Source organism: Methanolobus bombayensis, from assembly GCF_017873415.1.
Taxonomy (GTDB): Archaea; Halobacteriota; Methanosarcinia; order Methanosarcinales; family Methanosarcinaceae; genus Methanolobus; species Methanolobus bombayensis.
Map to the genome: position 1 here is coordinate 1 of NZ_JAGGKD010000016.1, position 49,223 is coordinate 49,223.

Annotated in this window: 26 protein-coding genes; 16 read left to right on the forward strand and 10 right to left on the reverse strand. The window is 40.5% G+C overall.

Annotated elements, in window-relative coordinates:
- Positions 1-27: 27 nt before the first annotated feature.
- The 9 genes from J2746_RS12680 (at position 28) to J2746_RS12720 (ending at position 28,423) form a co-directional block, all read left to right on the forward strand.
- Complete coding sequence (locus tag J2746_RS12680; RefSeq protein WP_245250159.1) at positions 28-4,839, forward strand: cobaltochelatase subunit CobN; 4,812 nt, start codon at positions 28-30, stop codon at positions 4,837-4,839.
- A gap of 634 nt (positions 4,840-5,473) precedes the next feature.
- Positions 5,474-9,688 carry a cobaltochelatase subunit CobN gene (locus J2746_RS12685; protein WP_245250160.1) on the forward strand — a complete coding sequence of 1,405 codons (4,215 nt, stop codon included), beginning with the start codon at positions 5,474-5,476 and terminating at the stop codon, positions 9,686-9,688.
- Positions 9,689-10,023: 335 nt separating this feature from the next.
- Positions 10,024-14,859 (forward strand): cobaltochelatase subunit CobN, encoded by a 4,836-nt coding sequence (locus J2746_RS12690; protein ID WP_209621666.1) that lies wholly within the window; start codon positions 10,024-10,026, stop codon positions 14,857-14,859.
- A gap of 218 nt (positions 14,860-15,077) precedes the next feature.
- Positions 15,078-21,140 carry a putative Ig domain-containing protein gene (locus J2746_RS12695; protein ID WP_209621669.1) on the forward strand — a complete coding sequence of 2,021 codons (6,063 nt, stop codon included), beginning with the start codon at positions 15,078-15,080 and terminating at the stop codon, positions 21,138-21,140.
- Between the two features lie 151 nt (positions 21,141-21,291).
- Positions 21,292-25,602 (forward strand): PGF-pre-PGF domain-containing protein, encoded by a 4,311-nt coding sequence (locus tag J2746_RS12700; RefSeq protein WP_209621672.1) that lies wholly within the window; start codon positions 21,292-21,294, stop codon positions 25,600-25,602.
- Positions 25,603-25,640: 38 nt separating this feature from the next.
- Positions 25,641-26,660 carry a bifunctional N(6)-L-threonylcarbamoyladenine synthase/serine/threonine protein kinase gene (locus tag J2746_RS12705; RefSeq protein ID WP_209621675.1) on the forward strand — a complete coding sequence of 340 codons (1,020 nt, stop codon included), beginning with the start codon at positions 25,641-25,643 and terminating at the stop codon, positions 26,658-26,660.
- A complete protein-coding gene (locus J2746_RS12710; protein ID WP_209621677.1) occupies positions 26,657-27,229 on the forward strand; it encodes a Kae1-associated kinase Bud32 in 573 nt (190 codons plus the stop codon). Before J2746_RS12705 ends, J2746_RS12710 begins: the two co-directional genes overlap by 4 nt.
- Positions 27,222-27,776, forward strand: a complete 555-nt coding sequence (locus J2746_RS12715) for an XTP/dITP diphosphatase (RefSeq protein WP_209621680.1) — start codon at positions 27,222-27,224, stop codon at positions 27,774-27,776. Before J2746_RS12710 ends, J2746_RS12715 begins: the two co-directional genes overlap by 8 nt.
- Positions 27,777-27,841: 65 nt before the next feature.
- Positions 27,842-28,423 carry a hypothetical protein gene (locus J2746_RS12720; protein WP_209621683.1) on the forward strand — a complete coding sequence of 194 codons (582 nt, stop codon included), beginning with the start codon at positions 27,842-27,844 and terminating at the stop codon, positions 28,421-28,423.
- 120 nt (positions 28,424-28,543) lie between these two features.
- Here the strand turns inward: J2746_RS12720 and aroA are convergent, their stop codons facing one another.
- The gene (aroA, locus tag J2746_RS12725) at positions 28,544-29,821 is read right to left on the reverse strand and encodes a 3-phosphoshikimate 1-carboxyvinyltransferase (protein ID WP_209621687.1); all 1,278 of its coding nucleotides are present in this window, start codon (positions 29,819-29,821) and stop codon (positions 28,544-28,546) included.
- Between the two features lie 330 nt (positions 29,822-30,151).
- Between aroA and J2746_RS12730 the strand changes: the two genes are divergently transcribed.
- On the forward strand, positions 30,152-30,586 hold the full coding sequence (locus J2746_RS12730) for a DUF488 domain-containing protein (protein WP_245250161.1): 435 nt from the start codon (positions 30,152-30,154) through the stop codon (positions 30,584-30,586).
- Positions 30,587-30,611: 25 nt separating this feature from the next.
- Here J2746_RS12730 and htpX read toward each other — a convergent pair whose 3' ends face one another.
- The 5 genes from htpX to J2746_RS12755 form a co-directional block, all read right to left on the reverse strand.
- Positions 30,612-31,469, reverse strand: a complete 858-nt coding sequence (htpX, locus tag J2746_RS12735; RefSeq protein ID WP_209621690.1) for a zinc metalloprotease HtpX — start codon at positions 31,467-31,469, stop codon at positions 30,612-30,614.
- A 236-nt stretch (positions 31,470-31,705) separates the two neighbouring features.
- On the reverse strand, positions 31,706-34,546 hold the full coding sequence (locus tag J2746_RS12740; RefSeq protein ID WP_209621693.1) for a methyl-accepting chemotaxis protein: 2,841 nt from the start codon (positions 34,544-34,546) through the stop codon (positions 31,706-31,708).
- Positions 34,547-34,933: 387 nt separating this feature from the next.
- Complete coding sequence (locus J2746_RS12745; RefSeq protein ID WP_209621697.1) at positions 34,934-35,203, reverse strand: hypothetical protein; 270 nt, start codon at positions 35,201-35,203, stop codon at positions 34,934-34,936.
- 32 nt (positions 35,204-35,235) lie between these two features.
- The gene (locus J2746_RS12750) at positions 35,236-36,711 is read right to left on the reverse strand and encodes a hypothetical protein (RefSeq protein ID WP_209621700.1); all 1,476 of its coding nucleotides are present in this window, start codon (positions 36,709-36,711) and stop codon (positions 35,236-35,238) included.
- Positions 36,712-36,918: 207 nt separating this feature from the next.
- Complete coding sequence (locus J2746_RS12755; RefSeq protein ID WP_209621703.1) at positions 36,919-37,251, reverse strand: hypothetical protein; 333 nt, start codon at positions 37,249-37,251, stop codon at positions 36,919-36,921.
- Between the two features lie 336 nt (positions 37,252-37,587).
- Here J2746_RS12755 and J2746_RS14760 point away from each other — a divergent pair, with 336 nt between their 5' ends.
- The 6 genes from J2746_RS14760 to J2746_RS12785 all read left to right on the forward strand — a co-directional run bounded on the left by J2746_RS14760 (position 37,588) and on the right by J2746_RS12785 (position 43,263).
- On the forward strand, positions 37,588-38,415 hold the full coding sequence (locus J2746_RS14760) for a helix-turn-helix transcriptional regulator (protein ID WP_245250162.1): 828 nt from the start codon (positions 37,588-37,590) through the stop codon (positions 38,413-38,415).
- A 122-nt stretch (positions 38,416-38,537) separates the two neighbouring features.
- Complete coding sequence (locus tag J2746_RS12765; protein ID WP_209621706.1) at positions 38,538-39,050, forward strand: amino acid-binding protein; 513 nt, start codon at positions 38,538-38,540, stop codon at positions 39,048-39,050.
- The gene (locus J2746_RS12770) at positions 39,050-40,045 is read left to right on the forward strand and encodes a homoserine dehydrogenase (protein ID WP_209621709.1); all 996 of its coding nucleotides are present in this window, start codon (positions 39,050-39,052) and stop codon (positions 40,043-40,045) included. Before J2746_RS12765 ends, J2746_RS12770 begins: the two co-directional genes overlap by 1 nt.
- 29 nt (positions 40,046-40,074) lie before the next feature.
- Positions 40,075-41,766 (forward strand): ATP-dependent DNA ligase, encoded by a 1,692-nt coding sequence (locus tag J2746_RS12775; protein ID WP_209621712.1) that lies wholly within the window; start codon positions 40,075-40,077, stop codon positions 41,764-41,766.
- Positions 41,767-41,833: 67 nt separating this feature from the next.
- Positions 41,834-42,211, forward strand: coding sequence for a cupredoxin domain-containing protein (locus J2746_RS12780; protein ID WP_209621715.1), 378 nt, complete (start codon positions 41,834-41,836; stop codon positions 42,209-42,211).
- Between the two features lie 218 nt (positions 42,212-42,429).
- Positions 42,430-43,263, forward strand: a complete 834-nt coding sequence (locus J2746_RS12785) for a phosphatase PAP2 family protein (RefSeq protein WP_209621718.1) — start codon at positions 42,430-42,432, stop codon at positions 43,261-43,263.
- A gap of 61 nt (positions 43,264-43,324) precedes the next feature.
- Here J2746_RS12785 and J2746_RS12790 read toward each other — a convergent pair whose 3' ends face one another.
- The 4 genes from J2746_RS12790 to J2746_RS12805 form a co-directional block, all read right to left on the reverse strand.
- The gene (locus J2746_RS12790; protein WP_209621721.1) at positions 43,325-44,131 is read right to left on the reverse strand and encodes an ATP-binding response regulator; all 807 of its coding nucleotides are present in this window, start codon (positions 44,129-44,131) and stop codon (positions 43,325-43,327) included.
- Complete coding sequence (locus J2746_RS12795) at positions 44,131-46,155, reverse strand: CHASE4 domain-containing protein (RefSeq protein ID WP_209621724.1); 2,025 nt, start codon at positions 46,153-46,155, stop codon at positions 44,131-44,133. The genes J2746_RS12790 and J2746_RS12795 overlap by 1 nt, the downstream gene beginning before the upstream one ends.
- Positions 46,156-46,440: 285 nt before the next feature.
- Entirely contained in the window at positions 46,441-47,751 is a 1,311-nt protein-coding gene (locus J2746_RS12800; protein WP_209621727.1) for a TldD/PmbA family protein, read from the reverse strand.
- Position 47,752: 1 nt separating this feature from the next.
- Complete coding sequence (locus tag J2746_RS12805; protein WP_209621730.1) at positions 47,753-49,084, reverse strand: TldD/PmbA family protein; 1,332 nt, start codon at positions 49,082-49,084, stop codon at positions 47,753-47,755.
- Between the last annotated feature and the right edge of the window lie 139 nt (positions 49,085-49,223).

Here is a 49,223-nt window from a genome sequence, read left to right on the forward strand (position 1 = left end):
ACACAGGATGTCATCTTCTGTGATATGATGGGCAGCAAGACATTCAACGCCTATAACGGTACCATAAATGATAGTTTCAAGTCTGCACAGGATAACGGAGCAGAACTTTACAGTATCCGTACCAGCAGCACTCCATCCTACTTTGACTATGTCATCTCAGGCGCTGCCTATCCTGATCCAATCTGTACATACTACCAGGCAATCGACACTTCTGAAGAAGGAATCGAGAATGCTGAGAATCTTCTCATGTATCTGGCAACACATGATGACACTTTTGTAGAAACAATTCTTAACGCAGATGAGAGTACCAGTCTTATTGGCAGTGGTGATGTATTATTCATTCTGGGCACGGATTATAATGAAGCAGACCTGATCAATGCTGCAAACGATACCGAAATTTCATCCATTATGAACATTACTATCCTGACAAATGACAATATTCCAACTGCGGACTATAATTTCTCGGCATATTCATTGATCTTCATGGAATCACTGGATGAAAATGCAGTAGAAGGATGGAATTACAGTATAAATTCTTCAGCCAATGTCATTGGTTATAATCTGTCAGCCAATATTACTTTGCCAAACGTTGACCTGTATTCAGATGAGTACACAGATATTGAAAGATATTGGATACAGGGCGGAGAGGCCAACATGAAGAATATGCTTCAGTTCATGGCAGGAAGTCCAGCCATAGATGAACCTGAAATTCTTCTTTCAAAGGAAAACCTGACATTCATCCTCAGTTCTGACAGCGCTGTTTCCTATATGAAAAATGTCATTGATGAAAGGGATGTTATCACAGACCGTTTCAACGTCAACGTAATGGGCACCCTTGAAGCTGTCAACGATTCTGTGGACCTCAGCAATGAAAATGTTATAATAATACATATGATGGGATCAGATGGAACTGCTGCAATAAAGGACAGGTTGCTTGAAGCAAAAGCCAATGGTGCAGAGATAGGTCATTTCGATAGTGTAGCTGATATCTATGGATTTACTACCTTTGATCTGGAAGCCGATTATTCCATATTGCAAGACTATCTGTACAACAATGGATTTACCAATATGGAGTACTGGATACGCTGCACAGGAGCTACTTTTACAGATGCATACATCGAATATGCAGATCCAGTAGAACCTGTTGTTCCTGAAGATGGAATTTACCATCCGGATGCATTCCCAAGGATATTCGAGGATAGTGCAGAATACCTCCAATGGTATGAAGGCCACGGCTATGATCCTTCAGCACTTACTATAGGTGTAATTGGAAATAAATTCGGTCAAAGTTCCATTGAGTTTACAACAGAGGATGCAATAATCCAGTACCTGGAATCCCAGGGATGCAATGTTATTCATGCCAGTTACATTGTCACTAGCGAAGATGTGGATATTTTCACTAAAGATGGAGAGGTACTGGTTGATGCAATCATTTCCATTAAAGGATTCTACCTGAACTATGGCAACCCGGAGGCAGGTGTGGACTACCTCCAGAATAAATACAATGTTCCTGTGTTGAAAGGTGCTACTGACTACTACCAATCACCTGAAGAATACCTTGCGAATGTACAGGGACTTAGTTCCGCATCAATTCCATCTCAGGTCACACAGCCGGAAATTGATGGTCTTACCGACTACATATGGGTCGCAGGAAGGACACAGGATCCTGATACAGAACAGTATTACTATGAACCACTTGACTATCAGCTGGAATGGATATGTGACAGGGCAATAGCCTGGTCAGAGCTCAGAGAAATGCAGAATGCTGACAAGAAGGTTACCATCATCTACTACAACCACGAAGGTGGTAAGAACAATATCGGAGCCAGTTATCTTGATATCGGTTCAAGTTTCACACTGCTCCTTGAAGCAATGCAGGAAGAAGGATATGACCTTGGAAACAACACCATTCCAAATGGAAGTGAGTTCATTGATCTGTTCATAACCAGCAGGAATGTTGGAACATGGGCTCCCGGAGAGCTTGAAAAGGTTGTCGAAAGTGGATATGTTACAATGGTTCCTGTAGATGACTATCTACAATATTTCAACGAACTTCCGGAAAGCGTACGTGAAGAGGTCAAGGGTACATGGGGAGAAGCACCTGGAGATATCATGACCTATGAGAATGAAAGCGGTGAATACTTTGTCATACCAACAATACAGCTTGGTAACATCAATTTCGTTCCACAGCCAACAAGGGCAGGACTTTCTGATGAGTCACTGATTTACCACAATGAATCCATACCACCAACACACCAGTATCTTGCAACATACTTCTGGATCAACAATGATTATGATGCAGATGCGATGATCCACTTTGGTACTCACGGTACTCAGGAATGGTTACCTGGCAATGAAGTAGGACTCTGGAGGTATGATTATCCATCCATAATGGTTGCTGAAACACCTGTTGTTTACCCATACATCATGGATAATGTGGGAGAAGGTACACAGGCAAAGCGCCGTGGTAATGCAGTCATTATTGATCACCTGACACCTCCGATTGTTGAAGCCGGACTCTATGGTGAACTTCTTATAATGCATGAAAAGATCCATGAGTACCTTGAAGCAAAAGACGATGATACGGAAATGGCAGCACTCTATCGTAACACTACCATACAGTTATACGATAATCTCACAATGGGAGAGGATATTGGTGTATCCACCGAGAACCTGACCGCAATGTCGGAGGACGAGTTTGCAAGCTTTGTCGATACCACTTTGCATAATTACCTGCATGAGCTTCAGGATGAACTCATACCTTACGGAATGCATGTCTTTGGTGTGGCACCGGAAGGCGAACAATTTGTCACCATGGTCAAATCCATGCTTCGTGATGACTTTGTAGAACACATCTATGATGTGCTGCCAAAGACCAATGGAACAGAGGAAGACTGGAATGATGAAGCGGATGCTGATGCCTTCTTGCTTTTGAATGTTACATTGCTGAATGGTACCAACGTCTCTGATGCACAGCTCATGGTCCTTGGTCAGGTCAATGAGACCATCACAGCTGATCTTGAATTAGCTATTGAATATGGCAACAACCTCAACCTTACAACACAGGAGATAGATAATACTCTTAAGGCACTGAGTTCAGAATATATCGAGCCTGAGACCGGTAACGACCCAATACGTAACCCTGGTGCACTTCCAACAGGTAAGAACTTCTACAGCTTCGATCAAAGGACCATCCCGGACGAAGAGACAGAAGTAATGGGACGTGAAGTAATCAATGCATGGCTTGATTCATATTACGCAGAGAACGGAGAATATCCGACCAAGGTTTCCTTTGTACTGTGGTCTGTTGAAACAATGCGCCACGAAGGTCTGATGGAAGCCCAGATATACGAACTCTTGGGTGTGGAGCCAAAGAGAAGTTCAGGCAGGCTCAATGGAGAGTTTGACGTGATACCTCTGGATGAACTTGGACATCCAAGGATTGATGTGGTGCTTGTACCTTCCGGACTCTATCGTGATACTTTCCCGTTCCAGCTTCAACTATTAGACTCGGCGGTCCGCACAGTTGCTGATCTTGATGAGACTAATGAGACAAACTATGTGAGAATGAATTCACTTGTAATTGAGGATGCTATGCTTGAAATGGGATACAATGAAAGTATTGCACACTACATTTCAAGGTCAAGGATCTTCAGTGAAGCACCTGGAACATATGGTACCGGTGTTACCGAAGCAGTAGAAGCAAGTGACACATGGGAAAATTCAACCGAGATTGCTGATCTTTTCCTCTCCAGAATGGCAAATGTCTATGGAGCAGAGGTATGGGGTGAAAACTATGAGGAAGTCCTCAAGCTCAACCTTGCCGGTGTAGATGCAGCAATACACAGTGACTCATCAAACCTTTACGGTATTATGGACAATGACGATTTCTACCAATACCTTGGTGGACTCGGACTGGCTATAAGATCACTTGGTGGTGATGCTTCATTGTTCATTGCAGACTTTACCAGTGTAGACAATCCTGAGGTCATTACTCTTGACGAAGCTTTCAGTCAGGAATTGGCAGCCAGATATCTTAATCCTAACTGGGTAAACGGAATGATGGAGTATGATTACGCTGGTGCCAGGGAGCTGATGAAAACAGTTGAATATATGTGGGGTTGGGAAGCAACTACCCCTGGTCTTGTAACTGATTCGGATTGGGACAAGATCTATAAAACATATATCGAAGACTCACAGAATATAGGTGTGGATGACTTCCTGAAAGAAAATGCATACCAGTATCAGTCTATTACTTCCAGAATGATCGAAACTATCAGGAAGGAAGGCTGGACCACTTCAGATGATACCTTGAACAATCTTGTCAAAGAGTATGTTGAATCAGTTGTAAATGACGGTGTTACCTGCTGTCACCACACCTGTGGTAATATGCAACTTGCTGAATTCGTACAGGGTCAGATGCAGGCAGCAGGACTTACTCCGGAAATGCAAAGACAATATAATGAGTTGATGTATGAAGCAACTCTCCAGGATAACTTTGTTCAACAGCAACAAACCGAAGATGATTTTGTCCAGGCAAGGGATGATTCGCTCAACTCTGTCCAAAGAGCAATGGCTGCAGGCTCCGGTTCTTCCAACCAGTCTATGATGACAGAGTCAGGTGGAGCTGGAACAGATTATGACACACCAGTGCAGGATTCCGGAAAATCAACTCCTGACAACTACGTTCAAGGTTATGAGATGACACAGGAAACTGTCGATAATACCGATAGTACGAATAGTCCTATTATCTCAAGTTCGGATGTTCTTGCATCAGTATTTGTGGTGGGAACTCTCGGAGCCATATATATAGGATTCTGGAGAAGAAGGAAGTTCTAAAATCAATTTTGGCACTTTTCCTGTAAAAGTGCCTTTTATTTTTTTAATTCTTATATGTTAATTAACATATCATTATATGCTAATTAGTATAATCAAATAAGCTTATATCTGTTGCATATATACACATATAGATATCCTTAATGCAAATCAAATGGTTTAATAATAAGATGCTTATTGACAAATTATTGCTCTTTTATAGTTCTAACTAAAGGAAATCATTGGAAAAAGAAATGTTCTGAAGGAAAGTGGTTATTGAAATAAGTATCTGATAATAGTTATGAACACTCCTGTGTAGCCGCCAAGCAAGTTCAGGAGTGTTCTCACACATCACCGGGTGGTAATATGCAACATACAAAAGTAATTTCATTGATTTTAAGCTTATTGTTTGTTTCAGTACTAACAATTAGTAATACTTTGTGTGCTGCAGGTGCAAATTCAATATCTTACGCCAATGTTTCATTGAATACCACTACTACCTAAGGTTGATGGATCTTTCAAAGATACCTAAATTGAAAATTAACACAAATAAAGTGAACTTAAATCAAACCAGTTGGTTCAAAAAGTGGTGAAGTACGATATGATAAAAAATAGCATCAGGAAATGCAAGATTTTAAGTGCATTTTTTTTGATTTTAATGTTGCTGACAACTACGGTTTTAGCAGATTCGATTGATGACGAACAAAAAATAGCCATAGAGAATAGCATGGTGGAGGAATCTGTTCAGAGTGCATCTGTAAATAGTAATCCTATCATTATTGATGATCCTATTGCTGAAGACAGCAGACCAAAGATATGTTATGTCCTTTCTAGGCCATATGCGGTCACTCTAATGCAGAATGTGGCAGAAGATCCCGAAATAAGTTCCCAGATGAACATTAGCATCTATCTGGGAACATCTTATGCAGATCTTAGTTTTGATCTAAGTGATCAGGACCTTGTTGTCCTGAGAAACCTGGATGCCTATGTAGTAGATTCAATTACACCTACGGTAAATGAAGCAAAAGCAAATGGTGCAGAGATCGTATCCATAGGTGAAACTCTGCAGGCTTATGATTTCCATACAATTAATACATCCGAATCCGAATATTCTGATATTGGATTATATCAGGAATATGCATCAGAGGATAATTTTAAAGGACTAACTACTTTCCTTGGAGTAAAACTTTTCAACCTGAACTATACGATCACAGAACCGATGGAAAGACCTGTTTATGGCATTTATCATCCTCTTGGACCTCATATATATGATAACCTAAGTGATTATCTTGACTGGTATAGTTCAGAAGGAACCTATGATCCGGAAGAACCTACAATTGCAATCATAACTACCAGCTACAAAAGAGTGGAAAGGGATATGCCTTTGCTTGATCCTCTTGTTGAGGAAATAGAAGGTAAAGGATACAATGCCATTGTCACAACCTATGCATACAAGGATGACAGGTCACTTAGCTATCTGATGCTTGATACTAAATCAATTGCTGATGCTGCAATTGTAATATCCCGTGGTTCACGTCTACATTACAAAGATAATGCACAGGGAATTGCCGATCTGGAAACACTGAATATAACCATGCTCGATGGTGCACGTCTGTTCTCCGGAGTAAGTGTTGAAGAATGGGAGGACAGCATCAAAGGCGTACCACCTGCCCAACAATATCAGGTTGCATATGCAGAGCTTGATGGTATAATAGAACCAATTGTCATTAGTGGAAAAGCAATAGATGAAGCAACAGGCATTGAATACAACCAGCCAATTGATTATCAGGTAGAATGGCTCGTTGACAGGACAATATCCTGGGCAGAGCTGCATGAGAAAGATAATTCCGAGAAGAAAGTTGTAATCCCATATTACAATCCGGAAGGTGGTAAAGCAGATGTTGGTGCTGATATAGATTATTACCTTGATGCACAGGCAAGTCTTGCAAACCTGCTTGAAGCCATGAAAGAGCGTGGTTATAACGTTGGAAATGATCCGCTGCCAAATTCCAGCGAACTCGCTGACATGATGGTCGAAAGAGGACACAATGTAGGTAACTGGGCTCCCGGTGAACTGAACAGCATGGTAGAGAACGGAACTGTGATACTCATTCCTGAATCTCAATATATGGGATGGTTCGATGAGCTTCCACAGGAAAAGCAGCATGAAATGACCGATATGTGGGGCGAAGCGCCTGGAAACATCATGGTGTACGAGAATGAGACCGGCAAATATCTTGTCATTCCTGTTCTGGAATTTGGAAACATCCTTCTTTCACCGGACCCACAGCACGGCTGGTCTTCCAGTGAGCAGGCAATGTATAACAACGGATCATATCCACCAACACACCAGTGTTTTGCATTCTACAAATACATGTCAAGAGAATATGATGCTGATGCATTGTTCACCATATTCTCAAGTGTGGAACTGATGCCCGGAAAGGAGTGCGGTCTCTCAGCAAAGGACTGGGGAGCATTGTTGCTTGAGGATATGCCTCATATTCATGTTCTTCCAATGGACGCAGAAGGTGTCTTTGACAGAAGAAGGGCAAACATGCTCATTATTGATTTCATGACACCAACTATAGTTCCTTCAGGTCTTTATGGTGACCTTGCAAATCTCCAGGACGAAATAACACTTTTCAAGCAGGCAACAGATTCTGCAGTTCTGGAAAGTTACAGGGAGAGCATCCTTAACCAGACAAGGACCCTTTATCTGGATAATGATCTTGGAGCAGACCTTTATTCCATAGAGGGCAATGCTACGATGACAGACGAATTCATTGATGAATTATCTGATTATCTGTATGAGATCAAGACAGCTTACATGCCATACGGTTCACATATTCTTGGAGAAGTTCCTGACGGAGAAAGTCTTGTAATGCTCATAAAAAGCATGCTTGGAGATGATTATGTAGAGCATGTGGAAGCACTTGGAGGAAACGAGGATCTTTCTTTTTTGTTATTGAATGAAACAATACTCAATGGAAGTTCTCCGTATGATGCACAGATACTAGTACTGGGTCAGAACTCCACAGAGCTTGATGCTGACCTGGAACTTGCACAGGATTATCTTGACAGGATACAGGACTCAGAATGTGAGATTACAAAGATACTGGATGCTCTTGATGGAACTTACATTACTCCTGGACCATCAGGCGATCCGATAAGGAATCCGGATGCGTTGCCAACAGGTAGGAATCTCTACACATTCGATGATCGTCTGATTCCGACAAAGGCAGCCTGGGATGTAGGTTCAGAACTTGCAGAAGAAATGCTTGACCTTAAACTTGAGGAAGATGGCAAATATCCTGAAAAGATAGCATTCCTGCTGTGGTCTGTGGAAACAACAAGAAATCAGGGAGTGATGGAATCTGAGATTTTCAAACTACTTGGAGTTGAACCACAATATGATAGCAAGAACAGGGTGTCGGACCTAAGACTTATGAATTCTTCAGAACTTGGAAGATCAAGGATAGATGTTATGGTGGTTACTTCAGGTCTTTACCGTGATGTGTATCCAAGCAAGATCGAACTCATTGATGAAGCTATAAAACTAGCAGCTTCAGCAGACGATGACACATATCCAAACTATGTGAGAATTCATTCCAATGAAACATATCAGTCTCTCATTGAAGAAGGATACAATGAATCACTTGCATACAATCTCTCAGTAGCCAAGATATTCTGTCCGCCTCTTGGTGGATATACACCAGGAATCCAGGAAGCGATAACAAGTGATACCTGGGAAGACCCCGATGAGATAGCTTCTCTCTACATTGACAGGATGGGATATGTTTATGGTGAAGGAATCTGGGGTGAGCATTATTCTGACGTTCTGGAAATGAATCTTGCAGATGTGGATACGGCAGTATTCAGTAGGACATCAAATCTATATGGTGTACTTGATCACAATATGGTTGCAGCCTATTTCGGTGGGCTCAGCATGGCAGTGAAATCTGCAAGTGGCTCAGCGCCTGCTATGTATATCAATGATCTTAGCAGCACTGCAGAGATTGAAACTCTCAGTGAGTTCCTGAATAAGGACCTGCGTTCTAGATATTTAAATCCAAACTGGATAGAGGGGATGATGGGTAATGGATTTGATGGTACTCGTTACATGGACTCGGTTTATGAGGTAATGAGAGTATGGGATGTAACTGCTCCTTCCCTTGTTACCGATGAAATGATGGACGACTTGTATAAAACATACTTTGAAGACCAGTATGATATCGGGGTGGATGAGTATCTGGAGTCCACAAACCCTTATGCCTATCAGTCAATGGCTGCAACGGCATTGGATTCAATAAGGACTGATTATTGGGATGCTTCAGATGATGTGCGTAATAACCTCGTCAAAGAGTATGTAGAATCCACTGTAGAGAATGGTGTAACATGTTGTCACCATACTTGTGGAAATCCGCTTTTGAATAAATTCATCCAGAGTGTGATGGAATCTGAAGATCTTGTTGATGATGCAACAGCAGCAGAATACAAGAGAATAATGCAGGCAGCTATTCTGACAGAGATAAGTTCTTCTGAAGAGACGGATGTATCCACCAGCAGTAGTAGTGGAAGTCACAGCAGTAGCTCAAAGAATACTGAATTGACTATACGAGAAGCCGTATCCGGCTCAACTAACCAGACAACAGTGTCCGATTCTGGAGCGGGTATGGATATGGCATCTTCTGCTCAGGACACTGTGAAATCAACACCTGATAACTATGTTGAAGGCTATGAGATGACACCGGAAACTGTTCCTGAGGTTGAAAGTGGAAGCGGATTTTCAATGACCGGTTCAGAGCTCATGGCTTCCTTGCTGGTTCTTGCTGGTGTTGGGGCTATATATCTGGGATTCTGGAGAAGAAAATAACTTAAATATTTTTCTGAGAATTTTTGGTACTTTTCTTGTAAAAGTACCATTATTTTTTACTATTTCAAAACGAAACTTTTATATGATTATCATGTGTTAGTTTTAATACTCACAAGTCTAAAGTTCAATATTTTGTTCAACGCTTCTGAGTTAATATCTAAAATTAATATGCATACGGTGGTTCGAAAAAAGAATACATTACTTTACATGTTGGTACAGGATTTTATTTATGAATAGATGAAATCCTGTTTCAACAGATTTTAGATTCAAGTTAATATGCGAACATTGCGACATTGTGGAGGCTTTGTTTGTTCGGGTATATTTCGGGGGATAATATGAAAACAAAAACAAGATCTATATTATTGACAAGTATATTGTTGTTATTATCATTAACAACAATTGTATCGGCGGATGAACAACAAATAGATATCATGTATGTAGGATGGGTGCCAAATCCTGCCCTGGAAATGGCAAGTCAGAACGCTACGTTTGCTGAAGATATAAACTACATTTATATTCCTTCCTATAACACTACAACCTGGGCCGGACCAAGTGACGAACTTATTGAAGCTGCAAATTCCGGACTTCTAGAGGAACAGGATGTCATCTTCTGTGACATGCTTTCTGCAAGTATTTACGACCCTCTAAATGCTTCATTCTTTGATGCAAAGTATAATGGAGTATCATTGGTTGATATAAGATCCATAAACACTCCTGCTTACTTTGACTATGTTTCCAATGGCTCGATAGATGATTCTATATGCAACTACTACAACAGCATGGGTATTGAAAGCGAGGTAGAAAAACAGAATGCTGAGAATCTGCTCAACTACCTCGCAACAGAATACGGTAATCATCCGGAGATCACAGATAACTGGGTAACTCTCAAGGTAATGTACATTGCCTGGGCACCAAGTGATGCACTTGCAACTGCAAGTCAGACAAATCCATACAGTCAGAATATAGAGTACACTTATATTCCATCATACAACACAACAACCTGGGCCGGACCCAGTGATGAACTGATAGCCGCTGGCGAAGGAGGTCTTCTGTCTGAACAGGATGTTATATTCTGTGATATGCTCGCAGATAATATATTCAATCCAATGAACATCTCCTTAAGTGCTTCACATGATAACGGTACTGTGCTGGTGGATATACGTTCCATTAACACTCCTGAATACTTCGATTATGTTTACGAAGGTTCAGAGAATATCACTTTCTGTAACTACTACAATAATATGGGAACTGCAACCACTTCCCAGTTAATTAATGCAGAGAATCTTCTTATCTATCTTACAAAGGAACTTACAAATAATCCTGAGCTCACAGATGAATGGGAATACGTAACACCTGGTCAGATATCGTTGCCTGACATAGGTCTTTATCATCCTGATTATGAAGGCAAGTACTTCGAGACAACAGAAGAATATCTTGCATGGTATTCAGATTACGCTGGTTCACACAGAGTATATGATCCAAGCAAGCCCACCATAGGAATGTGGATGCACAGGTCCGATATCAAAGATGGAAATATAGAAGTTGTTGATGCACTTGTGGAAGATATCGAATCAAAGGACTGTAACGTAATACTAGGATTCGATACCTTTGATGATATTATCAAATACTATTGTGATGAGGAAGGTAATCCTCTCGTACAAAGTGTGATCTCACTGAAAAGTTTCAGGCTTAATTATTTCAATAACACAAAAGGTCTGGAAGAACTTGAGGCTCTGGACGTTCCTGTTCTCAGGGGTATTGTTGTTGAAAGTACAAATACTTACGACCCTGCAGATGAGAATCGTGGAATACCTAATGGCCAGGTGGTACGCAAGACCATAGGCCCTAACGTTGATGGTATTTTTGAATACATAGTTGTGGGTGACAGCATATATAATCCTGATACACAGACCAGTGTTTTTGAAGCAAGGGATGCACAGGTTGATTGGATTGTTAATAGATCCATAAACTGGGCAGAACTGAAACTTAATGAGAATAAAGACAAGAAAGTTGCAATCATCTACTACAACTATCCATCAGGAAAAGATAACATCGGTGCAAGTTATATGGACACCATCTCAAGCATGAGACTGTTGCTCAATAAAATGGATGGAGCCAACTTCACTGTGGAAAGTGTTCCTGATAATAACAGCCAGTTTCTTGAAATGATATGGGCACAGGGTATCAATGCCGGTTCATGGGCTCCGGGTGTCATGAATGAAATGATTGAGAATAGGACCGAATGGGGACTTCAGCTCATACCAATGGAAATATATCATCAGTGGTTTGAAGAGGAGATACCTGATGATCTTAAGGATCAGGTCATTCAGGAATGGGGAGAACCATGGAATGAAGACCTTCCACAGAATAAGAGTCTTATGATCTGGGAAGATGATCTTGGTGAGAAATTCATTGTCATTCCAACCGTCCAGTTTGGTAATGTATGGATTATGCCGCAGCCAGCAAGGGGTTTCATTCAGAATGACGATGCACTTTATCACAGCAGCATTGTTCCACCACCACACCAATACATTGCTTTCTATTTATGGCTTAATGATGACTGGGATGCTGATGCGATTATTCATCTGGGCACCCATGGAACACACGAATGGTTGCCGGGACAGGCATATGGTATGAACCGCTCAGCAGAGTGGGCACCACTTTTGCTGCAGGATCTGCCTAACATCTATCCTTACATCGTGGCAAATGTCGGTGAAGGACTTACAGCTGAATATCGTGGTAATGCACTGATCATCGATCATCTGACACCTACACTTGAAAGATCAGGAACTTATGGTCAACTGGAAAACATGTCACGCTTCATCCAGGAGTACTATGGACCTGAGATGTCATTGCAGACAAAACAGGCATATCAGATGGCTATAATCGATGAAATGGTGGAATCCGGAGTTGATGTGGACCTTGAGGTCAATGCAACGGAACTTTACCTTTATGATGAATCACAATTTGATGGCTTTGTTAAAGATATACTCCATGAATATCTTGAAGATATCGAAGGAGAGAACATACCATACGGAATGCACATACTTGGAGAGGTTCCTTCAACCAATTCCACAGGTCCTTACAGGGATGAGCTTTCAGGAATGGTAAGGTCAATGATGGGAAGTTATTTTGAGGACAATATCACGGCAGCTTTCTATCCTTTAAATGAATATCCACTTGGAATTCCATTTAATGACACAGATATCGATCTTCTGGTATGGGAGGTTATGACCAATGGAACAAGTCCAGATGATGCTCAGTTGATGGTCTATGGAGAGATCAACAAGTCAGTGAATCTGGATCTGGAATTTGGTCTTGATTGCAGGCAGAACCTCCTGGACAGTGCCATTGAGATTGATCGTGTGATATCTGCATTGAGTGCAGGTTTCGTTCCGGCAGGTCCGGGAACAGATCCTGTGATGAATCCTAATGCGGTTCCAACTGGAAGGAACTTCTATGGTGTCAATCCAGAACTCTATCCATCAGAAGCAACCTGGAAGCTTGGAAAGGTGCTTGCACAACAGTTGCTTATAGACTACTATGAGAACCACGGTGAATACCCACGTAAAGTATCCTTCTCCAGGTTTGGAGTAGAGTTCATCAGAGACCATGGTACCCTTGAAGCAGAGGCACTGTATCTGATGGGTGTAAAGCCGATATGGGACAGGAATGGTAAAGTTACAGGAATAGAGCTTTTATCTGAAGAAGAACTTCTGCCGGACTATGATACCTCTGCACCAGGAAGACCTCGTATTGATATAGTATATACTACTGCTGGTATGCGTGATGCATTCCCGGATAAGTTGAAGATGCTCGATGACGCTGCAAAACTTGCGAACCTTGCAGAGCCGGGGAACTATCCGAACTATATTAATATCAGCACACAGGCAATCTACACAGATCTGTATGCTTCATTCCTGAACAGCACAGGAAATGAGACATATTCAGCTGAGATGGCAGGTAAATTGTCAACAATGAGGTGCTTCGCAGTTCGTGACGGTACTTACGAGATAGCTGTTGGAAATGCAATTGAAGCTAGTGGTACATGGGAAAATGAATCTGAGATCGCCGAGCTGTATCTTGATAAGATGGGGTATGCTTATGGAAGTGAACTCTGGGGTTTTGACTGTTCCGAACTTCTCAGAGGTAACCTGATGAATGTGGATGCTTCAGTACACTCCGATTCTTCCAACCTGTATGATACGCTTGATAACGATGATTTCTTCCAGTATTTCGGTGGTCTGAATCTTGCTACAAGGTATGTAAGCGGCAAGACACCTGACATGTATGTGTCTGATACAAGGAATCCTGACCAGGCAGAGATGGTGGAGCTTGGCCGGTATATCAACGTCAACATCCGTTCCAGATATCTTAATGATAAGTGGATCGAAGGTATGATGAATTCCGGGTATTCCGGTGGCAGAATGATGGCTGAGTTCTTTGACAATCTCTGGGGCTGGGAAGTCTCTAATCCTGAACTCGTCGATGACAGTATGTGGGAAAATGCGCTTGAAACATACGTCAATGATGATATGAAGGAGTTCTTCAATGCGAACAATCCAGGTGCATACCAGTCCATTACAGCAAGGATGCTGGAAGGTGTACGTAAAGGCTACATAAAAATGTCGGAGGATTCAGTTAACAAACTTGTAAATGAGTACGTGGAATCAGTTGCAGAATACGGGGCAACATGTTGTCACCACACATGTGGTAATATGGCTTTGGATGATTTTACAAAGGGTCTTATGTCGGGAGCCGGAGTTCCTCCGGAAATACAGCAAAAATACAATGAAAGAATGTATGAAGCTACCCTGCAAGATCAGTTTGTGGCACAACAAGCAACTGATACAAGTTCATTGAAAACAACAAAAGATGATTCGTTCAACTCTGTCCAAAGAGCAATGGCAGATGGTTCTGGTTCATCCAACCAGACGATGATGGCTGATTCAGGTGGAGCAGGAACAGATTATGACGCACCATTAAAGGATTCTGGAAAATCAACTCCTGACAATTACATTGAAGGATATGAGATGACACAGGAAGCTGTCGAGAATACCGAGAGTTCAAATACTCCGACATTCACGAGTTCAGATATCTTTGCATCAGTATTTGTGGTGGGAACTCTTGGAGCCATATATATAGGATTCTGGAGAAGAAGAAAATTCTAAAGACTTTCGGCACTTTTCAATAAGTGTCTCTTATTTTATTTTTATGTTTGCTCATCTCGCTTGATATTTATATTCATACATTATATATAATATTTTTTTAATAGTCGTTATGTTTTATATACAAGTTTACTTGAATATATTTACTAATTACATAATATCATGAATATTTCTTTGATTGTTCTATTTCTATACTCAGCACAAAAACAGGAAATGAATACATGACGGATAGGAAAAAAATTGCATTCATCTTCATACTTTTATTGTTTTTTACATCTCTTGCTTCGGCAAACAATGACGACAACATTATCTTTCTGAAAGCAGGTCATATTGATACTGATCTGAAAAAGGATGCAAACACTACAGAGCCGCATATAATGAGTTCTAGTGTGAATAGTGAATTGCCTGATAGTTCAGAAACATATTATCTGGTTCAATTCAATGGCATTGTAAAGCCTGAATGGAAAGAAGCGTTGATAACAACAGATGCTGAGATTTTAGATTACGTTCCTGATAATACATTTGTGCTGAAAATGAATGAAACCGTCAGGGTTCAGGTTGAGTCTTTTGATTTTGTACGCTGGGTTGGGGGATATTTACCTGATTATAAGTATGTGGAAGAAACAGATTTCTCTATAAATTCATTAGATTCTGAAAACACAGGGACTATTGATTTAGTTGTGTATCTTTTCGAACCTGATATCAACGGATATGTTAAGTCTGAAATCGAGGTTTTAGACGGCATTATAGTAGACGAATCCGATGAAATGTTGTGGATACGACTTGGTGAAGACCGGATAGAAGAACTTACACAAATCAACAGTGTAAGCTGGATCGAAGAAGTTCAGGAATTAACAGTATCTAATAATGTTGCATCAGAGATTCTCAAGGTTAACACTGTTCATAATACACTTAGCCTGAAAGGAAATGAGCAAATAGTTGCTGTTTGTGACATCGGACTTGACAAGGGAGTTAATGACAACTCAATGCACGCAGATCTCAGGGGAAGGATACTTGAGATTATGGATTATTCAGATGATGGTGCTGAAGATACAACGGGACATGGTACTCATGTAACTGGTTCAGTCCTTGGTAATGGTAATCTGTCAGATGGAGAATATGCAGGAACGGCACCTGGAGCCGAGCTTGTATTTCAGGCAATAGGTGACGATAATGGAGATATAGTTCCTCTTTACAGTTCGATATCTAATGTTTTCCAGGATGCATATAATGCCGGGGCGAGAATACATACCAATAGCTGGGGATCTGATACAGATGGAGTATATGATGGTTATTCTTTTTATTTAGATAAATTTGCATGGGAGCATCCTGATATGTTGATATTGTTCTCTGTTGGAAATGAAGGAGAGGACATGGATGATAATGGTGTTGTTGATCAGGGTTCCATTAACTCACCTGCAACTGCCAAAAACTGTCTGGCAGTAGGTGCTTCTGAAACTGACAGGGGAGAGACTTTTTCTATTAATTCTTATTCTACATGGGGTACACGCTGGTCCGATAAATATGATACTGAACCTATTAAAAACGATTATTTGGGAGATGATAGTGAAGGTATTGCAGCATTCAGTAGCAGAGGTCCAACAAATGACAGCAGGATAAAACCGGATATCGTTGCACCTGGTACTTTCATAATCTCGACCCAGGCAAGTACAAGTACTGCATGGTATGACTGGGACACTTCTTCAACCGGACAGTATTATGCATACATGGGTGGAACAAGTATGGCCACACCATTGGTTGCAGGTTCCGCTGCCCTTGTTAGAGAGTATTATAATGACTACGAAAATGTAGCAAATCCAAGTGCAGCTCTTCTTAAAGCAACTCTTTTGAATGGTGCATACGACCTGACACCCGGACAATACGGAACCGGAGATGATCAGGAAGTAACCGGGAGACCTGATTACTCTCAGGGTTGGGGAAGACTTGATGTTGAAAATTCCATTATGGCTGAGTACCCGAAAGTTATAGCATATTATGATGGTGAATCTCTGAGCACCGGTGAATCATGGATTCATACCTATGATTATATTGAAAGCGGCAATTCTTTAAGGGCCACTCTTGTATGGACCGACTATCCGGGCCAGGTTTACTCTAGCAAAAATCTCATGAACGATCTTGACTTTATTATCACAGGTCCTTCTGAATCATATTATGGAAATGGTGGTTCTACCCCGGATCATATCAACAATGTTGAAGGAATTGAATTAAATAGTGTATCAGGAGGAGATTATACATTTATTGTTGATGGTTACAGTGTGAGTATTGGTGGAGAACAACCTTTCTCACTAGTAGCTTCCTTCATCTGCGATAATAATGAGTTCCCTGCACCCGGCACACTGGCTGACAGTAAGAACACTGCGGTGTCCACTGATGTTGTGCATCCACAGGGAGTTGATCTTAGTTCTATTGTCATGAGCATAAATAATGTTCCAGTATCATTTGATTCGGTTCAGATTACTGATGGTTATAGTATTGAATACAACAATCCTTCATCTTACCAGACCGGTAAATACAACGTCTCTGTAACAGCTACTACCGAAAATGGTCTGGATTTCTCATACTCATGGAATTTCACAGTTGATGCTGAAAGCTCAAACACTGCTCCTGTTCTTTCGGCTATCGGAAACAGGGAGGTCAGTGAAACCTATCCTCTGACAATCGAACTTTCAGCAGAAGATGATGATGGTGACACACTTACTTTTGGCACAAACGCAAGCTTTGGTGTCCTTGTTGATGACACTTTTACATGGAATACGGGTTACAGTGATGCCGGAGCATATGATTTTGAATTTAATGTTACCGATGGAATCGATGTCGATTCGGAAATTATTACAATAAATGTAATTAATGTGGATAGGGCACCTGTCCTGTCATATATAGGCAACAAAACTGTAAGTGAGAATAATACACTTGTTTTCAGTATCAATGCAACCGATGATGACAATGATACTGTAACGTATTCAGCAAATGGGTTGCCAGAGGGCACTACTTTTGATACAAATAATGGAGATTTCACCTGGACTCCACAATATGATGAATCAGGAATTTACAACGTAGAATTCATCGCATGGGCAAATGGAATCAATGATTCGGAAACAATTAAAATAACTGTTGTTAACGTGGACCAGAAGCCTATTCTTGCAGAAATTACTAACAAGGAAATTGATGAAAATAAGTCACTGGCCTTTACAATTTCTGCCACGGATCCTGATGGGCCAGCTACAATAATATATTCTGCAAATGATATGCCAGCAGGAGCCACACTTGATTCCGATTCCGGTGAATTTGCATGGACTCCCCTGTATAATCAGTCAGGTATCTATGATGTGGAATTTATTGCCACTTCAAATGGTCTTACAGATACTCAGATTATAGCCATCACAGTAAATAATATTGATAGGCCGCCGGTATTTGAGACTATTATCAATAAAACAGTTAGTGAGAACAATACTCTTACTTTCGCGATATCAGCAATAGATCCAGATGGCGATGACGTAACTTATTCGTCAGGTAATAACCCTCCAAATTCAATTATTGATTCAGAATCCGGTGAGTTTACCTGGACTCCTGATTTTGATGATGCCGGTTCCTATAATGTGGAGTTCATTGCCAGCTCAAACACGCTCAATGATTCTGAAATAATCGCTATTACAGTTCTCAATGTTGACAGGCCTGTGGAGCTGGATCCAGTTGATGATATAACGGTAAATGAAAATGAACTTATTAATTTCCAGATTGCAGGAAATGATCCTGATGGAGATCAGATAAGTTATTCAGCATCTGTTCTTCCGGGAAATTCTTCACTTGATACTGAATCAGGTGAGTTCTTATGGATGACAGGTTACACTGATTCCGGTATATATGAGATTGAGTTCAATGCTACCGCAAACGGAACAACAGATTTGGAATCAATGATAATTACAGTAAACAATGTTGACAGGAAACCGGTATTTGATATAATCGAGGACCAACCAGTTGATGAGAACAGCACTCTGGTTTTCACTGTTTCAGCAACGGATCCTGATGGAGATGATGTAACTTATTCATCTGACAATATACCATCAGGTTCTGTTCTGGATTCTAGTTCTGGTGAATTTACTTGGACTCCTGATTTCGATTCTGAAGGAACTTATAATGTTCAATTCAAAGCAGCTTCTAATTCTTTGAATACTACTACAGATGTCACAATCATTGTAACAAATACTGACAGGGAACCTGTTCTTGATCCCATAAATAGCAGGTCGGTTAATGAGAATGAAACCCTTGAGTTCAGTATTTCTGCAATCGATATAGACGGTGATGATGTAACTTATTCTGTAAATGACCTGCCACATGGAGCTACTTTCAGCTCATCAGGTGACTTTAGCTGGACTCCTTCTTATGGCGAATCGGGCGAGTACATTGTTGAGTTCATGGCATCAGCCAATGGACTAAACGATTCTGAAACTATCACAATTTATGTTGGTGATGTTGACAGGCCACCTATACTGGATTCGATAGGTGATAAATCAGTCAGTGAGAATTCAAATCTTGGATTTGCAATTTCTGCTACTGATCAGGATGTCGATGATGTGATTTCATATTCTATTGAAGGAATACCGGATGATGCTGATTTCAATCCTGAAACCAGACAATTTACCTGGACCCCGGACTATGACGATTCAGGTTCTTATGATGTGAAGTTCATTGCCAGTTCAAATGATCTTAATGATTCTGAAACTATCACAATTACAGTTCTTAATGTTGACAGGCCAGTGGAACTTGATCCTGTTGATGATGTAACTGTAAACGAAAGTGAAGTTATCAATTTTGAGTTAATTGGAAATGACCCTGATGAGGATGATATTACATACTCCGCATTAGATTTACCTGGAAATTCCACTCTTGATAATGAGTCCGGTGAGTTCTACTGGGTGACAGGTTACAACGATTCAGGAATATATGAAATAGAGTTCAATGCAACTGCTAATGGTAAAACAGACTTTGAATCAATGTTAATTACTGTCAATGATGTTGACAGAAAACCTGAACTTGCAACTATTGGTAGCAAGAATATAAATGAAAATGCAACCCTCACTTTCACGGTTTCTGCAACAGATCTTGATGGCGATGATATTACATATGCTACAAGCGAGTTGCCGGAAGGTTCCGTATTTGATTCTAGTACAAGAGTATTTGAATGGACAACAAATTACACAGATGCAGGTACTTACAGCATTAATTTCACTGTAAGCTCAAACGGTCTTATTGATTACGAAAATGTCAGTATAACTGTGTTTAATGTAAATGCTCCTCCTATGTTCCATCCAGTATCACCTAGAACAATTCAGGTATCCAATAACCTTCAGTTCAACCTTAATGCAACTGACATAGATAACAATCCGCTGACATATTCAGCTGATACTCTGCCTTATGGGGCATATTTCAATGTTACAAGTCTTTTGTTCAACTGGACTCCATTGATGAACCAGACAGGAATCCATTATGTCAATTTCACAGTAAATGACAGTCAGTATTCTGATATTCTCAACGTTTCAATCACAGTAACCAATACCTCTTCAAGTGTGGTTACCACAAGCTCCGCTACCGGTGGCGGTGGTGGTGGAGGAGGCGGTGGTGGAACCTCAGGTGAAGAGTATGAGAATATCGCAGTAAAGGATGTCAGCTCCGTCTTTGTAGGAACAGGTGATGTGAAGTTCGATTTCTACAGAGGTGGTAACGATATCCAGTATGTCAGTTATGAATCACTGAAGAATTCAGGAACCATCTCAGTAACCATTGAGGTACTGGTAGACAAATCGGCGTTTGTTAGTTCAATGCCTGCAGGAGAGGTTTACAGGAACATAAACATCTGGGTTGGAAAGGTAGGATATGCAACTGAGGATAATATCGCAGATCCTGTGATAGGCTTCAAGGTGCCCAGAGACTGGATCGAGAACAACAATATTGATCCTGATTCCATAGCTCTTAACAGGTATGACGGAGGATGGAGTAAACTTTCAACCCGACAGATAGATTCGGATGATAATTACCTGTACTTTGAGGCCAGAACTCCGGGATTCTCACCTTTTGCAATCACTGGTGAAGTCCGAACTGAAAGCAGTCTAAATTCCGTAGATACCCAATTCTCATCAGAAGATGAAGAGCTTGAATCAAATGTTACAGCAGAAGAAGTTGAACCTGAAAGGTCTTTGAACGCACTTTCAGGACTAATTTCATGTCTGATTCTTAGCTTTGTCTGCTTCCTACATAGGAAGCAGTAATTTTCTTTTTTTCTATATCCTTATCTTTTTACTCTATATGTCTATGTATTTTATAGTGCAATACATATATATGTATTTATTATAATATTTGCTTATTCTGAATATTATTTGAGGATGGTTTATGTGCACTAAAAACACGTTTTTGATCAGTATGATCATTATTTTTCTGTTAATTCCTTTTTCCACATCATCAGCAGCTAATAATAATGATATGGAAAACAATGATATGTTACTTCTAAAAGCAGGGCATTTGAACACAGCCGATTCCATTGAGAGCCAAAATAAGGTATTATCCATGTCCTCTGTTCTTTCAGAAGAAAAACCAGATTATTATATCGTACAATTTTCAGGTCTGGTAAAGGAAGAATGGAAAAAGAATGTTACCTCCACGGGTGCAGAACTCTATAATTATGTGCCAAATAATGCTTTCATAGTGAAAATGAACACAAGTGTCAAAATACAGGTTCAAGAGCTGGAAGTTGTTAAATGGATCGGCGAATACAAGTCATCTTACAAATACGATCCTGAAACAATAGTTAATAGTGGTACAGAGACAGGATTTAAGTCTCTGGGATCTGAAGAAATACAGGAATATTATGTTTCTCTTTTCTCGGAAGATGAATACGTAGAAGTTGTAAAATCACTTGAAGATCTGGGAATTAAGGTTATTAGCGGATCAGGAAAAATAATTCGGATTCAGGCTTCAGCTGATCAGATTGGATATATCTCTAAAATTACCGGAATTAGCTGGATAGAAGAATACGTCCAGCCAACCATTAATAATGATATTGCTTCTGGAATAATTACCACTGATATTGTTCATGACACATATGATCTCAATGGTAGCGGCCAGGTCGTAGCTGTTGCAGACACAGGACTTGATACCGGACTTAACGATAATTCCATGCACGCAGATCTGCGGGGAAGGGTACTGAACATTACCGATACGCATGATGGTGATCCTGCCGATTATGCAGGACATGGAACACATGTAGCAGGTTCAGTACTTGGAAACGGTTCGCTTTCTGACGGACAATACAGTGGAATGGCACCTGAAGCAGAACTTGTATTTCAGTCGCTTGGTGATAGTAGTGATTATTTGTACCCTCCGGATAACCTCAATGATCTGTTTCAGGCAGCATATGACAAGGGTGCAAGAATACATACCAATAGCTGGGGCTCTTCCCAAAATGGAGTTTATACAGAATACTCACAGCAGATAGATCAATTCATGTGGGAACATCAGGATATGCTGATACTTTTCTCTGCAGGGAATTCAGGAGTTGATTCTAATAGGGATGGAGTGATAGACGAAGATTCTCTCGGCTCACCGGGAACTGCAAAGAATTGTCTGACTGTGGGTGCATCAGAAAATGAAAGAGGAAATACATTCTCAATACCTCCTTATACAACCTGGGGAGGTGCATGGTCTGATAATTATCCTTTACTTCCAATATTTGGCGATTATATGGCAAATAATAGTAATGGAATTGCTGCATTCAGCAGCCGGGGACCAACAAACGATGGAAGGATCAAACCGGATGTTGTTGCTCCGGGTACGTTTATAGCTTCTACAAGATCAAGTGTTTCAAGTGGAACCGGTTGGGGTACTGTGAGTGGTAATAGCAACTACCTGTACATGGGTGGAACCAGTATGTCCACACCAATCACAGCCGGAGCTGCTGCTCTTGTCAGAGAATATTATACTGATGTTGAAAACCTTAGCAGTCCAAGTGCAGCACTACTTAAAGCTACTATAATAAACGGTGCATGTAACATTACACCGGGACAATACGGAACTGGAGATTTTCAGGAGATTGATAGGAGACCTGATTATTCACAGGGATGGGGACGTATTGATATTGAGAACTCCATATATCCTCAATCTCCTGTTGTTATGGAGTATTATGACTATGTATTTCTTAATTCCAGTGAATCATGGAATGTCAGTTATGACATACTCTATACCTCGGAACCTGTAAGATTAACACTTGTATGGACAGATCATCCACCTGCTGATATTTCCGGTCCTGCACTTGTGAATAATCTTGATCTGATCCTGGAAGCTCCTGATGATACTTATTATGGAAACGGCGCACCAGATGCTGTGAACAATGTTGAGGGTATTGAGCTGCTTGAACCGGTTGCAGGTACTTACACCATAACCGTTAACGGAACAAATATTCCTCAGGGTCCGCAGAATTTCTCACTTGTACTTTCTTATGGTGAACTCAGTAACATCTACATGTATCCTGAACATAATTCCTATAAAACCAATGCAAGCACTGAAGTTTACATGAATCTGACACATGTGGATGGAATCAACGCAAGTTCCATAGATATGAAGATCGACGGTTCATCGGTTGTACCTTCATTGGAAGCGATCTCAGGTGGCTATAAGATTGAAAACCTGACATCTCAGCCATATTCCGAAGGATTCCACAATGTTTCTGTAAGTGCACTTACAGATCTGGGTGAAGAACTGAATTATGGCTGGAGATTCTATGTAAGTGTCGCGGACAATATAATAGCTGTCCAGAATCCTCTGGATAACTCAGTAATACAGGATAATAATGTATTCATCAATGCCAGCAGTACCAAATGGTGTGATTTCTGGTATAATATTGACAATGGAGTAAATTCTACAACACAGTCCGGTTATACTTTGAATACAAGCACAGAGATTAGTGAAGGAAGTTACAATATCACGGTTTTTGCCGAGGATATATCAGGAATAATAAATTCAACAACTGTGAACTTCACTGTATTTAAAGAATCAGCAGAAATAGATTCACCTGATTCAGGTTCTATATACTATCTGCCTGACAGCAGTTTCACCCTGAACGGAACCGTGGGAACTGCAACCAATGTTTCTATTTACGTGAATGGTGCTTTGACCAATTATTCAGAATCGGTTTCAAATGGAATTTTCAATGTAAGCAATATTCCTATTTCAAACGGGACGAATACAATAAATGTAAGTGCTATGTACAATAACTCCCTGAGGGATTATTTTGCAGAAAATACTACGATATACCTAAGTCTTGGACAGACAGTGGATACAGCTTCAAGAGACCAAATAACCGTAAACGTTCCGGGAATCGATGCAAATGTGAGCAACCCGGTTTTTAATTTCAATGTCAGTGGAACATCCTCTAATCCAGGGAATATTTCTGCAGCTGAAGTGAGAGGCACAGAACCAGGAAACGGTTCATCGCTTTCAGGAACTGTGCTTGATATACGGGTCTACAATGAATCAGATCCTGATTATTCTTACCAGTTTGGCAGGAATGTGTCGCTTACACTTGGTTATGATCCATATCTTGTCAACAGTACAACTAAACTTACAGTTGCATGGTATGACCCTGATGAAGGAGTGTGGGTTCCTTACAGAAGTACAGTCAACAGTACATCGAATACCGTTACTACAAATATTACTCATCTGAGCATTTATGCTCCTATGGAGGACAATACGGAACCTGTTATCAACAATGTGACAAACTCCAGTACTTCTTCTACTGTGACACTTGAATGGAACTCTTCAAATGATACTGATCATGTGGAAGTGTGGAAGAGTGGTTTGCTTCTTGGAAACTATTCAGGTTATGAAATGACAGATATCGGACTTAGTGCAAGCACTATTTATAATTACAGTCTCCGTGCAGTTGATTACGTGGGAAATGTTGGTGGATGGTATAACACATCAGTAAAAACAAGCGCAGCAATAAGCACAACATCCATAAGCAGCTCTTCCGGCGGCGGAGGAGGAGGCGGTGGAGGTGGTTCTACAGGTGAGGATTTTGATAACATTGCATTTAAGGATGTGCTTTCTGTTTATGCAGGAAAGGATGACCTTGTAGACTTCGACTTCACCAAAGAACATAATGATATTGATTATGTACGTTATACTTCACTTAAGAATGCAGGTAAGATCACTGTAACAATAGAGATGCTGAAAAATACTTCTGCATTGGTAAATGAACCTGTCTCCGGATCTGTATATAAGAATATGAACATATGGGTTGGAAAGACAGGTTATGCTACGGAGAGCAATATACAGAATCCTGTTATTGGTTTCATTGTCAGCAAGGAATGGGTGGATGATACTGATGTCAACATCAGCACTATAGTCTTGAATCGCTATAGTGAAAATGTATGGACCACGCTGGAGACCGAACTGACAGGTGAAGATGCAGATTACTATTACTTTGAAGCAAGTACTCCCGGCTTCTCACCATTTGCTGTCAGTGCTGATATTCCAACAACATCAACTATAGAAAAAGGGACAATAAATGATCAGGTAGAAGCAGGTTCATCCAATGATAGCGGCGATGAAGAGCCCGTTGTTTATGAGAATAACGAGGACATTGAAACTGATAAAAGTACTCCTGCAATATCAGGTCTTATAACTTTGTTGATACTTGCAGTTGCATCAGTGCTTATCAGGAAACAGCAAAATTAATATTCAAATCCATCCCATTTAGCGCCGGAGATATCAAGTTGAAAGGAACAGTGCTAGGCATTGAGGGTACAGCGTGGAACCTCAGTGCTGCCATCGTTAATGAGAAATATGTTATTGCGGAGGTTTCCGATATGTACAAGCCTCCAACCGGTGGAATACACCCTAGAGAAGCTGCCCAGCACCATGCAAAGTATGCTTCCTATGTGGTAAAAGGAGTACTTGAGGAAGCAAAAAAGAAAGGAGTCGATGCATCTGATATCGATGCCATATCATTTTCGCAGGGTCCGGGACTTGGAGCATGTTTGCGTACAGTGGCAACTGCTGCCAGAATGCTCGCAATTAGTCTTGATGTTCCGCTTGTTGGTGTTAATCACTGTCTTGCCCATGTTGAGGTTGGCCGCTGGAAAACTCCTGCAAGTGATCCTGTTACACTGTATGTTAGTGGGGCCAATTCACAGGTTCTGGCTTACAGGATGGGAAGATACAGGGTGTTTGGCGAGACACTTGATATAGGACTTGGAAATGCTTTTGATAAGTTTGCCCGCAGTGCAGGTCTTGGACATCCCGGTGGACCGCAGATAGAGCAATTTTCTAAAGATGCTTCAAATTATATTCCGCTTCCTTATGTTGTAAAAGGAATGGATCTCTCATTCTCAGGGCTTTCCACCGCAGCAACAGCAGCACTGAAAGATAATTCAATGGAAGATGTGTGTTATTCATTCCAGGAAACTGCTTTTGCAATGGTGGTCGAGGTTACCGAGCGTGCACTTGCTCATACAGGAAAGAATGAAGTGCTTCTGGCAGGTGGTGTCGGTGCCAACATGAGGCTCAGGGAAATGCTTGATATCATGTGTACTGAACGAGGTGCTAATTTCTATGTTCCTGAAAAGAGGTTCATGGGGGATAATGGTGCCATGATAGCTTATCTCGGACTCCTTATGTATAATTCAGGAAATGTCATTGACGTTGAGAACTCACATGTGAATCCGAACTTCAGACCGGATGATGTTGATGTAACATGGCTTCCCAGGGACTTTGAGGAAGGGAGGCTGTCATGAATCTGACAAATGGTGCAGAAGCTGTCGTCAGGGTTGAAGACGGTGTGCTCATCAAGGAAAGAGTTCCGAAGAACTATCGTCTGAAAGAACTCGATGAACGTATAAGGAAGGAAAGAACAAAAGCTGAAGCACGGCTTATATCTGAGGCAAGAAGAGCCGGTGTTCCAACTCCCATCATCTACGACATTGAGAACTCCACAATAAAGATGCAGTACATAGATGGAATTGCGCTGAAACATGTGATAGATGAGAAACTCAGCGAGCAAGTCGGTATTCTTGTTGCGGAATTACATGCAGCCGGAATCATCCATGGTGACCTTACAACATCCAATCTCATATTGTTCAACGATAAGATTTACGTGATTGATTTCGGTCTGTCCTTTTTTGAAAGCAGTATTGAAGCACGCGGTGTGGATGTACATGTCCTTTTCAGGACATTTGAAAGTACACACAGAAACCATGAGAAACTCATTGAGGCTTTTTGTCGTGGATACAGGAAAGAATTCGAGCAGGCTGATGAAGTGCTCGAAAGAGTGAAAGAGATAGAGAAGAGGGGAAGATATGCGTAAGATAGTTTTTGTCACAGGTAACAAGGGAAAGTTCAGGGAAGTTAAGGATATACTTGCTGCTAAAGGATTTGAGGTTATACAGAACACAGATGGTTACCCGGAACTTCAGGAAGATGACCTTGAACCAATTGCAGCCTATGGTGCAAAATGGGCATCTGACAAACTTGGATTACCTGTAATGGTAGATGACTCAGGACTTTTTATCAATGTTCTAAATGGTTTTCCGGGACCATATTCCGCTTTTGTGGAAAAGAATCTTGGAAATCCACGGGTTCTTAAGATAATGGAAGATGAGACCGACAGATCTGCAGTTTTCAAGTCGGTCATAGGATATTGTGAACCAGGAGCTAAACCTCTGACCTTCACAGGAACCGTTGAAGGAAAGATATCTTTTGAGGAACTTGGAACAGGCGGCTTCGGATACGATCCGATATTCGATTATAACGGAAAGACATTCGGAGAGCTTGGTGATGAATTCAAGAATACGGTTTCACACCGCAGGCGCGCTCTGGATAAATTTATTGAGTGGCTGGATTCACAAAGCTAACTGCTAATTATAGTGTATTTATTGTATTTTGTATTTCTTTGATCAGGTACAGGGATGTGAAAAACTTGGGGGTTGAAAACAGTTCTTTTTTCAGGGATACCAGAGGTATTGATACTGTTCCTTTAAAATTGATATTTTATCTTGCCGTTACAGGAGCTATTATTTTCCTGATGGCTTTTTCATGGAACAATATGGCGCCGGCCTATTCAGGAGCCAAAGACAGAAAACAGATAAATTCTGCAGCAATTGAAATAATGTCCATACAGGATGGATATGCCAGAAATATTCAGGAAGTGAATTCACCGGAAGGTTCTATCTGCAGTATCGAGCTCTCATTATCTGATGTTCGATTTCTGGCATTTGGTGTGGATCCCGATATTGATATGAATGGTAATCTCAGTGATAGCCTGTGGCAGGTTGAAAATAACACAATTATATGTCAATATGAGAACGGTGTAAGAAACCTGTATCACATTGACGGTGAAACCATTGTTTTCAAAAAAGGTAAACTGGACAATTCCACAGATCTATGGGAACCGGATGAAAATGTAGCATCAAAGGGAATTGTGATAGAAGGTCCGATATCAGGTACTTTTAATTTCGAGTTGATACTTGATAACGGAAAACATACCTTATCGCATTTTTAGACACAGATGGTAGTTTCTTTTATCTGACAACATTGTAGAAAGTAATAATCAAAAAATGTGTTCAGGTCAACATGACACATAGATCATGCCGACCCTGTTAAGTAAATCTAACCTGAAATATCAGATAAGCTCTACTGCAGCTCCAAGTTTTTTCATTTCATCAAAGAAAGTCGGGAATGAAATATCCACAGCTTCAGCTGTATCTATTACCGTATCTCCGGCAACCATTCCTGCAATGGTAAGTGCCATTATTATCCTGTGGTCGTGCCAGCCGTGAAGTTCAGCTCCTCTTAATTTGCCGCCTGTTATGATAAGCTGGTCAGGTTCTTCACGGACAGAAATCCCCATCTTGGTAAGCTCAAGTGCCATTGCATGCAGTCTGTCGGTTTCCTTGTAGCGTACATGTTCTGCGTTCTCTATCACAGTTGTTCCCTCGGCACATGCAGCCAGAACTGCAATAGTTGGTACTAGGTCAGGTGTTGCGCCGGCATCGAATGTTGTTCCCTTCAGTCCGTTACCTGTGATCTGTGCCACACCATTTTCTTTGTCCCATGATATCTTTGCACCCATACGTTCAAGAACGTCGATGATCTCCACATCTCCCTGTCGTGATGGGAAAAGATTCTTTACAATAATCGTTGAACCTGTCATTGCGGCGGCTGAAAGCAGGTAAGATGCTGAAGAAAAGTCACCGGGAACAGTATAGTCCTTAAGATTGTACTTCTGGTTTGCAGGAATTATGAATTTGATAGTGGTTCCCTCTTCCACAAGTATCTCTCCACCGGCCTTTTCTATAAGCTCCATTGTAACGTCCACGTATGGTCTTGACTTCATTTCACCTTTGATTGAAAGTGTTGTGCTCTTTGTGGTCAGCGGACAGGCAATAAGAAGTGCGGATATGAACTGTGAACTGATGGAACCATCAATTGTTGTAATGGCACCTTTAAGGCCACCTCTGACAACAAGAGGTGCGCAACCGTTCCCTCTGGTGGAAAACGCCTCTACACCGAGTTTTTTGAGTACATCAAGAAGAGGCTGATTTGGCCGGTTTCTTATGGAACTGTCACCTGTAAGTACGGTAACTCCGTTTGTAAGTGAAGAAACTGCTGTCATGAAACGCAGTGTAGTTCCGGAATTAGCTACGTCGATAACATTGTTTGGAACATGTGGCTTTCCGTTAACTCCCTTTACGTGAATTTTATCCTCAAAAGTTTCAATGTTTGCTCCCAGTGCCTCTGCTGCTCGAATACTTGCAAGTGTGTCGGCTGACATAAGAGGGCGATGAATCACACAGTCATCCGACAGTGCGGCAATAGTGATTGCACGATGAGTATAACTTTTAGACGGAGGTGCGAAGACCTCGCCGCTTATCTTTGAAGTGCTGACAGATACTTTCATTTTATCCTCTTTGATTCTCGGATTACTATAAAATGTAATTAGGTAATATTCTAAAATCTCATTCCCTGTATTCAGATATGGCTAATTTCTATTTGCTTAATACAAATACTATTCAACCCTTATTACTTTTGACAAAATGCACTTCTCAATGATATTCTTATCGATGTATAGTATTGATGAAACCTTTTATCCGGGTGTATTATGTTAGCCTTATCCGTGTCTGCATTGCTATTCATTCCGATTTCTTTTTATCATATGCCGGGAAAAGCCAAAAGAATCAATTAAGCAAACAATATAATAAGTTGTCTATTAAACGCGATGGTGCAAAGGATGAAATGTTATACTATAGGATATGGGAACCGCCAGCCTGATGAGTTTATTTCGATATTGATAAAGAACGGAATCACACATCTGGTTGATATCAGAAGATATCCTCAGTCAACTTTTAAGGAATATGACAGAGAATCACTTGAGAGTGTACTCCCAAAGAATGGAATTCTTTACTATCATTGTGAAGGTGTCGGAGGAATGCGTGAATCCACATACGTAGAGTATATGGATACGGCTTCTTTCGGGAATAGTCTGAACAAGCTCATCTCTCTCATTGAAAAAGTGAGCTCTGAGAAGGGAAGTATTGTTCTTATGTGTGCTGAAAAAAGTCCGAAAGGTTGTCACAGACACTATCTTTCAAACAAACTTGAAGAAAAAGGTATAGAGGTTATCCACCTGGTAGAACAGGGGCAGACAAGCCTCTTTAATTTCTAATCCTTGATATTTATCAAATTTAGCTTTACATTGCTCGAAGACGTCTGATACGTTCTTCTGTTTCAGGATGTGTCCTGAACAGGCTCATCAGTGATTTACCCTTAAGTGGATTTACTATGAACATGTGTGCAGTGCTTTCTGATGGCTGTACATCGCCTCTTCTTTGCTGATAACTGCTGCTTCCATATTCAAGTTTTTCAAGTGCACTGGCAAGAGCCCATGGCTTCTGTGAGATCTGTGCTCCTTCTTCATCAGCCGCGAATTCTCTTGATCTTGAGATTGCAAGCTGGATGATAGTTGCTGCGATCGGTGCTACAATTGCAAGGGCAAGAAAACCAATTATATTTCCTCCACCGTTATCATCTCTTCCGCCAATGCCGCCGAATATTGCGGCCCATTGTACCCATGTTGCAATCATAGTAATGACGCCTGCAATTGTTGCTGCGACAGCACTTATAAGTGTATCACGGTGCTTTACGTGTGCAAGTTCGTGTGCAATGACACCTTCAAGTTCTTCGGCTGTCAGAAGGTTGAGTATTCCTGTGGTTGCTGCAACTGCTGCATGTTGAGGATCTCTTCCCGTTGCGAATGCGTTTGGCATTGAAGTGTTCACAATGTAGACCTTCGGCATTGGCAGACCTGCACGCATGGCAAGTTTCTGCACAATTCCATATAATTGCGGAGCTTCGGCTGCAGTGACCTCCTGAGCACGATACATTTTCAGTACGATCTTATCACTATACCAGTAGCTTCCAAAGTTCATAATGATCGCAAATATGAATGCGATCACCATTCCTGACGTTCCGCCGATCAAACGGCCGACAATGACCAGTAAACCGGTAAGAGATGCCAGTAATAAAGTGGTTTTTAGCATATTTCCCATGATTTTCCCCTTAGATATGGTATCATTTCTAAGCACAATTTTGTTGTTTGTTCTTCTATAAATAAGTTTCTTAACATATGTATTCTTTTTCCTATGAAATAATTGTTCAAAAAAGAATAAAACAGATACAAATGACTTGATGCGTGGTCGAAGAATGAATGTGAGATTAAGAAAATAAAAGTAAAATTTGCCGTTTCCGGCAAATTCCTGACTATTTATTGCTAAATCTCTTTATTTCATATAAGTGCATGCTTTTCTTCCTCATCTGAGAAAGCTTCTTCTTTTTCACTTCCGTCTGCGCATACGATATTAGAGACGCTTACGCTGCTGATACCCTTTCCTTCATCCAAGGTGAACTTATCAACAACGGATTTCATGTCATTGGACAGGCATGAAAGCTCATCTGCAGACTTTGAAAGTTCCTGCATAGTAGCATTCTGTTCCTGTACAGAGGCTGAGGCTTCCTGGGTACTGGCAGCAGATTCCTCTGAAATTGCACTGACCTCTTCAACAGATGATGTGATCTCTTCAATGGAAGCTGACTGTTCCTGAGCAGCAGCAGCAATATCCTGTACCATGTTGGCAATAAGTCCGCCGGAATCTACTACCTGTTCAATGTCAATAGCAACATTATTCAGAGCCTCTGCTCCGTTTGAAACCTCTTCTGAGCCCTGCTGTATTGAAACCACTGCATTGTCGGTTCCCTCCTGTATTTCAGCGATAAGTGTGGCAATTTGCTTGGCTGCGTTTCCTGAGTCTTCCGCAAGCTTTCGGACTTCATCAGCTACCACGGCAAATCCTCTTCCATGTTCTCCTGCACGTGCTGCTTCAATTGCAGCATTCAAGGCAAGCAGGTTTGTCTGGTCAGCAATATTGGTGATGAGATTTACAATCTCTCCTATCTGCTTTGATTTACCTGCCAGTTCCATGATAACATCAGATGACTCCCCAGATGTGTGTTTGATGTTCTCCATCTTCTGAAGCAGGTCGTTTGTCGTAGTTCTGAGATTCTCCATCAGTTCGTTAGAACTCTTTGCATTTTCTGCAGCTTTACTTGAATTTGAAGCAACTTCCTGAACCGTCATTGTCATATCGATCATTGCCCTTGAGACTTCTTCTGTCTTTGAGGCCTGATTCTGTGCACCTTTAGCAATCTCTGACACAGTATCTTCTATCTGGTATGATGAAGATGTGATCTCTTCAACAGAGGCTGACATTTCCTCGGCGGTGGAAGCTACATTCATGGAACTATTGTGTACAAGTGATACAACTTCATTCAGTGATCTTCTGGCGTTTTCGATGCCGTCTGTAAGCTTCCTGACATCACCTTCAGCAACAAGGGTCAGCGGTTTTGAGAGATCATTATTTGAAATTGCCGCAAGAACTTCACTTGACTCTTCGATCAGGCCCTGCAGCTTATCACCAAAGATATTAAGGGCATCGGCAAAGTCCTTGAAATCACCATTTGCCTCTAATTCAAATCTCGCACTAAGAAGACCTTTACTATATTCGTTGACAATATTTATGGCTTCGTTCATGGGAGTGACAAGAGCATCGATTGCTTCATTCACAGCATCAATTGCATCTTTATATGCACCGCTGTATTCTGAGGAATCAGATCTGTATTCTAGATTACCATTCTTTGCTGCATTTCCAAGTTTAACAAATTCAAGGCCCAGATTCTCAATGTTACTCATCATGGCAATGTAACATGGAATTAGTTCATCATTTTCCGAACGTTTGCCAATTTCTTTGAGTCCTTCAAGATCGCTCAGGTCACCATTTGCTATCTTCTTGTTCACACCCATAACAGTCAATATTCTTTCCCTAATGCCATTAGTAGCATCCGCGACCTCTGCATAGATTCCCTGATAATCACCTTCTACTTTTCGTGTGTGGTCATTATCAACCATTAACTGCAGAATCTCATTGCTTTCTACAAGTCCACCAAGACCGTCAATACATTCGTTGATGTTGTCTTTAATGTGATTGAAGTCACCCATATATTCTTCAGTTATCTTTTCAGGTATTTCTCCTTTTGAAATCTGTTCAACATAATCGGCAGTCATGTTCAGTGGGTCAATTACAGCATCAAAAGCATTGTTTACAGTTGTAATAGCTTCATTGAACAGTCCCTTGAACTCACCTGCATTTGCTCTGTAGCTCAGGTTTCCATTTTCTGCTGCATGCCCCAGGTCAATGAACTCATCTGTCATTCCCTTTACATTTTCCATCATTGCAATGGTGTAAGGGAGAAGTTTGTCATTTTCCGAGCGTTTTCCAACAGCTTTGTATTTCTCAAGGTCACTGAAGTCGCCTGCAACCATGTATTCAAAGGTACGCTGTATGTTTAGGAGCCTGTTGCGCACTTCATTCACAGCGTATATGTTGTCTTTGAATACTCCGTTGTACTCTCCTGTTGCTTCGCTTTCAAAATCGTTTACTGCAAGTTTCAGGAGTACTTCAGTACCTTCATTTAGTGGTTCAGCAATTGAATCCAGAAGTGTGTTCTGCGATTCTATTATCCTTTTGAAGTCTCCTTCATGTCTGGAAGCATCCGCACGCTTGTTCATATTGCCCTCGATGCCCGCCTGAGCAAGCATTTCCGTATCCTCGATCAGGGCATTGATAGAATCCACACAGAGGTTGAGGTTGTTTTTGAATTCATTAAATGTACCTTTGTATTCTTTCTCGATTCTTGGAGGAATATCGCCCATTGATATTCTCTTAACATATTTGGATGCAGCAAGCAGAGGTTCTACAATAGCATCAAGCAAACTGTTCAGACATCCAGTGATGTCGTTTGCATCACTGCAGGATCTTTCAGTTCCCATACGTGATTCCAGCTCCCCTTCAAGTGCCTGGCTTAAGAGGTGCTGCATTTCTATTTTTATATTCTCTTGCTCTTTTGCGGCAATTTGCCATTGTACAGCTTCATCAAGAAATGAGTTCAATGCTTCAACTGCAGCGTTATCGGCTTCACTGCCTGTGGCAGATATCCTGATTTCATTGTTTCCGTTCTTTATAGAAGCCAGTACATCAGGGATCTCCCTTATAACTTTATTTGTACCAAACATAATTTCACCTTACTATTAAAAAACATATTGAGTCGAGACAATTACTGTTTATTTCTGTATATGTTGAACAGATTGAATCGCAATTTCTTTTCCTAAATTTATGATATTATCAGTATATTAGTAATATTATATATAGATTTCATGGGATTTTTAATAGTATTGTTCATCTTAAAAAAAGAGCTGTAAGTCGGTTAAATTTAGAACGTGTGTTAATCTAATCCTTTTTTGTTCAATTAGATTAAATTAAATAATGCTTCTTATGTAAATAGCTAAAGTGTATTATGCTTGAAAAAACATGTATGAATAGTATCAAAAAATAAAAATATGTATCTCTGCAATATTATCCGTAAATAAAAATAAAAAGAATGAGGCCACAGGCCCCTAGCTTTATATTTCTTCAATAACTAAATCTTCTTCAAGATCCATTTCATTGATCATTGATTCCAGTTCAGCAAGTTCAGCTTCAAGATCCTGCATTTCTGTGTCAGTTATACCTACCATTTCTTCATTGAGTAACTCATCGGCAACACTGATATTTTGTTCAGTATCGTTACTTAATGTAACTTTCTCCTGAGTATTTTCTTTTTCAGCACAGCCTGAAATTATAAGACCAAAGATTACCACAGCAATGATAATAACGTTTACAGCTTTTGTCATAAACAACCACCTATCTTTCGACTCCGATTAACTCAGTTTTCTGTTTCGTTTTGATCGGCGTTGTCTTCTTCATTGTTCTGTTCATCTTCTTCAGACTCAGTTTCATCTGAATTATCGGACTCCTCCTCAACTGAATCGTCATCTGCATCTTCCTGCTCGTCCTCTGTTTCCGCCTCAAGTTCATCTTCAGGATACTCAGAGTCTTCATCTTCATCATCTGATACTCTGTTTGCCCATTCTCCGGTTGTTCCTTCGGCACCGTAGGTTCCCTGACCTGCAAGCACTACTGATCCTGTTCCCTCAGCTACAAGGTTAATTCCGGTTCCTTTGATCATGACAGTAAGGCGGCTTCCTTCAAGGTGGACATCACCTGAAAGTCCGATGAAGACAAATGCGCGGTTGTTGTCGGTGCTGTTACCTGAATCTATATTAGATTCATTAAACTCTGCTGCTTCTGTGTCTATTGTGGCATCATCTGCAAGATCTTTGACAATGATATTGACATCTTCTGCAGTAACATTTATTGTAACATTTCCTGAAATTACAACAGTCCCGGTTCCATTTGCTTCAAGTGTTCCTTCCCCGCTCAGTGTTATCAGGCCTTCCCTCTGCTGCTTGATCATACCAAACATATTGCGCAGGAGTGCATTTGCTTCCCTGATCTCCTCACCTGCTTCGGTGAAGTACTGGTTTGCTTCCCTGATATTCTCAGCATCGGTACCTTCGCCATTCATATAGGCATTTCTTGCCTGTTCCTGCTTTTTTTCTGCTGATGCTATAAGTTCATTGTAACTGGTAAGCATCTCTTCAAGATCAGTTACATCCTGTCCATTCGCTTCCATTCTGGAAATCTCATTTTCAAGACGTAGTGACAATGCTTTAGATGTTTTTATTACTGAATTGATCTTATTATCGATGACCTTTCCTTTAGATACTACACGATCTTTGCGTATATCATTCCAGATGCTTCTGATATTCTTCGCAGACTCTGCAAGTTCCTTCCTGGTGCTTGCTTCTTCTAGATTATCTCTTTCTTCTTCAAGCTGATCTATGTAGTCTTCATCTTCTTCTTCATCAAGGAAAGTAAGCATGTAATCAATAGAACTGTTCAGATATTCTTTTGTGGCATTGATTGCCTCTTCTGTATCCAGTTTTGGATTCTGGGACTTGACGTTAGCAAAGTTGCTTTTTGCTACCTGATACTTACCTGCAGCATTAGCAGAGTTCATATTTGCATTTTCAGCTCTTGTAGCATCAACAGTTGCATTTACTCTGTCTCTATCTTTTACCTTGTCTTTTCCATTGTTTTTTGAGTCAACACTGTCGTCGTCATCAGTAGTATCATCATCAGTAGCTTTTACATTGGCATTATTTGTTTTCAACGTTTTATCTGCGTGTTCATTTGCATTTTCAGATGCTGCCATTGCACCCATTGGAATGATACTAAATAGCATCATCATTACTGCAAAAATAGTAATTATTCGCATTCCCTTTTTTGTAATATTCATAAGAGATCCCTCCAGTTCTCTTGTATTTCATTCTGTTATTACTGTCATTTTATGAGTGTAAGTTTGAGTTTAAAATATATAAATAGTTATCAATGTTATGAATATAATGTTTAAATGGGATATATCCAGTGAAGGATTATCCCATTCAATTCTCCCTTTTTCTGCTTTCGTTTTATTTTCGTTTTTATGTTTTTTTTATATCATGTTTTATTCTTCAATGCATGATCCATCTCTAAGACCATTGCCAGCTCCCTGTCCATTCCCTGCCCCATGAGGCCCTGTTCCATCACAAACTCCATCGTTTTGACAGTTGTCACAGACTCCGTCTCCGTCTTCATCTACAAAGTTGTCGCAGATACCATCACCATTGACTGTTACTCCATCTGTAGTTTGACCATGTTTCCACATCGGAGCAAGCTCAGGAGCATTGGTGCAGTCCTGATCTCTGTCTCTCTGTTGATCTGCTGCCATAGCAGATACTGCAAACAAGCTGAACAGCACAAGTGCTGCAGCAATAAGTGAAAGTTTTCTTGTGTTCATTTACTCTTCCTCTATTTGACCTATTTTGTTGACCATAATGCAAATGCAGGTTTGACATTGTCATGGTGGTATAAATTTACAGCTTGACATTGTCCTTAATCTTGGTAGTCGGTTTCAACCTGCACTTGCAAATTCTCTATTGGCAGAGTGGGATATAAGCATACTTTACTTCAAGAAAACTTTATGCATGCTTCAATGGTGAAAAAAGGCTTAAAACAGTTTATTTTACTTGATAAAACTTTATCATGCTTTAGATTGTCCTTCAAAGTAACTATTATATGGGTGTACTATGTAAATATACATCCTGTGTTGAACAAAAAAAGAATTCTGCTCTTAATGAGTCTCACTGTATTTGTAATTTTAAGCTTTTCAGCTTCTGCCCAGGAGGCAACAATACATGGTGCTGTATATGAGTGGGATTCATTTGCTCCTCTTGAAAATGTCATTGTGGAGGTTAACTCAACACCTTCTCAGTCAATGCTTGCAACTTACGGACTCTATTCTTTCAATCTTGATCCGGGGAACTATATGATATCTGCAAGCTATTATAGTAACAATGAACTTGTAGCTTACACTGAAGAGCAAATCACAATAAGCGATGACGGTGATTACGTACTTGACCTCATACTGTTTCCGGTCTATTCCGATCCTTTGCTGAACGAAAGTGACTTTTCAGAGCTGGAGGACATAGCGGATTTAGCCGAATCTGGCGACCAGGGATCCTCATCTTTCCTTTCAGAAAGTACCTCTGTAATCCTTATTATACTTTTGATTCTGCTTCTTTTCGGAGTTGCTGTTTTTGTAAATCAAAAGAAAGATTCTCACATGCCTGGTGGTACTTTATCTGAAGGCCTGTCAGATGATTTTGTATCTGATGATTCATTGGGTGGCCTGCCTGACGATCTTCGTGAAGTAGTTTCTATCATCGCAGAGAATGACGGCAGAATTACTCAGAAAGATCTTCGTACAAAAGTTAAGCATTCAGAAGCAAAAGTAAGTCTAATGATCTCTGATCTTGAAAGCAGGGGAATTGTAAGAAAGTTCAAGAAGGGAAGAGGCAACGTTATCATTCTAGAGGACAAGAATGAAGAAGATAATTTCATTTGTGAGTCTGCACTGGATAACTCATCACCCGATGACCCGGAAAGTCATGATAATAAATGATCCTGTGCCCGACCTGATTTAAAAACTGAATACTAAACCAAAATATATAACTGCCTTTACGAGTATGATATGCATTCAGAAGTAGTTCTATTTACATATTTATCAGATTTATGAGGGTATACATGCGAGTTTCCATGGACATTGAGTTAAAAGATATCCCCGGCCAATTGCTTCTTGCTTTAAGGCCCGTATCCGAGCTTAAAGGTAATTTGATTTCGGTAGTTCACCATCATGAAAAGAGAACCCCCCGTGGCACAATTCCTGTTCAGCTGGTTTTTGAGATAAAACCGGATAAGCTTAATGACATTGTTTCAAGGCTTGAAGAGAATGGTATCGGCATTGCACGAATTGATGAAAAGAGATTTTTCGAACATGGTGCAGTAATTCTTATAGGTCATATAGTCCACACGGATATTCAGGACACTATAGATACAATTGATAAGACCGGTTATGCAGAAGTTGTGGACCTGAACCTGTCAATGCCAAAAATAAACATGGCTTCTTCAGCTTCATTGAAAATAGATGCTGTCAGCAAGGAACATCTAGATTCTGCTATTACTTTGTTAAAAGAGATAGCCAGGGAAAAAGACCTTCTGGTTATTGAACCCATTAAAATTGAACTAGGGGTGAACTGATGAAGACCATAAGTGTATCTATTATTGGTTTCGGTGCAGTAGGTCAGGGTGTTGCTAAGGTTCTTGTTGATAAAAAAGAGTATCTTGAAAATCTGGGTCTTGATTTCAAGGTAGTCGCAGTTGCAGATTCTAGAACTGCAGCAATCGATGAGAACGGTGTAGATCTTAATGCAGTCCTTTCCAGAAAACAGGACGAAGGTGTTGTAGGTTCTGAAAAGCTTACAGGACTTGAGATTATAGAAACCATAGATCATGATGTTGTGGTTGAGACCACTCCTACTAATATAGTAACAGGCGGCGTAGGTCTTCAGAATATGCTCGCCGCTTTTAAGCATGGAAGGGATGTTGTTACATCAAACAAAGGTCCTCTTGCAATGAAATATGGTGAGCTGATGGAAGCTGCTAGTGAGGGAGGCTCCAACTTTAAATACGAAGCAACGGTCGGCGGTGCAATGCCGGTTCTCAATCTTGCAAAGGATGTCCTTGCAGGTAATTCAATAACCAATGTGGAAGGAATTTTCAACGGAACCTGCAATTATATCCTTACCCGCATGATGGAGGAACATGCGTCCTATGAGCAGATGCTTGCAGAGGCTCAGGAACTCGGATATGCGGAAACAGATCCGACTTATGATGTTGAAGGTATTGATACTGCCTGCAAACTTGTCATTCTTGCGAATTGCGTTTTCGGCATGAATGCAACACATGAGGATGTTACTGTCTCAGGTATAACCAGAATCACACCTGAAGCGCTTCTTCTGGCCCAGAATGAGGGATATGTCATCAAACTTATCGGAGAGGTCAATGACAGCAGGATCAATGTCGCACCAAAACTCGTACCAATTGACCACCCGCTTGCAGTTGGTGGTTCTCTTAACGTGGCTTCGGTACAGACCGATCTTTCCGGTCCCATAACTGTAACCGGCCGTGGTGCGGGTTCAGTTGAGACTGCAAGTGCAATTCTCAGTGATATGATATCCATTTACAGGGACTAAATTCAGCCATCAAATTTAAGGGGCGTATTATGACAAGCTTCAAAGAATTTGCCAGGGCATGTAAAGTTATTGAAGGAACGCCCGGTTCCCTTGATATGACTGCTCTGGTTGCGGAGTTACTTGGAAAAGTAAGCCCTGAAGAACTTCCTGTGGTAACGCATTTTGTAATGGGCGAGATCTTTCCTGCATGGAGCAGTGAGGATATCGGAGTTGGTGCAGGTATTCTTTACAGTGCACTTGCAAAGTCTGCCGGACTTTCAGTTGCTGATATAAAGGAAATTGTAAGAGAAACAGGAGATATTGGAGAAACAGCTGTCAGGGCCCTTAAGAAAGTTTCCAGCGGCCAGGCTACTTTTTCCTCATTTATGGAAGATAACACTGAACTTTCTATTCTGGAAGTATTTGAGAGATTCAAGGCCATATCCAGGGCCGCCGGAAAAGGCTCACAGACATCCAAGATGAAGAATCTCCAGTATCTTTTCAATTCTGTTTCCCCTGAGGAGGTTGGTTACATAGCACGTATTGTTGTGGAAGAGCTAAGGATCGGAGTAGGCGAAGGAATTGCCCGTGATGCTATTTCAAAGGCTTTCGATGTGCCTTCTGGAGAAATAGAGAGAGCTTTCATGCTTACAAATGACCTTGGGCTTGTGGCAGTAACTGCAAGGGAAGGTGGAAGTGAGGCTGTCAGGTCTCTTGGACTTGAACTAAATCGTCCGATCCGTATGATGCTGGCTCAGGTGACTCCTGATTTTGATGTAGCACTTTCTGATCTTGGAACTGCCGCAGTTGAATGGAAGTTCGATGGTGCCAGGGTCCAGATCCATAAAGAAGGTGACAATATCACACTTTTCTCCCGCAGGCTTGAGAACATCACAGATTCTCTACCTGATATTGTGGAAGCTGTAAGAGAAAACATCGATGCTGAATCTGCCATACTCGACGGTGAAGCTGTTGCAATCGATGGAAATGGAAGGCCAAGGGCATTCCAGGATATACTGAAACGTTTCAGGCGAAAATATGATGTACAGTCCACAGCACGTGAGATCCCCCTCATATTGAACCTTTTTGATATTATATATCTGAATGGCGAGGAACTAATTGACCTGCCTCTTGTCCGTAGAAGGGCAAAACTTGAGAGCTGTGTCAAAAACGGGGATAAGATCAGGGTAGACACCCAGTATATCACAGATGACATTGTAAAGATAATGGAAGTATACAATGAAGCTCTTAAAGCCGGACATGAAGGTGTGATGATAAAGAACCCGGACTCACCGTATTCTCCCGGAAAGCGAGGCAAGAACTGGCTCAAGAAGAAGCCGGTAATGGAGACACTGGATCTTGTTGTTATCGGAGCTGAATGGGGATACGGAAGGCGTACAAGTTTTCTGGGTTCCTATGCTCTTGCATGCCATGACCCCGAAAAAGGTCTTTTCCTGCCAGTAGGCCGTGTAGCAACAGGTTTTTCCGATGAACAGCTTGCTGAGCTGACAGAGCTCTTTTCAGATCTGATAGTGACAGAATCTGGTACGGAAGTTGAGATTAAGCCGGAAATAATATTTGAGGTTGCTTTTGAAGAGATACAGAAAAGTGTAAATTACGAATCAGGATATGCACTTCGTTTTCCAAGGCTTGTTAATGTTAGAACCGATAAATCTGTTGAAGATGTGGAAACAATAGGCAGACTTGAAGAAATGTATCTTGTACAACGTGAAAGGAACTAAATGACCTTAGTTCTGCTTGTTTTTTTAAATCAAAAGTGTTATTAGGCAATAACAATTCATCACAACTATGAATCTCAGAAATATTCCTTTTCTTGTTCTACTGGTATTCCTGATAACTCTGGCTTTTTCCGGATGTGTTGGTGAACAGACATCTGAAAATGTATCAGAGCAGGAACCAGTGGACGTTGATGCAATAGTATATATTGAAGAATATGCTTTCAAGCCAGAATATACAATGATCTCTCCCGATGAGACTGTTATGTGGGTGAATAATGATTCGGTGGCGTTCATTGTAAAGATAAACCTTGTTGGGGGAGACAGTTTCCAGTCTCCTACTCTCAGAAAAGATGATACCTTCACCTATACTTTCCAGAACAGAGGCACATACAAATATGAACTTGTGACTCATCCATGGAAAAATAGCGGTTTTATAGTTGTGGAATAATACACCACTTACAAAGAATTAATTTTTCAGGGTACAGGATTCCAGCTATAATCTGGTTCTATTATCCTTTTTTTTCTTATAATACATTTACCTATGCTCCGGGGCATAATCTTTATCAATCATTGTAAATTAATTTTCTACATAGTCTATAGATACTATATAATTTACAAAACACAAAAGGCCAGATTGTTAAAATGACAGATATCCGTTTAATATTAATGCTGTTTGTAGTTGTATTGCTTATGAATGTGATAGCCTATTATATTTTCATTCAACGTAACTACAGGAAAGAGCAAAGTTCATCTGGTGCAAGCAATAGGGATAAATTCACTTTTGTAAGAGAAGTGTTACCATATGTCGGATTTGTTTCATTAATTTACCTTTTAGTAAAATCACAGGGTATCATTGTCAATAAACTTGTTAAAGTTCCTGGTTTTTCTCTGGAATATGATCTTGCAAGATACATATTTCTCATTGAAGGGAACAGTGTTAGTATATTTCAGGCTTTTACAAGTCCGGTGCTTACATATATCAGTTCATTTATCTACATATTCGGTTTTGCTTTCCTGTTGACCTTTACATTCTTATTCTTCCTGCTCACAAACCAGTTGAAAACCTTGAAAGAATATGCCATCGCCATATCTGTTATATACATAGTGGCTTTCCCATTCTACATATTAACACCTGTGAAGGTTACAGGTTATACACTGCCTGGTGTAACGCCTTTGCTTTACAATCTCAGTCCGTTGATAGTTAATGGTCTCAGAACGGTGGATCCATTATTTGATAACTGCTTCCCGAGTCTTCATGCTGCTCTTTCCATACTTGCAATGCTGTTTATAATTTTCAGAACTGATCTCAGGAGCCTGAAAGTACTTGCAGTTTTCACGACACTGGCCATTCAGTTCACTATATTTTATCTGGGTATTCACTGGATGACCGATTTTGTTGCAGGTATTCTACTGGCATTTTTAAGTTATTTTATCGGTACAAAATATCATTCTTTGATAGCAAATAAACTCCGTCTATTTACAAATACTCAAAACAAATGATAAAGCATCTTCCCGGAAACTCCCGATCTGAAAATAAAGCAGAATGTAAACTGCTCACATTTTAACAATAAGAGATATCATAACTATGGAAAGAACGTTCGATTTCTTTCCTGTCTGTTATATCGTAAAAAATGATAACTGCGCCAATTATCTCGTTTTTCTTATTGGTTACTGGCGAACCTATTATATCAAGTGGTATACGTGTGTTGTTCTTTGAAATCAGGGTTGTGTTGTCTTCAAGACCGAAAAAAGCACCTTCTCTTAATACCTTTCTGATGGGGTCTTCTACAACTCTCTCCTCTTCACAAACTATTTTGAACACATTTGTGATTCTGCAGCCAAGTGCTTCTTTTTTAGTGTAACCTGTGAGTGCTTCGGCAAGAGGATTAATGTATTTGATATTTCCATTTATGTCAGTGGATATAACCGCATCACCAATATTGTCAAGGAGCGAATTGACACATTTTTCGCGATCGAACTGTTTTTCTTTTTCCTTTTCCTGTTTATACAGGGCAATTTCTATGTTAGTCCGGAGTTCTCTCTCATCAAAGGGTTTGAGTATGTGGCCAAAAGGTTCTGTGAGTTTTGCTCTTTGAAGTGTTTTTTCGTCTGAATAAGCTGTCAGGTAGATAACAGGTATGTTATAATTATCCCGTATCTCCTTTGCAGCTTCAATACCATCGATCTTGCCTTTAAGCACAATATCCATTAATATCAGATCGGGTCGGTATTGATCAATGAATTTTATAGCATCTTCACCGCTGTCTGCCATACAGGGCACAGAATATCCGAAATGTTCCAGACTATCTTTAATATCCAGAGCTACTATTTTTTCGTCTTCGACTATCATTATCTTCTCATTGGTCATCAGTAGTCCCTTCTCTTATAGGATAGTCCTTTGAATTTTATTCTGAATTCCGTACCATTGCTTCTTATTAGCTCTATGCTGCCTTCTATCTGTTCAACTAATGAAACTACAAGCTGCATGCCCAATGAGTCCGTATTTCTGAAGTCAAGATCTTCCGGAAAACCTATTCCGTTGTCCCTTATCGTTAACATGTATTGACCATTGACATCCGGAACTATCTCGACAAATATTTCCCCCTTATGGTCTTTGAAAGCATGTTTCAGGGAATTCGATACGATCTCATTGATGATAAGCCCGAGCGGTATGGCTGTATCAATGTCCTGTGTTATGTTTTTAATCTTTATATCAATTTTGATATTTTCCGGATCGCAGCCATAAGTATTTAGAAGATATTTAGTAAGATCCTCGACATATGAAAAAAGTCCAATATTCTCCAGATCACTTGACTGGTATAGTTTTTCATGTGCAATAGCCATGGATTTAGCACGGTTCTGGCTTTTGCGGAATGCTTCTATTGTTTCTCTGTCGATAAATTTTCTTGACTGGAGTCGCAGCATGCTTGATATTATCTGGAGATTGTTCTTCACCCGATGATGAACTTCTTTGAGGAGCAGATCTTTCCGGCGCATTTCCTCTGCTTGTTTCAATTCAGTAATATCCTTGACAACTGCAAGCACCTCATCATCAGAAATAACAACAAACCTGACTTCAAAGTCTCTCATCTCTCTTTTCACAGGCATGGTGTAATGCATTGTATGGGTTTTCTTTGTCTTGAGCGCTTCTTCTATTATGTCTAGTTCCATTTCAGCAATGTGTGCAGGAAGAACATCTTCAAGTGTGATATTCAGTTCTTTTTCAGGTGATTCATAAATACAGTTGTCTGTGGAAAGTTTATAATTACATATTGTTCCGTCCTTTTTTACCTGGAACATCATATCAGGCATAGCCTGCAAAATAGCATTTATGGTAGCATCTCTTTTTGTAACTAGTTTTTGTGCTCTTTCAAGTGATTCAAGCATTCTGTTAATAGAGGCACTAAGACTTGCAAGTTCATCGTTTCCTTCATCAGATACTCTTTTTGTGAAATCGCTTTTATTACCTATGTCTCTGACTTCATTCTGGAGTTCTTTTAGACGGAAAATATGGGACCTTTCCAGAAGTAAAGTCACAGATGCTCCGAAAACAATCCCTGTCAGCACAAGGACAAAAAGGAAATAGTTGATCGAATTTATTCCCTGCTGGTGGATATTGCGAAGCATCCCAGCTTCCAGTGAAAATGCACTATTCCCATATATGTCATTGAAATTCACATAGGAGTATATACGGGTATCATCTGTTATAGTGAATATACTGTCATTATTATTGCCATTGTTAAGGGATAATATATTTTCTGCATTATCTGTGTTCTTTATATTTTCAATGTTCACGACAAGGCTTGTAGTTTCATGTAGTCTGGCAATCTCTTCCTTGTCAATGAACCTGCCCATTATTACTGTTCCGGCTATTGGTCCGCTGAGGTCACTTTTCACAACTGGTTGTGATGTTATCAACAATGGTTTTTCTTCAAAGACAAGAAATCCGGTTTTCCTGCTTCCATGATCTTCATGGTCCAAAAGGTATGGATTGCTTTCCAGATGCTTTTCCAGTTCACTTACAGAGGTCGGATTATCTATGGATTTTTCAAATAACAATGTTCCGTTTTTATTGTAAAAGAGCATGAAGTCTAGCCTCTGGTTGTGAAAGGTTTCGTCCATGAGGTATTTTTCAGAATAGTTGTTACTGTTACCATGGAGAAAGTTGTATGTTTCATCCCATACAGACCAGTCAGCAGCTTTTCTTTCAAGATCCTGGCTGTCAATAATTACAATATTTTTGATGCAAACAGCATTCTCGATCGCATCCTGTTCTTCCAGTCTGTCAAAACTGTCAATAACTATGGAATGTGAACTAAGATATATTATCAGTATAAGCCCTATAAGAGTTGCACCTATAATGCCAAATGTCTTTTTCTGTAGTGTTGTCATTCCTTCGCCTATATTTCCTGAATGCTGACCATTTCGCTATCTTCATGTTCTAATGTTATATAACTGCCTTATAATTTATATGCATATATAATTGTTTCTGGTAATTGTGCAATCATGCACAACATCTTTAAAGCAGATTCCAATGCAGCCTGCAATAAATCGTTAATTGTAGTAATGATGAACAATACTAACGGTAAAATATAGAAACAAATCAAAGAAAAAAGATAGCTTGCAGGATTTTTTTTCCACAAGCGTCTATAGGATTAAGTAGTCTGAAACTAAATATTAACCAACAACACTCATGTCAGAGATTCTGACAGATGGAGTGATAGTTCCACCAACTTTACGAACATCTCTTCCAGCTCCGGTTATATTTTTCAACATCTCAAATATGTTACCTGAGATCATAAGTGATTTTATTGGCTTATCCAGTTTTCCATCTTTTATGGTAAATGCATTGCGTGCTTCCACTGAGAAATCTCCTGAGATAGAATTTGCAGTATGGGCACCAATGACGGTATTCACGTAGATTCCGTTATCGGTGTCAGCTATGATATCACAGGTTGGGAAATCAACGATAAAATTTCTTGAACCTACAGAAGGTGTTGAAAGATATGAATTTCTGGAAGCATTACCTGTGCTTTCCACGTCATCTTTTCCTGCGGTATAAGTGTCATATAAATATGATTTGAACACTCCATTTTCAATAACTGTTGTTTTACGTGATGCTACACCTTCATCATCAGCAATTCCAGTATCAATACCACCTTCAAGCAGTCCGTCATCATATATGGACAGTTTCTCATTTGCGATGGTCTCATCCTTTCTGCCAATTAGGCTTGATCTTCCTTTCTGCACATTATCGGAATCTATGGATGGTATGAATGTATTTTCTATCAGGTCTGAGAATGCAAATGGGTGAAGTATTACTTCTGTCCTGTGCGGCTCAACAGAAATCGTATCCTGTGATCTCTTTGCAAGCCCAGCTGCATTCTTCCCAATTTCTCCAAAATCAATATCATTTTTTCTTGATATTGCAAAGTCATATGCTGTAGATGTTTCACCTTTATTTGTTATAACATCCACAAATCCTGAGATACCTGTGCCTTCTTCTGAAACTTCCACTCCATTTGTGTTCAGTATAAGCCTTTCACCATAGCTTCGGCTGAAACTTCCGGATGTAACTATAATTCCGGGTGTTTTCCGGGCAGCTTCCATCATTTCCATTGTATGGTCAATACACTCATCAAGTTCCATATTCTGTATCTCTCTGTCAAGGATACCTGAAACAGTTGGATATTTCTGGTTGGAAGGAAGTTCCTTCCAGTCAGGGTCAGCATCCTGTGTCTTTGCAGAACTTACTGCATTTTTAGCAGCTTCATCAATGTAACTCATAATATTGGTGCTGGAAAATCCCACTGCACCGTTGATAATAGCACGAATACCAATTCCTGTTGTGATGTTTTCCTTAGCGCCTTCTATCATGTCCTTCTGGATATTGACAGATGTTTTCTGACTTTTTACAATATAGACTTCAGCTTCCTTAGCACCAAATTTTGTGGCTGCTTTCAGGGCTTTTTCAGCAAGGTCGTACATTTTATACACCTCCGACCATTGCTTCGGATATCATAAGATGCGGAGATCCATCGGTAACGGGTACAAGCTGACCACCTTTTCCACATCTGCCTGAATTCATTTTCAGGTCATTACCTACCATTTTCACATTGTTCAGAATTTCCAGGATCTTTCCGGAAAGTGAAACATCCCTGAGGAGTGTTGTAAGTTTTCCGTCCTCAATGAGGTATCCTTTTTCCGCATTGAACTGGAATACGCCTTCTCCTGTGTTCACCTGTCCACCCCTAGAACCAATAAGATACATGCCATTTCCTATTTCCTCAAGCATTTCCTCAAATTCTGAATTGCCTTTGTCGATGTATGTGTTACTCATACGGACAATTGGCTTGGAGTGTCCCTGGGCACGGCAATGTCCGGGAGTTCCTCCTAGTTTTGCTGCTGTTTCTCTGGAATGCAGGTAGGACTTAAGAATTCCATCCTCTATGACAGTTGTTTTTTCTGTCTGTGCACCTTCATCATCAAATGGGAAGTATCCGTATTCATGCATAGTAGGATCGTCAACTATTGTAATAAGAGGGGATGCTATTGACTCGCCTATACGGTTCTCAAGTACTGAGCTTCCTTCAAGTACAAGATCTGCTTCTGAGGCGTGCCCCACAGCTTCGTGAGCAAAAACACCTGCAAGCTCAGGATCAAGTATCACAGGCATATTTCCACCTTTTGCAGGCTTTGCATCAAGGAGTTGTAATGCACTGTTTGCAGCTTCCTCTGCAAGTTCAGCTGCATTGTACTTATCAAATATTTCGTACCCCATCACTCCAAAGCGGCTTTCTCTTCCTGCCTGGTATAATCCATCCCTCGATGCCACAGCACTGATAACAAAACCGGAACGTACAACATCGTATTCGCCTTCAACACCTGTAGAGTCCGTGTACCTGACCTTGTATGACGATTCGCTGTAAGCGGCACTGGTGCTACTAATACCTTCTTTTTTTGCATATTTGCCGAACTCTTTCAGGTTATTTACCTTCTCTTCAAGTGAAATGTCAAGAGGATTTTTCTTCACTTTAGGTGTGTTTAAAACCACAGGATTTGCTATGTCCTTCATTTTTACTTTTTCTTTGGGTGATTTCTCATCCATGCTCACAGCAAGCTCAGATGCAGCGCGTATTGCTTTTTCAATATCGAAATCTCCATCTGCAGAGGTGAATCCCCAAGAGCCACCTTTCAGGGCTCTAACAGCTGCTCCCTTTGTGAAATTGACAGATATCTGTTCTATCCTGTCATTATCGAGGACTATAGACGTTGTTGTCCCCTCAATGATCCTCGTATCAAAAAAGTCTACACTATGCATAATTTAATCCCTCACTTTATGAATGAAACAAAAAGTGAACTACCCCTCCCTGCCAGCCTTCGGCTGTCGAGGAAGGAGCTTCCTACGAGTGTAAGTCTCATTTCGTTATCATTCTGTTGGGAATGATTCCGATCAACAA

What these genes read in the sequence shown, in the direction of transcription:
- J2746_RS12680 (WP_245250159.1), top strand. Translation starts at nt 28, where the DNA reads ATGGGCAGCAAGACATTCAACGCCTATAACGGTACCATAAATGATAGT.
- J2746_RS12685 (WP_245250160.1), top strand. Translation starts at nt 5,474, where the DNA reads ATGTTGCTGACAACTACGGTTTTAGCAGATTCGATTGATGACGAACAA.
- J2746_RS12690 (WP_209621666.1), top strand. Translation starts at nt 10,024, where the DNA reads ATGAAAACAAAAACAAGATCTATATTATTGACAAGTATATTGTTGTTA.
- J2746_RS12695 (WP_209621669.1), top strand. Translation starts at nt 15,078, where the DNA reads ATGACGGATAGGAAAAAAATTGCATTCATCTTCATACTTTTATTGTTT.
- J2746_RS12700 (WP_209621672.1), top strand. Translation starts at nt 21,292, where the DNA reads ATGATCATTATTTTTCTGTTAATTCCTTTTTCCACATCATCAGCAGCT.
- J2746_RS12710 (WP_209621677.1), top strand. Translation starts at nt 26,657, where the DNA reads ATGAATCTGACAAATGGTGCAGAAGCTGTCGTCAGGGTTGAAGACGGT.
- J2746_RS12715 (WP_209621680.1), top strand. Translation starts at nt 27,222, where the DNA reads ATGCGTAAGATAGTTTTTGTCACAGGTAACAAGGGAAAGTTCAGGGAA.
- aroA (WP_209621687.1), bottom strand. Translation starts at nt 29,821, where the DNA reads ATGAAAGTATCTGTCAGCACTTCAAAGATAAGCGGCGAGGTCTTCGCA.
- J2746_RS12730 (WP_245250161.1), top strand. Translation starts at nt 30,152, where the DNA reads ATGAAATGTTATACTATAGGATATGGGAACCGCCAGCCTGATGAGTTT.
- htpX (WP_209621690.1), bottom strand. Translation starts at nt 31,469, where the DNA reads ATGGGAAATATGCTAAAAACCACTTTATTACTGGCATCTCTTACCGGT.
- J2746_RS12740 (WP_209621693.1), bottom strand. Translation starts at nt 34,546, where the DNA reads ATGTTTGGTACAAATAAAGTTATAAGGGAGATCCCTGATGTACTGGCT.
- J2746_RS12745 (WP_209621697.1), bottom strand. Translation starts at nt 35,203, where the DNA reads ATGACAAAAGCTGTAAACGTTATTATCATTGCTGTGGTAATCTTTGGT.
- J2746_RS12750 (WP_209621700.1), bottom strand. Translation starts at nt 36,711, where the DNA reads ATGAATATTACAAAAAAGGGAATGCGAATAATTACTATTTTTGCAGTA.
- J2746_RS12755 (WP_209621703.1), bottom strand. Translation starts at nt 37,251, where the DNA reads ATGAACACAAGAAAACTTTCACTTATTGCTGCAGCACTTGTGCTGTTC.
- J2746_RS14760 (WP_245250162.1), top strand. Translation starts at nt 37,588, where the DNA reads ATGAGTCTCACTGTATTTGTAATTTTAAGCTTTTCAGCTTCTGCCCAG.
- J2746_RS12765 (WP_209621706.1), top strand. Translation starts at nt 38,538, where the DNA reads ATGCGAGTTTCCATGGACATTGAGTTAAAAGATATCCCCGGCCAATTG.
- J2746_RS12770 (WP_209621709.1), top strand. Translation starts at nt 39,050, where the DNA reads ATGAAGACCATAAGTGTATCTATTATTGGTTTCGGTGCAGTAGGTCAG.
- J2746_RS12775 (WP_209621712.1), top strand. Translation starts at nt 40,075, where the DNA reads ATGACAAGCTTCAAAGAATTTGCCAGGGCATGTAAAGTTATTGAAGGA.
- J2746_RS12780 (WP_209621715.1), top strand. Translation starts at nt 41,834, where the DNA reads ATGAATCTCAGAAATATTCCTTTTCTTGTTCTACTGGTATTCCTGATA.
- J2746_RS12785 (WP_209621718.1), top strand. Translation starts at nt 42,430, where the DNA reads ATGCTGTTTGTAGTTGTATTGCTTATGAATGTGATAGCCTATTATATT.
- J2746_RS12790 (WP_209621721.1), bottom strand. Translation starts at nt 44,131, where the DNA reads ATGACCAATGAGAAGATAATGATAGTCGAAGACGAAAAAATAGTAGCT.
- J2746_RS12795 (WP_209621724.1), bottom strand. Translation starts at nt 46,155, where the DNA reads ATGACAACACTACAGAAAAAGACATTTGGCATTATAGGTGCAACTCTT.
- J2746_RS12800 (WP_209621727.1), bottom strand. Translation starts at nt 47,751, where the DNA reads ATGTACGACCTTGCTGAAAAAGCCCTGAAAGCAGCCACAAAATTTGGT.
- J2746_RS12805 (WP_209621730.1), bottom strand. Translation starts at nt 49,084, where the DNA reads ATGCATAGTGTAGACTTTTTTGATACGAGGATCATTGAGGGGACAACA.